We start from the raw sequence: 57671 nt of genomic DNA, 5'->3' as shown, positions 1-57671 counted from the left end.
GGGGATTTTGTGCTGACTCCAAGTGGCAAAGTCGCTGCGGCGAGTGGGCATGAAGCTTGGGTGCAATGGTGCATCAAGGCGGTAAAAACGCCAAGGTACAGACATGTGATCTACTCCCGAAACTATGGTTCGGAGCTGGAGGAGTTAGTTGGTCAGGGGGACAGCCGGGGAGTGATCGAAAGTGAGATAACCCGGATGGTTACAGAGACACTGCTCGCTGATCCACGCACGGATTCGGTAGACCAGTTTACGTTCGATTGGAATCGGGAGCAGTGCATGTTCTCGTGCCGGGTGGCAAGTGTGCAGGAAGAAATGTTTATTTTGGAAAGTGAGGTGATCTGACGGGATGGCTGAGATTCCGCGTTATTTGGAGGACCAGACGGAGGAACAGATTATGCAGCGCATGCTGGATCGTCTGCCCGCGGATCTGGACAAGTCGGAGGGTTCGTTTTTGTGGGATGCGGAGGCCCCGGTAGCTTTTATGCTGTCTGAGGCGGCTTTGTGGGCGCAGGAACTGCTGCGGCGCGGGTTTGCAAGTACGGCGGCGAGCAGAGATCCGAATTTTCGTTCGGAGGAGCTGGATTTGCGGGCGGGGGAGCATGGGCTTACGCGACGGGCTGCGGTGGCGGCACAAGGTACGGTTAGATTCGTGGGTACGCCGGGCAAGGTGATTCCTGCGGGTACAGTTGTGGCTACTTTGGCGGATGAAATCTCCGGTGAAGCTTCGCTCGAGTATGAAACGGTTGGTCGTGTGGAGTTGGGAGAAGATGGTCTGGGTAGTGTTGGCGTGCGAGCGCTCGTTGCCGGAAAAGAAAGCAATGTGCCTGCAGGCACCGTGACCGTGCTGTCTACACCCGTGAGTGGCGTTACCTCTGTAACTAACGTTGAGGTGATCAAAGGTGGTGCGGATATCGAGGCAGATATGGCGCTGCTGGAACGCTTTTATGCCAAAGTCCGCAATCAAGGGACAAGTGGCAACAAATCGCAATATGTGCAATGGGCCAGTGAAGTGCCAGGTGTTGGTGCAACGCGGGTTATTCCGTTATGGCAAGGGCCGGGCACGGTGGGATTGTATTTGCTGGATACGGACAAACGTGCGGGGGGTAGCGATCTGGTGGCAGCTGTGCAGAAATACGTGGACCCAACGCAGGATGGACAGGGGGAAGGCGTTGCACCGGCTGGCCCGGTGGTGTCCGTGATGTCCGCAGAGGAAGTGCCGATGAACATTCAGGTGAAGCTGACGTTGGCAAGCGATGCGACGTTGGCGGATGTAAGGGCGTTGATCGAGAGCGGGGTGACTGCGTATCTGAAGCAGTTGGCTTTTGCCGATCCGCTTGTGCGTTACACCCGTATTGCCGCGATTCTGCTGGACATTCCGCCCATTATCGACTATTCGGAGCTTACCCTGAACGGTGTGAGCGACCAGAATATCGAGATGAAAGTGAGTCAGGTCGCCGTGCTGGGGACGGTGGATGTGCATGAGTAGTCTGGTGGACGTTCTGGGTTCTAAAATTACGAGCCCGAAGGGGAAAGAGTTATTCTCGTATTTGCCGAGTTATTATGAGACTTCCCGCGTGATGCAGGCTGATATGCAGTCCAAAGGAACCGAGATGGATCTGCTGTATCAGGCGTTGGATGAGACATTGGATCAGTTTTTTGTCCGTACGGCAACGTGGGGATTGGACTTCTGGGAGCAGGAGCTTGGCATTGAGACAGATCGTCTCAAACCTGTGGACCAGCGGCGTGCTGTGGTCGAATCGAAGCTGCGTGGTGCCGGGAAATTTTCCGGTCGGCTGGTTGCGAATGTGGCTGAAGCTTATGCTGGAGGCAAGGTGGATGTGACGTTTCAACCTGAAGCGTGGAGTTTTAAGGTGAGTTTTGTGGATAAATTGGGCATCCCGCCTAATATCGACGATCTGAAAAGGGCTATTGATGAACTGAAACCAGCCCACATGGCCGTGGAGTATAAGTATCAATATTTGGTGTGGGACGATTTGGACAAGAAACAGAAAACTTGGGATGAACTGGACGCCGCGTCCTTGACGTGGGATGAATTGGAGGTGTGGGCGTAATGCCAATAGAAACAGATCGTTTGAAATTGCAATTGCCCTTGGGGAACGAGAACGTAAACCGGGAGAGTATTAACGGGATTTTTGAAAAGATTGATGCAGGTGTCGCGACACAAGAGGATTTGGATACGCTACGTGAAGCGGTGAGCCAGATGGATATTCCCGATGCGTCTTTGACGCAGAAGGGGAAGGTGCAGTTGTCGAGTAAGACGGATGGCACGTCTGAGACGGTGGCGGCGACGGAGAAGGCGGTTAGAGATGCTTTGATAGCAGCTAATGCGGCAAACTTGCCGCGTACAGGCGGAGCTATGACTGGGCGATTGATTATGAATCAGTGGGGAACGTTTTCTGCATCTGCAAATGGTTCGGTGTTGTACGGTAGTAACTGTTTTCTTGACGGGAATACATTTAAGTACGAAAACACTCATTCCAACTTGGGCGCTCGTGGTATCTACATGCGCTATTCAGGCGCTGTTGCAACGGAAGTGTACATGTTTGATACAGGCCCGGTCGCAACCACAGCTGGAGCGGCGTTTACCCCAAATCTGGCCCGAATTGTTCACATGGGTGATTTGTTCCAAAAGCACAAGTTTACGGCTGATGATGGTAAAAACCAAGTATTAGCGCCAGGGACTGACCTTAACTCTTTGACAGCAAACGGACAATATAACGGCAATAATCTAGTGAATTCACCTTTACCAGCAAGTGCTGATATATGGTGGTACGTTGAAATTCAGTGCCATACAAACGGTACTGGGTATGTACTCCAAAGGGCGAGTCGGCTCAACGGTGGGGTACAAACTTTATACCAAAGAACCAAAGAGAATAATGTTTGGTCGTCTTGGAGTCCCGACCTTTTTCAATCTATTATTGATGCTAAGAACAGGCATATTATTTCATCTGCCGCACCTTCTGGCGGAAATGACGGGGACATCTGGTATCAATACTCATGATAGAGGGAGGAGAATAACGCATGGCTTTAAGCACGAAGATGGGCGGCATATGGAAAACGCCTAATAGAGTGTCCATCAAGGTTTCAGGGGCTTGGCGGGATGTCCAACAAATTTATGCGAGAGTCGGGGGAGGATGGCGGCCCATTTGGTCCACCGCACCAACAATGCGGAAAGGTTCAGTATGGGGCAGCAATTCATATGTGTCCAAGCAATCGGACCATGTGGAATGTTACGCGTATAACCCAAGCACCGGCGGCGGTGAGGCGGCCGTCGTGACAAGTATACCAGTGGATCTGACCAACGTTACCAACGTAATATTTGATTTTGAGCTGGAAGGTTCATCCCACATCCAATCAGATGGGATTTTCATAGCGTCAACGGATCAAATGGGAGGCGGCGGTACATATAACGCCCGGACGTATCGGGGTTCACTGACGACAAGGACCACAATCAGCTTGAGCGTTTCCAGCCTGTCCGGGTCCTATTATTTGCGGGCGCACGCTTCAAACAACAGCGGCGTATCCACATGGAAACGCGTTCGCCTATACCGGATCTTGCTGGATAGCAAAGAGATTTGGAACGCCAGTGTGGGCGGATCTTACATTTAGTAAGGAGGCATGATCATGTCCGATTACAATTATACACCACAAGGAAGCCGGTAACGTTGTGAGATTGGTACCCGGTGCCCAAGACGGAGAAATAAAGTCAGCTACGAGTCCACATACACCGGTATTAATTGTAGATAATGAAAACGGGGGGCGCCAATTACATCTTTCACATGGCAGGTCTGAACTTACATTTAAAACACGTTAGTCTGGATATCGATTCTTGGTAGATAGAAAAAACTTAATCTCAAATTTCACCAATAAAAAGGAGGTGAATCATGACCACAAACCATTTAACCACAGCTATCGCTACAACACTTACTCAGCAGTTCCCCAACATCCCGATCCACCAGGCAACCGGAAGCACTAGCCCCGACCCAGACACTAAAGGCATCTCCTACCGCCTATTGTCTGCCCAACTCACCCGTGAACGCAGCGATCGCTTCGTGCAGTTCCATGCATTCGAAATCCGCTGGCTTGAAGTAGACAATATCCCGGCGACCCTGCCGGACGAGCTGTTTGAAGCGCTGGAAACCATCGATGTCGAGAGCACACCCTATCGCGCAACGGAACTGCGTTGGGAGACGGAGAACAACACACCAAGAATGCTGGTGTACTACACCATGCGAACCGCCAAAGTTTCCGGGTCTGCCACTACCATGCAACAACTGGAACAGCGACCCACGGTACTTAAAGCCGCTAACGAATAACTAACCAAATGAGGGGATCTACTTGAAAGGAATAGGAGGCGCATTGGCGATGTTTACGAAAAAAGAACCGGACCCTAAAACACCGGAAGTTCAACAGAAAAACAACCAAAAATACAGCAAAGCACAGTTCGCCGAATCCCGGCAATTTAGCCGGATCGAGAAAGACATTTTGGCAGCAGTTCTGCTGGAACAAAAAACGTACACCTTGCAAGAAGCGCAAGAACACATCCTACAATTTATGAATGGGGAGGCACAATAATGGCTGGAGGAACATGGACAACTCAAAACAAGGTACGCCCCGGCGTATATATGAATTTTGCATCAGAGGGCTCGTTACCGGGTACGGTAGGTGAGCGGGGCACGGTAGCATTGGCACTTCCATTGTCATGGGGGCAAGCAGGTACAATCCTGACCGTACAAGCAGGTGAAGATGTACAAGCCAAATTGGGCTATGACTGGACAGCACCACAATTGTTGCTCATCCGTGAGGCATTGAAACGGGCGCAGACTTTGTTTCTTTATCGTTTGAATGCAGGGACAAAAGCCAAGGCAACCTTGGACAAACTGACAGTGACAGCCCAATACGGCGGTGTGCGTGGTAACGATCTGGCAGTTGTAATCTCCTCGAATATCAATGACTCGGACAAATTCGATGTTTCAACTCTGCTTTCAGGTAAAGAAGTGGACAAACAAACTTCGTCGATCATCGAAGCTCTGGAATCCAACGCATACGTTACCTTTACTGGTGAAGGTGCACTCACAGCTACAGCGTCGCTTCCACTAACAGGTGGATTGGATGGTACAGCAACCAACCAAGAGCATGCTGATTTCCTCACCAAGCTAGAGGTACTGGATTTCAACACCGTCGGTCTGATCTCAGACGATGCTACGTTGAAATCTGTATACACCGCCTACATCAAGCGTTTGCGCGATACCGAAGGCAAGAAGGTACAACTGGTGCTGTCGGATTACCCGGCTGCGGATCATGAAGGTGTGATTAGTGTCAAAAACGGTGTTGTGCTCTCAGACGGTACCATTCTTACGCCAAAACAAACCGTAGCATGGACAGCCGGAGCAACATCTGGAGCCAACCTGAATGAATCCCTGACGTTCCGTGCGTATGACGATGCCGTGGATGTGAATGGGCGGTTGACACATAGCGAGACAGAAGCGGCACTGCGTAATGGCGAGTTTGTTTTCACGGCGAGCAGCAACAAGGCCGTGGTGGAGCAGGATTTGAACACGTTCCGTTCCGTAACCCCGGATAAGGCACGCCATTTTGCCAAAAACCGTGTTGTTCGCGTACTCGATGGCATTGCTAACGATATGAAACGGATTTTTGAGTCCTATTATATCGGTAAAGTGAACAACAACGAAGATGGGCGCAGCCTGTTCCGTTCCCAATGTGTCACCTACCTGAAGCAGCTACAGGATATCGGGGCAATTCGAAATTTTGATTCCAAAACTGATATTACAGTTGCTCCAGGCAATGAAACCGACAGTATTCTGATCGAGATTCAGGTCCAACCTGTGGATTCCGTTGAAAAAGTATATATGAAAGTGACGGTGGTTTAAGATGGCATTTTTGAAAGCAAGCGACACGATCTCCGGCCAGGAAGGCCGCGCATACGCAACGATTAACGGACAAACGGAAGAAATGTTCTATGTTAAGACACTTGAAGCAACCGTGGAAAAGCAAAAAGCAGAGGTCAAAACTTTGGGACGACGCGGTGTACAGCACAAAGCAACTGGTTGGTCTGGCTCAGGTTCTATGACGATCTTTTATACCACTTCCCGTTTCCGCGAACTGATGCTCCAGTACATGCAGAATGGTGTGGACACGTACTTCGACATTGAGGTGACCAACGAAGATCCTTCCTCTACGATTGGCAAACAGACCGTGACCCTCAAAGGCGTCAATCTCGACAGTGTAATCATGGCATCTCTGGATACCGAGGCTGAGGCATTGGAGGAAGAAGTGAGCTTTACCTTTGAAGATGTCGATATGCCTGTATCGTTCAATCTGCCGAAGTAATGTAACGTAGAAAGCATAATGATTGAGATTTATAAAGAGTTTAACTTAGCAGCGGGTTTGTAAAAGAAACCTGTTCAACTTGCCTGTGTTACGGGCTATTTGGCGTGTCAAAATTTCTGCTCTTCGCCGCTTTTTGCGGCGGGGAGCCTAACTTTAGAGGAGGAACAATACATGAGTGGATTGAGTATGTTTTTTGCCCAAAATGCAGCAACCGATACAACGGAGGAATTTATCGTATCTTCCCGTTTTAAGGATGAAAAAGGTGAGCCGGTTGCCTGGAAACTGCGCAGCATGACCGAAGACGAGAACCAGGAATGCCGCAAGGCAGCTACTCGCAAAATCAAGGGCAAGAACGGTGTATACACACCCGATATCGATGCGAATGATTATATGGCTCGCCTGATGAGTGCCAGCGTGGTCTATCCCGATCTGAAAAATGCAGAACTTCAGCGCTCGTATGGTGTGATGGGGGCGGAATCGCTTTTGCGGAAAATGCTGTTGCCTGGGGAATTTGCTTCACTCGGTGAACAGGTACAAAAGCTGAACGGCTTCAATCAGGACATGAACGAACTGGTGGATGACGTAAAAAACTAATTAAAGAGGGCGATTCCGAAGCCAATTTGGCTTATTACTCTCTCCATGAATTGAACATCCTCCCGCATGATCTGATGGCCTTCTCCGCACGCGAACGAGCGGCCATATATGCCATGATCTCCATTCGGGTAGAGGAAGAGAAGAAAGAGCGGTCCAAGAGCCGCGCCCGGAAAAAATAAAAGGGAAAGGAGGGAGAAATGAATGTCCGATGCAAGGATCGATGTTATCAATCCTCCATCCATAAATAATCTGATCAACAATTTGAATCTGGTCCAGGTGAGAACAACCGAAATTTTAAATAATTTCAATCAGATTAACCGAATTAATTTGAATCAGTTTAATCAGACGAATATATCTAACCACTTTAATCAAATAAATCAGCAAATGAATGTGACCATTAACTTGATGGAAAAGCTTGAGGATACGGTTGATGATACAAGCGATGCTTTGGGTGATAATCTGAACAAACTCTCCAAGTGGCTGCAAATGTTAAAATCGACTGGGTGTGTCGTGTTAAAAGCGGCTGCTGAAGAAGAAGACTTCAAGTATCGTTATATGGTTGCCGCTGAAGACCCTGTGCTCGGGGAGGGTATCTATAATAAGTTTAGAGATCAAGCCTCCAAGAGCGGCCAAGATTTCAAAGATTCGCTTAAAGCTTCTCTAGGCTTCTTACCGTTGGCACAGAATACAGGGCAGGTAGATCAGTTAAATGAAATGACTCATCGATTGAGTATGTTGTCTCCGGATAACAAGAGTCTGTCAGATGCATCCAAGGCTATTGTTAGTGCCATGAATGGAAAAAATACTGATATGGCTAGTCAATTTAACATCCCAGAAAGTGCATTGACCGGGGCGGGATTGGGTGAATTTATACAGACTAAAGACCTTGACGGTTTTATACAAGGTTTGCAGACGGTTCTTGAAATGCAAGGTTACACACAAGAAGCCTTTAATACGATGCTGGATTCTCCATTGCAAAAATGGACGGCTCTCGTCAATCAGTTCAATGGAATACTGTCTGAAATCGGGACAAGAGCGTTGGAAGTTTTATCTCCAGTGCTTGACCGGTTAAACGAGGCGATAAGCTCAGGACAGTTCAGTGCTTTTATTGAATGGATTGGTGGAGCATTTGCAATTATTGCTCAAGTTGTAGCTTTTATTGTGGAAGGATTCATTAATTTTGCTACAGCTGTACAGGAAAACTGGGCTATCATCGGACCTATATTAACTGCCATTGCTTTAGTGCTACTAGCTAATATCATTATTACGCTCGGAGTTGTAATTGCTCAGGTGTATTCACTGGCAGCGGCATGGTTGGTAGCTAACTGGCCTATCTTGCTTGTAATTGGCGCCATTGCAGGACTCATCTTTATTTTGCAATTATGTGGCGTTACAGCTGGGGATATGGTGGGAGCGATTATAGGTTACTTTTATATGGTTTACGAGCATATGAAATCAATTTTTGCATCCATTCTGAATTATTTCATGTCTTGGGCTGAATTTGTCATTAATGTATTCAGAGATCCAGCCTATGCATTCCAAAAGTTGTTTGTTGACATGGGACTCATTGTACTACAAATTCTGTTCAACATTACAAAGGGAATTGAGGATTTTGCAGGCGGTTTCAAAGATCAAATCAACTGGATGATCGAAGGTATAAACAAATTAATACCCTATCTTAATAAGATTTTCGGTACCAATTGGGGCGGTATTGAAATAGTAACGGACGCTAACATTCATTCGATGAGCGGTAAGATACAGGGTTTGATGAGTGATCTTGAAGCGAGTGTCCCTGAGAGCCAGAAAGATGTTGTTAACTTATGGAGAATGGACGCTTCAGCGGATTATAAAGATGCATACGATGCAGGTTTCGGTAAGGGGCAGGATTTGGTCGATACCACAAAAGGTATATTTTCCAACAGTTCTGTTAAATTACCCGGGAATTTCGGCGGCTCTACTCCCAACACACCTTCCATGCCATCGATGCCAACAGCACCCGCTCCCACGGTCGTTCCCAACAACAATATGAGTAACATCAACAAAATCAACAATATTGGGCAGGTGGACAAAATCGGAGACGTGGATGGCACAGTGGATGTAACCAGTGAAGATTTGAAACTGATGCGTGAGCTTGCTGAGATGCAGGCTATTCAGCGATTTGTCAGTTTGACACCAACCGTTCAGGTCACGACCGGTGATATCAACAGCGGACACGATGTCGACAGCATTATCAGCAAAATCACCGATGGATTGAACAGTCAGATCGTCTCCAGCGCCCAGGGGGTGTACGGTTAAATGGAATATTATATTCAGCTTAGCTTCAACAACCGCTCTGAATACATGTTTTTCCCTGTGACACCGGAAAGTATCGAGTTTTCGGATGCAGGGGATGGCAACACATTTAACGTGAGCGCTTTGGGTGAGATTAACGTGATCAAGTTGCCCAAGCTGCGTGAAGTCAGCTTCAGCGGGATTTTTCCGGCGGACTACAGTCCGTATCATCTGAATTACGATGCAAGCCATCCGGCAGTACAGAAGCAGTTTTACCGTGATCCCTATGAATATGTGAAAAAGATTATCCGCTGGATGCAGACGGGCAGACCCGTCAGGCTGTTCTTTTCCAGTGCCCGATACACGATTAATATGGCTGTTTCCATTGAGAGCTTCGACTGGAAGGAGAAAGCGGGTACGGTGGGCGATATCCAGTATGATATCAAGCTGAAGCAGTTCATTTTTTATGCCGCCAAAAAAGTAGTGCCACTCAAGGACAGTAAGGATACTGCTGCTTCAAAAACAAAAACCAAAGCCTCCCGGCCCAATGAAAAAATCCAGGCCAAGACCGTCACACTTAAAGCTGGAGACTCCTTGTGGTCTGTAGCTAAAGCCAGCCTGGGAGATGGATCTCGCTGGAAAGAGCTGCAAAAGCTAAATGGCATCAAAGATGCACAACTGAAGAAGCTGCCGATTGGACTTGTGATCAAGCTTCCGTGAAAGGAGAGGGAACATGCAGCAGCAGATAAGTTTGGACGATAAGCAGGGAAACATGAAAGAGCGGTTATGGCTCGATGACAAGCAGGGCAACATCTGGGACATTAGCGAGATTGCCGGCGACATTACGTACAAAACCTCCCGTATCGGCAAGCCTTCCTCTCTGGAATTCACGTTGATCAAGGGCAGTCTGTACCAGAATACGAAATTCACATATGAGAATGGATATGTCGTGAAATATACCAGCAACGAGGTAGGCATATTTTACGGATATATCTTTTCGGTGGACAGCGGCAAGGACGAAAGTGTCAAAATCAAAGCCTACGACCAGACCCGCTATCTGACCGCAAATCAGACGTACAAGTTCGTGAACGCGACCGCTACAGATGTAATTAAACGAATTGCTACCGACTTTCGGTTGAAGGTGGGCGAGCTGATTCAACCGACATATGTCATTCCTCGTATGTTGTTTGATAACAAAAAGCTGATCGACATGATTTGTGAGGCGTTGGATCGAACGCTGATCTATGGTGGCAAAAACTACATTTTCTACGATGATTTCGGCAAGCTGGTGCTTCGGGATGTGGAAGAGATGCCTTATGGATTTGTCATAGGGGATAACAGTCTGCTCACGGATTACAGCTATACGCGGTCGATTGACGACCAGACGTATAACAAGATCAAGCTGTATCGGGACAACAAGGATACGGGCAAAAGAGAAACATTTGTGCATCAGGATTCAGGCAGCATCCGTCAATGGGGGCTGCTTTTTTTGTACCAAAAAGCCGATGATGGCCTGAACGAAGGTCAGATTGATGACATGCTGAAAACCCTGATGACCCTCCGTAATCGCGAGACGCAGACGTTGAAAGTGGATGCGCTTGGTGATTTCAAGGTGAGGGCAGGCAGTTTTGTCAACATCCAGATCGATGAACTGAAGATTAATCAATATTTTCTGGTAGACGAATGTACGCATAAGGTACAGGGGGGCGTGCATACGATGTCGCTGGATTTGAAGGTGGTGTAACGATAAATGATGCTGGACGTGATTAAAAAGGCGGCGGTGGCCGCTGTAGATGCCAAGTCTCCCGTTCAGGTAATGTACGGAAGCGTGACAAACACCCAGCCTCTGGAGATCACCGTTGAACAACGGCTGGCATTGGCTGAACCTTTTCTGGTACTGCCGGAATCCGTAGTGAACAAAGCTTGGACCGTGGGTGACCATGTTTTGTTGTTACGTGTTCAAGGCGGAGACAGCTTTGTTGTGCTGGATCGGCTGGTGAATCCATGATTCCACAGGGTGCGCAGATTAGTACAGAAGATCAGGAAGAGGCTGCTGTGCTTCCAAGTTTGACGTATGTGTTTCAAGCTTCAGGACAGCGAATTGGAAGACTGCAACTGGATGGAAAAGATGCGGTAAAACAGGCGGTGTATAAAGCGTTGTCCACACGCCGCTACGAGCATCTAATCTATTCTTCGGATTATGGTATGGAATGGTCCTGGGAAGGAATGGCCGGGAGATCCATGGTTGAATCGGAACTGGAACGCTGGATTCGCGAAGCATTGCTTCCAGATGATCGCATTTCGGATGTAACCGAGTTCGATTTTGTCCACGAGGCTGACGGGGTACGTGTTTCTTTTACCGTGGAAACGGATTTTGGCAGCTTCAGGGAGGAGACGGAGGTGAACATGGATGTATGAAGAGCAGACGTTTGAAGTTATTTTAAACCGAATGCTGGATAGGGTACCAGATGGTGTGGATATACGTGAAGGCAGCATTATCTATGATGCGCTTGCGCCAGCGGCAGTGGAAATGGCTCAGATGTATATCGAGCTGGATGTGAACGCCAATCTGAAGTTTGCAGATACAGCTTCCGGAGAGTATCTGGATCGCGCGGTGGCTTGGTCTGGTATTAGTCGGAAAGCGGCCACGAAGGCACGTTGGGTTGGGAGTTTTCGGGATAACGAAGGTAAGCCTGTTGAGGTTCCTTTGGATAGTCGTTTTTCCACGGGGGATCGGGTGTATGTTGTTGTGGAACGCATCGCGGCAGGGCAATATGTGTTGGAATGTGAGGTCGCGGGAGCGGAAGGAAATGAATATACGGGGGCACTGCTGCCCATCGATTATATTGCGGGCCTTACCACAGCTGAATTGACAAATTTGTTGGTTCCTGGCGAAGACGAGGAAACCGATCAGGCCTTGTACGACCGATATCAGGATAAAGTTTCCCGTCCGGTTACGAGTGCCAACAAATATCAGTATGAACTGTGGGCGCGTGAAAACTCGGGCGTTGGGAAAGCGAAGGCTTTTCCACTATGGGACGGTCCGGGCACGGTAAAAGTGGCACTGCTGAACAACGAAATGCACGCACCCGCTGAGGCGGTGATTGAGGCAGTGCAGAAATATATCGATCCCACGCAGGATGGGATGGGCGAAGGCGCTGCCCCAATTGGTCCCGTGGTCACGGTGGTCGGAGCAGAAGAAGTGTCCATTCATGTCGAGGTGCAGGTCACGCTTGCATCAGGCTCAACGTACGACGGTGTAAAAACGCTGATTGAAGCGGGGGTTACTGCTTATCTGAAAGAATTGGCGTTTGCCGATCCGCTTGTTCGCTGGACGCGTATTGCCAATGTCATTCTGGATATTCCGCCTGTGATTGATTACAGCGATCTGCTGGTGAATGGTGGTATGTCCAACCTGGAGATTGCACCTGGTGCAGTCGCCGTTCTCGGGACGGTGAAGGTGACATGAGCAAAGCAGAGGTATTAATGTCTCTTTTGCCCCCGTTGTATGAAAATGTGGTGGAGATGCAGCTTCTCACGGAAACCGAAGGTGTTGAGCTGGACAACCTTACGGTGGGTTTGGAAAGTGTGCTGGATCAATTCTACCCGGAGTCTGCGACCTGGGCATTGGAACGTTATGAGCGGGATTTGCAGATTCAGACGAATCAAGCCAAGCCGGATGATCAGCGGAGATCCGTAATCATCTCCAAGATGCGCGGCAGCGGCAAAATATCTGGCTCCATGCTCAAAAACGTGGCGCAGGCCTACGAAAGTGGCGGGATTGATGTATCCGTGTCGCCTAAGGAATACTTGATCCGAATTCGTTTCATCGACACATGGGGCTTGCTGCCCAATCTGGATGATCTGAAGGCAGCGATTGAGGATATTAAACCAGCACATATGACCGTGGAGTACCGTCTGCGGTATTTGACGATCTCGGAAGTTGAGAACATGACGCTGGATGAGAGTGAACAGACACGACAGGATAAATTTTTAGGAGGTGGAGCTTAAAATGAATGAACCGAAAACACCGAATCTTGGGTTGAATAAGATTGACCGTACCTCGCCATCGACAACCTATTTTGATCTGAATAAGTATCTGGATCTGAACTGGGAGAAGGTTGATGAAGGTGTGGGGCAAGTCGAAGAAAAGGCTGAGGAAAACGCGGCAAAGGTGAGCAGTATTCAAGAACGGTTGGACACGGAGAAGCGTAGATCCGTTACGTTGGAGTCAGGGTTGCGGATTGTTAATGCTGATTGTGCGTCGGCGTTTAAGTTGGAGGGATTGAAGGGCCGGACACTCGTGAATTTGTTGGGGCGTGCTGGAGGTTGTGAGAGTACTGCTCCATTTAGTTTGATATATGGTTCTGCTTCACCAACCAGTTTTGTAACCTCAACTACAGATCGTACGGAAGGGGGTGCTGGAATTAGAGCAACATGGGATTCGGAAAATACAGGGACCTCAAGGTCTTTTATGATTCCTACTAAATTGGCAGCGGGCAAATACTATATTGGAATTGCAGATTTAAGCACAAGTAACGTCGGTATGGCAGCATTTATTGCTGTTCGTAAAGGAGACGGTAGTTATCATGAAGGAAGCAGAGTTAGTTCTATAGCAAAATCATTAAGTTTTGTTTCTTTTCAAGCCGATGGAACGGAGTTAGCCACCGGTATTTATTGTGTAGTAATGAACCTAAAAGGGAACATTGCTTTCGATTCGATCCGATTATATGAAATTGACTCCGTGCAGTTTAACGATATTACCAGAATGAGCAATGAAATGATTGCTTCTAGTTATCCTTACGTTGATAGCGTTCAACCCGTGCGAAATCCGTATGCGATTCGTTATGGAGAGAATTTGTTGCCTCCGTTTTATGAAGCCGAGATTGCAACTGGCGTAAATTTAACAGCCCCATACTCATTATCCTTTCCGTTAACAGGATCGAGTGTAAACGTTGTAAGATATTGGGTTCCAGTGGTCGAAGGGGAGACTTACACATTGACGCCGGGGTTAGTAAACGGAGATAACTTTCAAGTAATTGGTTTTGCTGATGATAAGAGTAAGATTACCATGAACTCATTGGGCGTAGTCAGGGAGGCGATTACCTTCACTGTTCCAAGCGGATCAGGGACGAAGTATCTCCGACTAACGCTTATATCCGGTAGTTTAACGGGAATTATGGTTGTGGATAACCCGATGCTCGTTGTCGGAACCGAATCCAAACCGTTTGTGCCGCGTGAAGACGCTATGCTCGCATTGCAAACAGATCTATACGCTGATCCAGTAACAGGGGCGAATGCTGACCAACTGTTCGAGAAGGACGGACAATATTTCAAGCTGGCGAAGTGGAAAAGTGTGACACTCGATGGACTTTTATTGTGGCGATTCAGTACGAATTACACAGGATTTAAAAGAGTCGCTATCGATGCGTTTGCACCAGGGCAAACAAGTTTGATGCGATGGGGGAACTACGCGGTTAAATATGACGGTAATTTGCTAATGAATGGTACCTCAAGTACAGCCGCGGACGTTTTTGACGTCTCAACTGACACAGGTTTGTATGTTACGATATCCAACGCTGATAGCGGATGGGGAGACTCATACACACCAACAGCTGACGAGATTAAGGCGTATTTCATGGGATGGATTATGTACCTCTCTGGGACCGGAGGAAGTGGAAAGAACGGTATTACGCCATACAATGGGACAGGAACGAAGTATTGGGCGAGGGTAGCATCTGACGGCAACACTTTAGCAGATGGAACGGCAGTTTTGCCTACAACTCAAGCGCCAAACTACACGTCATACCAACTCGTATACCAGCTTGCTACGCCGAGTGTCGAGCCAATCACGTCAGAAGGACAATTGACGTTAATCGAAGGCAATAATCAGGTGGAAGTGGGAACGGGGATTGTGTTGCGTGAATCGAATAAACCTGGTTATGTTACCAACACTTATTATTTTAATGATACGTATTACGGATCTACTTTAAAATTTAGGGTTGATAAAGTGTTGGGCGTTTACAGAAATAATGTGCGAGATTATAAAGCAATAATTTATTCTGGTAATAACCAGTACGGGAACCAAAAAGCCCGCCTAGACGCTATTAATTACGATCCCTCTGCTGCCTACAGCGTCACATACCTAATGCTGGATTCGTCTCCGGTAGTCGCATTTGTCGGATCAGTACCAGACAATGAAAAGGCGCTACTTACGGATTTGGTACAGGACGTTCAACAAGCGAATGCACGTCTTAGTGTTGTGGAGAACAAAAAGGCTGAGAAGGATGTTCCCGCTCCTGTCTGGATTACGCCAACACTACTAAATTCGTGGGTGCGCCATTCTACAGCTAGACCGACATTAAGGTATTACAAAGATTCGCAAGGTGTTGTTCATTTGGAAGGCGTGATAAGGTCGGGTGTGGTCACATCAGGTACAGCTTTATGTAACCTTCCGGCAGGATATCGTCCGGCGTTAACAGTATCGTGTGTCTCATATTCATCTAACGGTACCACGGTCGCTATCGGGCTTATTGACGTTCTTAATGGCGGGACTATTCAATTAGGAACGACTGGAACCCCTACGTTTTACAACGGACTTATGTTTATTGGACTGTCATTCTTAGCCGAACAATAAAGGAGTGATTATATGAAAGCCGTACCTAAAGTGAATACAGACGGATTCTATATGGAGGACGAGTTGGTGGGCGATGCCTTTAGTGGTGTCGTCCCTTTTTATACAGAGCCTGAACCTAAGGTATTTGACCCTGATCAGATCGAGCAGCTTACAATGCTTGAGGAAGAGATAGAACATGAGATTGCCGGGTATCTGGTCGGCGTGCCGGTTCCTGCTGGGCTGTTTCATCCCCGTTTCAATCTGGCTGATTGGGAAACATACCAGGACGCAGTGCAAGCAGGACCGCAGGGAACTTTTCCTGACCTATGGACTGAGGGGTTGAGTCAGGAAGAGATTGACGAGCTGACCGAGCCACAGCCTGCGGTGACTCCCGAAATGGACAAGATCGGGGAGCAATTGGTTAAAAGCAAACTGGAAGTGTTGGAACTGAAGCAACAATACGAAATTTTGGGTCAGAAGATTGTAATGAGAGAGTTGGAGAACGTAGACCTGAAGGCACAAAATGAAGCTTTGGGCGCGCAGATCGTTGGCATTGAGCTACGTTTGTTGAACATTGAACAACCGAAGGGAGAAGCTACAAATGTTTAAATCTGATTTTGAAAGACTGCAGTATTATTACGAAAAGAAATGGGCAAAGGAACGACATCTTAGGCAATACGTTTCATTTGGAGTCATCACTCCAGATGAGTTCGAACTGATCACATCCCAGAATTACGAGTCTTAATCTGATGGGAGGTGTTTGCTTTGTTCAATGAGGTGGAGTAAATATCATTGATATGTCGAGGCATATCCGGTGGCGCAAAGATGTATACAAAACGTGATTGCGAGTATGAGCTGGGCAATGGAGATGTCTATGTCCTCTGAATTGTCCGCGAAGCGTAGTTGGGTGCTGAAGCTTCAACGCTCTCATGTGGAGTATATCGAATTCGATGATGTGTTTAATCCTGTTGATCAGATCATTATTGATACTGATAAATTTAAATATCGGAAAATGAAGAAATCTGGAGGAGGTGAAACCATGCAACAGGACACCCTATGGAAATGGCTCCTTGCTCTATTAACCAGCTCAGCAACCTACTTTTTCGGAGGCTGGTCCGGCGTACTTGGCGTACTACTCGTATTCGTCATCCTTGATTACCTAACCGGCATCGCGGCGGCAGGAATGACCGGCAAGCTAGAAAGCAATGTCGGCATGTTCGGCATCGCACGAAAGGTATTTATTTTTGCAATGGTATCGGTGGCTCATCTGGTGGACGGTGTTCTGGGAGACGGACATTTGTTCAGGGATGCGGTCGCCTTTTTTTATATCGCAAATGAGTTATTGTCCATTATTGAAAATGGAGGCAAACTGGGAGCACCAATTCCACCTGCGATCCGGCAGGCGATTGAAGTGCTCAAGGGTAAGGGAGGAGACGGGAGGATTACCGACAAGTATACTCCTGATTCCAGAGAATCTTTTGTACAGTCAGATGATAAGGATATCGACAAACAGACCAGAGATGAAACGAAGTAAAGAACATTCATTCATTCAAATGTGCCCTTTATTAAGAGAGGGAGAGAAAATATTTGAATCGATAGTCTGATCCATTGGCTACAAGTACTGAAGGAGACGGAATCGATTCTGAAGAAGCGGTAGCGGTCGCCTTTGTCTCTGAATTTCTAACCTTTAAGAAAATCAATCAAGAAGATTTAGAGACAACAGCGATCGGAAGAACGATCCGTATCTGGAACGGTCACGTACCGACTCGGTATCTTTTCCTTAGTGAGTTAATGGATACCTAGTAGTCTACCAACAGTCGACATAGAATATGAAGCCCTTATATAGCCATATGGGACATACACCATAGCCATCCGAACTTACCTTTTACCAACAATCAGGACACGCACACAAGCAACCCCTGACCCCCAAGCATTAACTATATACAAACGGCAATTTGCCGCATAAAGGGTGTGAGAAACATGCAAACGAGAAGCTCGGGCAACACGCAGGGCATTGACGTCTCCCGGTATCAGGGCACAATCGATTGGGCCAAAGTGAAGGCAAGTGGTATGACGTTTGTGTTCATCAAGGCGACCGAAGGGCAGACGTATACCGATCCAAATTTTCAAAAAAACGTAACCGGCGCACTGGCGGCAGGCATGCTGGTCGGAACGTACCACTTTTTTCGCGCAACGACTACCGATGGTGCCAAGGTAGAAGCGGCACATTATGCCAATACACTGCAAAAAGTAGGAGGCGCCAAGGCGCTGCAATTACCTCCTGTCATGGACTACGAGAACAATCCGGGTAACCTGAGCAAAGCACAGATCAACACGGTAGCTAAGGCTTTTTTAACGGAATTGCAACGTCTCACGGGTGTGAAACCGATCATATACACGGGCAATTCATTTGCCGGCAATTTTGATACAACACTCAGCTCATACGATCTGTGGATCGCACGTTACAGCAACACCCGTGTACCGGATGACCAGCCTGCCTGGAAACGTTGGACGTTCTGGCAGTATACGGACTCGGGCAAGGTGAACGGGATTAGCGGCAATGTGGATATGAACGAGTTCCAAGGATCGGCAGCGGAATTGAAAGCAAGATATGCAACAGCAACACCAAAGCCGCCAGAGCCATCCGAACCAACCAATCCCACCAATCCAACCGAACCACCGAAAGGGGGCGAACCGATGACAGCCGAAGAGAAAGCAGCGTTTGATGCGCTGAAATCCCAAGTGGATAAACTGCAGTCGCGCCAGCAGATGGAAGTTCCAGTCTGGGCAAAAGCTGCCGTAGACGCAGCACTGGCATATGACACCAAAAATCCGTTGTTCACCATCGATGGTGGGGCGAGTTATGATTTTTACCGTTTTATCACGGTCATGTACCGCAGAGGTTTATTCAAAAAATAACCTGACCTAACTTAGAATATAAGTTGTTCATGGTTTTAAAAGAGGGAGCACAACAAGGGACACACGACGCTTTTTGTCGAAAGGTGTTCCTTTTTTGTGTTTTATGTAAGTGATATTAACATATATAATAAAGTTGAAGACTTATGTCCGTAAATCTCTTGTCTAATTGATGAATGTGATGTAAAGTAAGTTACACGAAATCGATTTTCACCACTGTTTATTTACACAATCCTCCTCATCATGACAAGACTTTAACATCAAAAGTTATTGTAATGTCTCCCTGTTGTAAAATCCAACATCTCTAGATCAATTTCACAACGTATTGAAACAATCCAACCTGTCCAACCTGCTTGAGAAACCACTAAATTGTACTGTTTACCAACTTTCTGTTTCAGCTAATGGCCATCATTAGACACTTGCCAATTACACTTTAGCCATGACGTTTAACTCCCAGTCAAATTTTAAGCCAAACTCCACACCAGACAACACCACCGTTCTCTCTAAATCAGCCTTTGTCGCCGCCACCAAGTCAGTACCATTTTACTGTTGCTTATTGACCAAAGTTCAATTGTTACGCAACAAGTTTGTTACAACAACCACAGGCTTTTATAACGTAGCACAACATTCGAAAAATCTAACAAAATGTGCGCGGTTACATCCCGTTTTACATCTTATATACGTCTCAACTTATCTAAACATCCATCACAGGTATCAAAGGCATTTAAAGCCTTTCATATGATACAAAGCACCAAACCGATCGATTGTAATCATTGGAGTTTTTTCACGCCAGTATCACACACATTATGAGACAGGGAAGGGTGTTGTACGTATGCGAATGAGAAAAAAGTGGTTATCCGGGGTCATGGCAATGGCCATGAGCACAGTGTTGATTCTGTCAGGCTGCTCTAGCACCAGTAACGAGGGCACAGGCAATTCCCCCGCTCCGGCGGAGGGTAGCGAGCCTCCGGCAGAAGTGGCAGCACAGGATACGATGATTATGGGACGCGGCGGAGATTCGGTGGCGCTGGACCCGGCAATTGTTACAGACGGGGAGTCGCTGAAGATTGGACATCAGGTATTTGACTCATTGCTGGACTACAAAGAAGGTGGAACCGAGGTTGTTCCTGGACTGGCTGAGAGCTGGGAGATTTCGGCGGATGGACTCAAGTATGACTTCAAGCTGAAGCCCGGCGTGAAATTCCACGATGGTACTGACTTCAACGCAGAGGCTGTGGTGTTCAACTTCAATCGATGGAGTGATCCGGCCAGTGAATATAAATTCGAGGGAGATTCCTTCGACTATTATGACTCCATGTTTGGTCCAGAAGACGGACGTGTGATTAAGGAAGTAAAGGCGATTGACGAGACAACGGTCGAGTTCACCCTGAACCAGCCACAAGCGCCTTTCCTGCAAAACATTGCGATGACGCCATTTGGCATTGCAAGTCCAACCGCGATTCAGGAGAAAAAGGAAAATTTCAAGAGCGAGCCAGTAGGCACAGGCCCATTTGTATTCAAAGAGTGGAAGCGGAACGACTCCATCACCCTGGAGAAAAATCCGAATTATTGGAAAGAGGGACTGCCGAAGCTGAACAAAGTAATCGTGCGTTCCATTCCGGATAACACGGCTCGCTTCAATGCGTTGCAAAACGGCGAGATTGATATTATGGAAGACTTGAACCCGGACGATCTGTCCATCCTTGAGGGGAATAGTGAGCTGCAAAAAATCGAGCGTCCACCATTTAACGTGTCATATATTGGCTTCAACTTTAAGAAAAAACCGTTTGATAACGTGAAAGTAAGACAAGCGCTCAACCACGCGGTGAACAAACAAGGCATTATCGATGCTTTTTTTGCCGGACAAGCGCAGCCAGCGGTAAACCCGATGCCGCCAACGCTTTGGGGGTATAACGACAGTATTGAAGACTATGCTTATGATCTGGAAAAAGCAAAAGCATTACTTGCCGAAGCCGGCTATCCTGATGGATTGCCTGACCCGGTAACATTCTATGCAATGCCGGTATCCAGGCCGTATATGCCTGACGGCAAGAAGGTTGCCGAAGCGATCCAGGCCGATTTTGAGAAAATCGGAGTGACCGTCAACATTGAATCACCAGAGTGGGCAACGTATCTGGATGATGCCAAAGCCGGGGAGAAAGACGACATTTACATGCTCGGCTGGACCGGTGATAACGGTGACCCGGATAACTTCCTGTACACGCTGCTCGATAAGGATGCGATCCCGGGCAACAACCGCAGCTTCTACGTAAACGAAGAATTGCATACGTTGCTGACGAGTGCGCAGAAAGAAACGGATCAGGACAAACGTGCGGAACTGTACAAGCAAGCGCAGGTGATTATTAAGGAAGATGCTCCATGGATTCCACTTGTGCACACCACTCCTATTTTGGCTGGTAAAGCGAACCTGAAAGATTTCGTGCCGTCCCCATTGGGAACGGAATCCTACGCCAATGCCTACTTTGAATAACTTATATACGAGCTGAACTTAGTATTAAATAGGAACCATTAGTTCAAAGCGCTGGCGTACACGCAATGCTTGGCAGAACCCACATCAGGATGTAACGATCTAAAGCATGCATGTCTGCCAGCGCTTTTTATACGTTAAAGGCAGGTGAATGAGGAGTGAACAGTTACATCGTCAAACGTGTACTCGTGTTACTGCCCGTGCTGCTGGGCATGACTCTGATCGTCTTTTCCATTATCCACGCCATTCCAGGTGATCCGGCCGAGACCATACTCGGGCAAAAGGCAACCGAACAATCCAAGCAAGCTCTGCGTGACCAGCTCGGACTGGACAAACCCTGGTTTCAACAATATTTCGCTTATCTGGGTGATCTGTTTAAGGGAGATCTGGGCACATCCATCCGCACTAAGGTTCCCATTGCCCAGGAAATTGTGCCCTATCTGACAGCGACCCTTGAATTAACGATGGCGAGTATGCTGTTTGCGATCATTATTGGCGTGAATGCAGGGATTGTCAGTGCGTGGAAACATAACTCGTGGTTCGATTACTGCTGCATGGTCATTGCATTGGTGGGCGTATCGATGCCGATCTTCTGGCTTGGTCTCATGGAACAGTGGCTGTTTGCGAACAAACTGCACTGGCTGCCATCCATCGGCAGGATGAATGCACGCGATCCCATTGAAGCCATTACGGGCTTGTATGTGCTGGATACGATGATTGCCGGACGCTGGGATCAGCTGTGGACGGTAACGAAACATTTGCTGCTGCCAAGTATCGCTCTCGGCACGATTCCAATGGCCGTTATTGCCCGGATGACGCGTTCCAGCATGCTTGAAGTAATGAGTTCGGATTATATCCGAACCGCGAAGGCGAAGGGACTTGGCCCGTTTTTCGTCATATATGGACATGCATTGAAAAATGCGTTTATTCCCGTGCTCACCGTCATCGGCATACAGACCGGATCTTTGCTGGGTGGAGCCGTACTGACCGAAACGATCTTTGCGTGGCCCGGTGTAGGTCGCTATATATATGAAGCAATTAGTTCGCGGGACTATCCGGTGATCCAGAGTGGCATTCTGATCGTGGCATTTTTCTTCGTAGTGATCAACCTGATTGTGGACTTGCTGTACGCCGTATTCGATCCGCGTATTAGTTATAAATAGGAAATTCATCATTTGGGTTGATGAATGGAACTTAATATAAGATCTTTAAAAAATTACACGACACGAAGAGTGCAGAACCAATCTGTAGAAGCGAAGTGTTCGCATTTATCACCGGATTTTCACCTTTAAAAGGTGGATCAATAAAATCTGGGGATAACAGCGATCGGAAGATGGTGCTGCAATCGTAGTGCTTGGGTGTAATAGAACTCGTTGATCTTGTATTTCATTCATATCCAAGAAGGGAGACGCCGCATGGCCAAATTATCGACCAATACCGGAGCATCCGTTGACGCCGCGTCGGCACCTGCCTCGGGTCCATGGCGGGAAGCCTGGAGAACGTTTCGGAGAAATCGGCTTGCGCTAGCAGGCTTGATTATTATCGTTTTTTTCATCCTGTTGGCCTTTGCTGCCCCGTACATTGCCCCGTATGATTACAAAGAGCAGGTACTCACAGATCGTTTGCAAGCCCCTTCGGCAGAGCATTGGTTCGGTACCGATGATCTGGGGCGTGACGTATTTTCCAGAGTGCTGCATGGAGCGCGCATTTCATTGTGGGTTGGTTTCTTTTCTGTTATTGGCTCTATTATTGCGGGCGCATTGCTCGGTCTGATTGCTGGATATTATGGAAAATGGGCTGATATGCTCATCTCGCGTTTGTTCGATATCTTGCTCGCTTTCCCAGCTATCCTATTGGCAATCGCCATTGTGGCGATTCTCGGCCCGTCTTTGCAAAATGCACTGCTCGCGATAGCAATCGTGAACATCCCGACCTACGGACGACTGGTGCGTTCAAGGGTACTTAGCTTGAGACAGGAGGAATTCATTACGTCAGCGCGTACGCTGGGGGCTGGCAATATGCGAATTTTGTTCCGGCACATCTTGCCCAATAGTCTCACCCCGCTCATCGTACAAGGTACCCTGGGGATTGGAACAGCGATTATTGAAGCAGCTGCGCTTGGGTTCCTCGGCATGGGGGCGCAACCCCCAGACCCGGAATGGGGCAAAATGCTGTCGGATTCCCGCCAGTTTCTACAAAAAGCACCGTGGACGCTTATTTTCCCCGGACTTTCTATCATGTTCACCGTGCTCGGTTTCAACTTGCTCGGGGACGGCCTGCGCGACACCCTTGATCCAAAGATGGCCAAAAAATAGAGGTTTGCAACTCCAACCGTAACTGTAACCATAACCGTAACTGTAACTGTAACTGTAACTGTAACTGTAACTGTAACCCTTTCTCTGTAACTCTAACTTTTACGGTAACGCCGCTTAACGCCAACGCCTAACCGTAAGTGTAACTTGTAGCTGTAACGCTAACTTCTGCCCCAATCTAACGAACCTAGCAAGCCTTATTCTGCAATTTACTGCCCATTTGCCAATCTAACGAATTTCACACACGCTATGTTGCGAAAAACCTGAGGAAAGTCTCGAAAGGCCGAATTAAGGTGAGAAATAGCATCTCTACGATTCGTTAGATAATGAAATCATTCTAAAGGGACCAATTAACGTCAAGGTTCGATAGCGTGTAAATTTCTACTGTTTCTACCCGCCCAAGACAGTCAACCAGCGCACTAGTTGCGACACAGCAAGGTGGATGACCCTTCGAAATACATTAGATGGGAATGATGTGATAATAGCTACTATTCCTACATTACAATCTGTCTCCAAGCCGGTTCGAACTTTGGTTCGAGGCGGCTTTTGTGTTGCATGATGTATTGAGATAAAATGGTTAGAGATGTGCAGAACATGAAGTGTTATTCGATGATTTTGTTAAAATAACCGCCATCGTATTGACACCCAATTTTCCCATATGTTATATAAAAGGAAAGGGTTTAGCACTCCAATAATCAGAGTGCTAACAAATGATATTTTTACTACACGACTACATATGGAATGATTGTGTTTTTGAATATGGTTTTAATTAACCTTGAATAGGACATGAGAGTGGAATGAGCCAGAAAAAGCCTAGTACGCAAAAGAATGATCAATAGATTTTCAATTGATTAAAATCTCAATGTTTAAAATCAGTTGGTGAATGGTGCGGCAATAGTGAAGGGGACGAAATCGATTCTGTAGAAGCGAAGCGTTCGCCTAAAAGCTTTCTGAAGGAAAGCTGCTACGGAAGCATACGCTATCCCCTAATTTCTCCCTTGTTAAAAGGAGATCAAGGAAATTAGGGGATAACAGCGATCGAAAGAACGACTCGTAACCGGAACAGCTAGACCGCACAAAATCATGCGCTTATTTTAAATGAGGAATAGAGTAATCAAAAAAATCTAGGTATCAAAGCGATTGAAGGCTTTTCTAGTAACGTAACATTCTGCATGTGAGGATTCAAAGGTTTACTTTCTATATTTAACCCAATCATTCTATCCCCAATTTGAAAGGAGACACCCATTCATGGCTAAAAAAGAATTTCAGGCTGAATCTAAACGCTTGCTGGATATGATGATCAACTCCATTTACACCCAAAGAGAAATCTTTTTGAGAGAACTGATCTCCAACTCCAGTGACGCCATTGACAAAATATATTACAAAGCACTCACTGACGACACACTCGTCTTTAACAAAGAGGACTACTACATCAAGCTCACCATCGACAAAGAGAACCGTACGCTCACACTGACCGATACAGGAATCGGGATGACCCAGGAAGAGCTGGAGAACAATCTGGGGGTTATCGCGAAGAGTGGCTCATTGGCGTTCAAGAAAGAGAATGAAGCCAAAGACGGACACAACATCATCGGACAATTCGGGGTTGGTTTCTACTCCGCATTTATGGTGGCGGACAAGTTGACGGTAACGAGTAAAACGCTGGGCAGCGATGAAGCTTGGAAATGGGAATCCGAAGGCGCGGACGGGTACACGATCTCTCCAGCCGAGAAAGATTCTGTGGGTACGGAGATCGTCCTGACGATCAAACAAAATACGGAAGAAGATTCGTATGACGAATTTTTGGAAGAGTACCGCCTGAGATCCATCATCAAGAAATACTCCGACTTCATTCGCTACCCGATCAAGATGGATGTGACTGGTCAGCGTCCAAAAGAGGGTACAGAGAACGAATTCGAAGAGTACAAAGAAGAGCAAACTGTGAACAGCATGGTGCCGATCTGGCGTAAAAATAAAAGCGAACTGACCGAAGAAGACTACAACAACTTCTATATGGAAAAACGCTACGGTTTTGACAAACCGCTCAAACATCTGCACATCAGCGCGGATGGCGCAGTGGTATACAATGCGATCCTGTTTATCCCGGAGAACACACCATTTGATTATTATACAAAAGAGTATGAAAAAGGGCTTGAACTGTACTCTAACGGTGTATTGATCATGGACAAATGCGGTGATTTGCTGCCAGATTACTTCGGATTTGTAAAAGGTATGGTCGATTCCGAAGATCTGTCCCTGAACATCTCCCGTGAAATGCTGCAACACGACCGTCAGCTCAGTCTGATTGCGAAGAACATCAAGAACAAGATCAAGAGCCAACTGCAAAGCCTGCTCAAGGACGAGCGTGAGAATTACGAGAAGTTCTATCAAGCGTTTGGCCGTCAGCTGAAATATGGCGTTTACAGCGACTATGGCGTGAACAAGGATACCCTGCAGGATCTGCTCTTGTTCTCTTCTTCCAAAGAGAAGAAGCTGGTTAGCCTGGACGAGTACGTTTCCAGAATGCCGGAAGATCAGAAGTACATCTACTACGCATCCGGTGAATCTATTGAACGGATCGAGAAGCTGCCACAGATCGAGGGTGTACTCGACAAAGGTTATGAAGTATTGTACTTCACCGACGACATTGATGAGTTTGCAATCAAGATGATCACGAATTATAAAGAGAAAGAGTTCAAATCCATCTCCAGCGGTGACCTGGGCATCGAGGACAGTGCAGATAAAGAAGAGACGGACGCACAAGACAACGACAACAAAGAGTTGTTCGAAGCGATGCAAGCGCAGCTTGGCGGCAAAGTAAAAGCTGTTAAAGCTTCCAAACGCCTGAGAAGCCATCCGGTATGTTTGTCCACCGAAGGTGAGCTGACGATTGAGATGGAGAAAATCCTGAAAGCCATGCCGAACAGCGAAAATGTACAGGCGGATAAAGTGCTGGAAATCAACGTAAATCACGATGTCTTCAAATCCCTGAAAGACGCATTCGCACAGGATAAAGAAAAACTAAGCCTTTACACAAGCTTGCTGTATCATCAAGCATTGCTGATCGAAGGACTGCCAATTCAAGACCCGGTAGAGTTCACCAACGATATCTGCAAAGTTATGGTCTAAACTACCTTCTTCACCCGACAGGGCATTTGCCCTGTCGGTTTTTTTATTTTTATCTCCTCACCCATACAGCGGAGGGGACGGGAAGACAGACTATCATTGAAGTAATGAATGAACAATTTAATGGTATTCTTTAGCCTCTCAAAGTCTTGTTTGAAGTCCCCCTTTATAGGGGATGTAATGTCATTTTAGATTGGGTGTGAATCAAACAGCGAAAGTAGTGAAGGGGACGGAATCGATTCTGAAGAAGCGAAGCGTTCGCCTTTATTCCCGAATTTCTCCCTTTTTAAAGGGAATCAAGGAAATTTGGGAATAACAGCGATCAAAAGAACGATCCGTAACCGGAACGGCCACGCAAACTGTATAAGGCACTTTTTTCGTCATAAGTTACTTTCAATATTAATCATTATCATTTAGGTGCACGGATGATAGTCTGGCAGGGTATAATAAGAGAAGACGACTGTGCATCACAAGTTGATGTGAGAAGAGATGACAATCGCAGACAGGTTTTGCTTTTCGAAACTGCAGAATATGTGTATAATCACTCAAAATAGAGACAGTCGGCTAGGAGTGATCAACATGCAATGGAACGATCTGAGAGAACATAGACAATATCCTGAACTAACGAAACTGGATGGGGCTCGTGCAGCCTATGAGCGCGACTATTCCAGACTGATACATTCACCGACCTTTCGTCGGCTGCAAGGCAAATCGCAGGTGTTTGGTGCAGGAACGGGCGATTATTATCGCACACGATTGACCCACTCCCTGGAGGTGGCGCAGATTGCACGAGAAGCGGCAAGAAGCTTGCTGCGTCGCTACCCGGAGGTGGAGTTGAACCAGGCGGACAGCCCCGGACTGATTATTGATTCTGAAGTGGTGGAGTGTGCCGCGATTGCGCATGATTTCGGTCACCCGCCTTTTGGACATAAAGGGGAAGAAGTGCTGGATGGCATCCTCGATGATCTCATCAACACAGAGGTCAAGAAAATCATGAAGAAAAATCGCGGGGCCAAATCGCCTCAACCGGAATCGGAGATTCGTGCAGAGCTCAAGCGGAAGTATGAGCACTTTGAAGGCAACGCGCATAACTTCCGTCTCATTATGTATTTAGAAAAACGGGAAGATATCGATGGGCTGAACCTGTCGGATGCAGTGCTGCTGGGCATTAACAAGTACCCGTATCCTGGCACGGAGAGCAAGAAAGGCATGTATTATCATGAATGGCAGTATATCCGCGAGATTCGCGATCGATGGAACATTCCTGCTGGCAAAAAAACGCTTGAAGCGCAGCTGATGGACCTCTGCGACGATATTGCGTATTCCGCACATGATCTGGAAGATGGCATCAAAGCAGGTAAAATCGAAGTACACGAGCATTTCCTGCAAGATCCGCATATCAATCGACTGATTGTGGATAAGATTACGACACTGGAGGATCTGTTCTGGAACGGATGGACAAGGGAAGCGATTGGCAAAAAAGTTGAAGAAGTCCTCGCTTCGTTCCTGCGCATCTGGAATGAAAAGATGCCGTTCTGCGAGCATGATTACTCACGTACCCGCCGTGAGGTCAAGGCTTACTGGGTCAGCCTTTTTGTCGCTAGCCTGGGGGTTATTGATAACGGAGACTGGAAAAAGGTGACGTTTGTCCGTGAAGGTGCCGAGGACCTCGACATGCTGCGTACGGTGAGTGTGCTTAAGAGCTTTGCCTGGGTGACCATGATTCGTGACCTGCGTGTGCAAAGGTTGCAAAAGCGCAGTGAATGGATGATTAAGCGTCTGTGGGATGCTTTCCTTGACCCGGAAACGTCCAAATCCATTATTCCGTCCGATTGGCTGCAGCGCTATGAGAAGGATCAGGCGAAGGCGAATCCGATCTGGACCTGGGAGCACATGGTGATCGATTATATAGCCGGGATGACGGATGCTTTTGCCGAGAAAATATACAATGAACTATACGGTCTCAAGGTCGGTTCCATCTACGATCTGGATTAGAGATAAGCATGACGAAGGGAGATGAGACGCTTGGGTGCGAACATCAGTGGAAAATACAATCTGGGCGTACTTGACCTTGTTCCAAGGTTGAACGGCGCCACAGCAGAACAGGCGCTACAACAATCCGTTACACTTGCGCAGCATGCTGAAGCCTGGGGCTATTCAAGGTACTGGACGTCGGAGCACCATGACATGGACGAACTTGCATCAGCATCACCGGAAGTGTTGCTTGCCCATATTGGCGCGCGAACGAACACGATCCAGCTTGGCTCCGGTGCCGTACTGTTACCACATTATAGCCCGCTTAAGGTAGCGGAGTCGTTCCGACTGTTGGCGGCGCTCTACCCGGGGCGCATTGAGTTAGGCTGGGGACGTGCTCCTGGGGGCGGTCCCCATGCAACGATGGCCTTGAGTGGCAATTACTTGCAGCATGTGTCCAAGTTGCCTGAATCGCTCGCGGCACTAACCGAACTACTGGAAGATCGATACACTTATGAGGAACATCCGGTGACGGCCCGCCCGATTCCGGAGCTTCCATTATCCTTATGGATGTTGGGTACCAACGTGAAGAGTGCTGAATTTGCCGCTCGCTTCGGTATGGGGTATGTATTCGGACAATTCATGAGTGATGCGGATGGTACGGAAGCTGTGCGGCGTTATCGGGAGGGCTTTATCCCCAGCGCCAATAGGAAAGAGCCGGAGGTTATGGTTGCTGTAAGTGTGCTGTGTGCGGAGACGCAGAAAGAGGCATTGTCCTGGAGTAGCGAAATGGCGGAGAGACGCAGAGCTGTTGGAAAAGAAATTTCAACGCAGTCTGACCATGTCAGCACAAGTACCGGCACCAATGACATGACCGATGCCAATGAGGTGCAACGGCATTATGCCGGTACACCTGAACAAGTCTCGAAACAGTTGCAGCAGGTGTGCCAAAGGCTGAATACGGATCGGTTGCTTGTAGTGACAACTGGACCGGATTACGAGAGAAGGTTGGCCTCCTACAAGTTGCTGGTGAACGCATAGGGGGGCGGCTGCTAGCCGTTATGATACAAAGAATGGCGGGTTCCATTCCGGTCATCTGTATGGATTCAAATCGTAAGAGCTGCAGATCGGATATTTGCCGTATGCTGCAGCTCTTTTTTGCTTCATTTAAGTCTGAATTTTACATCATTCGATTCCGTTCAACAGATGATGTGAAATAATCACAAGATTTTACAAAATAAAGCATGACTAAAATAAAAGAATGTTATAATACTTTACGTCTCTTTTACTATAGATATAATATAGAAAAGAGTAATTTGCAAGATGCCAAAAGAAGGGTAAAACAACGACAAAAGAACCTAAAATACGGAAGTGGCCGAAGATGGGCACAAGGGGGAAATCATATGTTCAGCAGATTCAAGATCAAGAGTATCGGTCTGCGTATCAGCATCGCGTTCTATCTATTAATCCTCTGTTTAATTCTTCTTAGTGTCACGATTGTTACACAAATGAACTCGATGGAAAAAAACACGAATATGATCACCAATAACTGGATGCCCTCCATCCAGCAGATTAACCGATTGAATTATACAACAGAACATATTTTGTCATTAAGCTATCGTCACTTTGATGCACAGGCAGGGGCCAAAGCGGACCTTGCTGAAGAGCGCACCAAATACATTCGCGAAACGGCCCAGGCTATTAAAATATATGATCAGCAGGAGAAGACAGCTGAAGAAAAAGAGCAATGGGAAGCATTAAAGAGCAAGTGGGAAGCTTACCTCAAGATTAACACGCAATCCATCAAGCTGAGTGATGAAGGTCAGGAACAACTGGCTAAGGAAGTATCCGAAAAAGGGGCCGCCTCCTTCGATGCCATGCAAGTCCATCTGGACTATCTGGTGGATTACAATCAGCAGCAGTCCGATCTCTCTGCGGCTCAGACGATCAGATCCGTCCAAGATGGCCGAATCATTATCGTCATTGGTGTTCTTGTGATGATTATCATTACAGCAATTGCGATCCCGATTATCCGTTCACAAGTCGTTAAACCACTGCTTCGGGTGATTAGTGCCGTGAAACTGATTGCGGAAGGTCAATTGAATGTCCAGGACATACATACCAAACATGAAGACGAAGTTGGTGTTCTTGCCAAAGCCGTGAATGACATGAAAGGTAATCTGACGTCCATGGTATTGAATGTTAGACGAATTGCTGAAGCCGTCAACCGCCAAAGTAGTGAATTGGCTATTTCCTCTGAAGAGGTTAAGATCGGCAGTCGCCAAATTGCCATAACGATGGAAGAGTCCGCAAAAGCGGCAGAGAGTCAGGCAGAAACGGCTGTTGAATCCGCCCGTACCGTCGAGGGGCTGAACGCAAATATTCAGCAACATTCGGAACAGGGGAATCAGCTTCGTCTGATGTCAGACCTGATTTTGAAACAAGGACAGACCGGCCGCGAGTCCATGGAGCAATCCGTGAACCAAATGCTACAGATTGCTGGCGCAGTTTCCTCTTCCATGAACAAGATGGAACAGCTAGACCGTAAAAACGAAGATATATCGCAGTTGGTTCAAGTCATTCATGACATTGCGCGCCAGACCAACCTGCTCGCATTGAATGCTTCCATTGAAGCTGCCCGGGCAGGAGAGAGTGGACGCGGATTTGCAGTTGTTGCAGCAGAAGTGCGGAAGTTGTCCGAAGCCGTTCGAACTTCTGTGGAAGAGATTACCGTCATCACGGAGGACATCCAGAAAGATTCTCAGGGCGTTGTTGAGGAATTACGAACAGGTGTACTGGAAACAGAACGTGGGCAGCAGCAAGTACGTAATTCCGGCAATCTGTTCCGTACCATTAGTGAGTCGGTAGAGGGTATGGTTCAAGTCATTGGTACAATGACGGATGGTCTGGAAGGTATGCAGGAAGCGAGCGGACGGATGAATGATTTCAGTCAACAAATTTCGGCAGTATCCGAGGAATCCGCGGCAAGTGTAGAGGAAGTGTCAGCTTCAGCCGAAGAACAGGTGAGTTCAATGGAAACGATTAGCGGCAATATTCAAACCCTGAAAGATCTGTCCGAAGATCTGCTTTCTTCCATTGAAAAATTAAAAATATAAAACCTCTTCTTATAATAGAAGAAACATGAAGGACGGCTACCATATTGAGCTCTACAAACAGCAAAGATTCAGTTGTCGGAAGTTACGTATATACCTTCGCTTGCCATGAGAATGAACGTGCCCTATGTGAATTGGAATTGGAAACGATGCTCGTTCCTGGGACAGATATTGGTTCAGGAGATCACGCCTATGTACGCTCCAATATTTGCATTCCACCAGGTAGAAGTCCATTTGTCCGGGGCAGACTGGATGTGATGGCCGAAGCGGATACAGTAGCAGGTCTGAAACCTGCTGCTTCACAAGTCGCCTTGTCATCTCGTGAAACGTTCAAGGTTGTCTGCTTGAAAGAGGGCGATGACATGCCGGATTATGCGCATTCTCGTTTGCTGGAAAAAGAGCTGGGCATGTGCATTAAAGGCAAAGCTATGATGAAACAGCCTGACGTGACTTTTGGACTAATGCATGTGAATGGAAAATGGCTCTTCGGTCAATGGACAGAAGCCGATCGCTCGTGGCAAACCCATCATCAGAAGCCGCAAAATTACTCCACAGGCCTTGGTGTTACGTTAGCCAGAGCGTTAGTCAATATTGCTATTCCGCAAGTGGAGGGGCATCAGTTGCTCGATCCATGCTGCGGAATGGGAACCGTTGTAATTGAGGCATTGTCGATGGGAATTGAGGTCAAAGGAAATGATTTGAACCCTTTGGCGGTACAGGGTGCACGCATTAATCTTCCTCATTATGGGTATGATCCAACCAGAATTACCCTCGGGGATATGAATGATCTGGAAGGTTTCTACGATGCAGCCATTCTGGACATGCCATATAATCTCTGTTCTGTTCTTCCGGATGAGGAACAACTTGCCATGTTGACGAGTTTGAAGAGACTTGCAGGACGGGCAGTGATCGTTTCCACCGAATGGGTGGAGGGGCACATTCTGGATGCCGGATGGAACATTGATCAGTATCGAACGGTGAGCAAAGGCACGTTTATACGTCACATTTGGCTATGCACTTAGAACGGCTGCGCTGAAAATAACAGAAAAAACCTCCATACCGGAAAAAATCCATTTTCCGGTATGGAGGTTTTTGATTTTCGTAGGGAAACTACCTTACATGAATTTGTACAATTTCACCTAGGATCATCTAGAATTTTTAGTATTTATGACTATAATTCACCAGATTGAGCGGAAGGGTTTTTCCGGCGATATATGCTTCCAAATTTTGAACAAAAATATCAAGTGCCCGCTCGGTGTATTGCTCTGTACTGCCTGCAATATGCGGAGTAATCAAGACGTTATCCTTACCCCATAGTGGATGATCTGCGGGGAGCGGTTCCTCCTCGAATACATCAAGTGCAGCAAAGGCAACCTGTCCACTGTCCAGTGCACCCAGCAGAGCCTCCGTATTTACGCTTGGGCCACGTCCCACGTTGACGAAACAGGAACCTGATTTGAAGTGCTCAAATGCAGACTGATTATAGATATGATGCGTTTCATCTGTGAGTGGCAAAATATTGATGACGTAATCGCCTTGCCCCAGTGCTTCGTGTAAGCCGGACATATTGTACATTTGGTCTACATTTGGAACGTCTTTTCCGGAGCGACGAACCCCAATGACGTTCATGCCTAGTGCTTTGAGAATACGTGCGGTTTCTGTTCCAATCTCTCCAACGCCGACGATAACCGCTGTTTTGCCATGCAATTCCGGAAGTGGTTTGCCTGGGGATTTCCATTCTGCCTGCTGCTGGTGCAGCATCGCTTGTCTGAGCCAGCGGCTGTGGGACAACATCATGCCAAGAATAATTTCGGTTATGGGAATGGCGTGTACGCCATTAGCACTGGTTACCAATATGCTTTTTTGTTCCAAATCTGAGAAAGGAAGGTTGTCCACACCTGCGGACCAGACTTGAACCCATTTTAAAGGGCTGTTTTCTTTCAGTGCATGTTCGGTTACCAGAGGAGACCAGCCTAAGACAATTTCGGCTTCTTTTAACTCCGATGTGTCAATCTCTTTGGCTTTGCCAACCGTAAGTGTATAACCTGGTGCTGCATCCAGAATACGTTGTTGCTGCTTTGTCGACAAGGATGGAAAACATACAATTTTACCCATAGTTAGTGGCCTCCTGAATTGAAATAAGTTGTGGTATTAGTTTAGCAGAAAAGAAGGCGATGTGCGTAAAAGGCAGGAATACAGCCTCATGTGCAAATCCCAAAAATTGTGTCACTCTATACTTAACCAGCTTGAAACTATAGAGACGACTGTGAAATAATAAAACGAACTCTAGAAGAGGTGTATACCATGAATAACTATTCACATTCACATACGGATCTTCCATCCCGACGAGAACGATTGTTTATTGCACTCCGGGTGCCGGCACATATTCAGAATTCACTTCGTATATCTGCGGAACAGGTGCAAGGAAAGCTTGATTTTCGCAAATGGACGGACTACCGGGATTATCATATTACATTGCAATTTCTGGGGGATACCCTTGTTAGTGACATTGGACATCTGCGGAAAGCGCTGCGTTTGGCAACGGTCGGGTTCCGGCCGTTTGAACTGCAATTATCCGGATGGGGAACGTTCGGTTTGGAAGAGGCACCAAAGGTATTGTGGAAAGGTGTTGAAGGAGAAGTGGACCAACTTCATCTTCTGCAAAAACAGATCGTGGGCGCAACTGCTTCCCTTGGATTTGAGGCCGAATTAAGACCTTATTCTCCTCATATTACGATTGCGCGTAAATTTCTGGGCCAGAACCCAGGAAATGAAGATAAAGGAATATTTGGAGTGCTTCCAGGGCAATTTTTAGGTGTTAATTCTTGGATGGTCCAAGATTTTGTGCTTTATGTGACACAGCCAGGTCAGGCGCCGATGTATGAGGTTGTGGATACGTTTTCTTTTTCCTGAAACTCATTGATATGACATAAAATCACATTGACATAACGTTATTCCCTATGTAATATTAGCCATCGTTATTCAAATTCTTTTTTTGTGGTTACTTAGTTTAGGGAATTGTTTCGACAGGAGGAATCTTCGAATGGATATTATAAGCAAGAATCGTTGGGTGGCACCGATGTTATCTGTGCTGCTTGTATGTATAGTGGGGGCTAACGTCGTTCAGGCGACTGGAAAATGGAATGAGGCAAGTGATAGCAAACAGATGACCGAACTTGCGGCATCTGCAGAAAATAGCGAAAATTCTTTTAGCGGAGACAGGCGTATGATGCAAGACGGGACAAGTCTATCTTCTGATGCGTCTACACAGACTGATAACTGGACCAATTCGCTCCCGGCCAAGAACTGGCTGACGGCTGCCCAGGAAGAGCAGGAACAGAAAGAAGCCAAGGCTAAACATGCGGCCAGAGCTGCAGCAGCGGCCAAAGCGAAGAAAGAGGCTGCTCTGAAATTGGCCAAGATAGAGCATGCCAAAGCGGTAGCTGCAATTACGACTCCCCCCCAAAAACTTTACTTTACACGGACCAAACTCCTGAACCAGGAAGACTCGAAACTTGCGACCTGGTCATACAGTGTGTCCGATAAAGAGCTGCTTCTGCTGCAAAAAATTGTCATGGCAGAGGCGGAAGGTGAACCGTACGAAGGCAAAGTGGCAGTTGCCAATGTTGTCTTAAACCGGCTGCGGTCAGCCAATTTTCCCGATACCATTTACAAAGTAATCTACCAGAAATCTCAATTCAGTCCTGTAGCGAACGGGCGCTTGAAACGTGTTACTCCTAATGAGGACAGTATCAAGGCAGTTAATGCAGCGTTGAATGGGAAAAAGGAAGTCGCCGATGATACGTATTATTTCTTGTCATTGACGCTTGCGGACGATCTGACAGTGGCTCGCTCCCAGAAAAAAGTAAAAACGATCGGGCATCATACTTTTTACAAGTAATTGACCTGTAAATTCTGCAAACAGGCAGGGTAGTTAACTATGTATTCGCTACATAGACCTTGAAAAGCCCTGTAATGCAGTTTTATTTCGTCGTTTTTAACTTTATTGGCGATGAGAGTTTGTTATTTAAATTACCCTTTTTTGTAGCAAATCATACGGAGATAAGAATGAAATAAAAGAAGGTTCCTTTCCGGATTAATGGAGGGGAACCTTCTTTGTGCATGTCTTTAAGAGATGAAATACCTTCGTAGAACGACTAGAAGGGGTCATAGAGCTGCTAGAATGGAATTCTGGTACCTGACAGCGAAGTTGCCCCGATTCCGGCTGTGAAGCGCTCCTTGGGCGCCGATGTGACTTCCGCTGTAGCCGGGAACAATAAATCATGGACAGCCTGGGCACAACACGTTGGATCGTAGGTGTTTTTGTTCCCTGGTTTGTGGACTGCTTTCAGCTGGCTTTCAGCTTCACGTGGTGCATAGATCTGCTCACACAAATGCTTGAAGCGATTGGTAATAACGTCAGAAGAGTGAATGATCTGACCATATCCGGCTTGTACAAAATATTCACAGTTCTCTTCTTCCTGTCCCGGCAATGGAGGTACGAATAACATCGGCAAGCCTTTAGCCAATGCTTCTGTACAAGTCATGCCACCTGGTTTCGTAATGAGCACATCGGATACGTCCATCAGTTTGCTGACCTCACGAGTATACCCAAGAATGCGTATATTCGGATGTTGGAAGCAGGACATTTCCTTCAGCTTGGCAATCATTTTCTCATTGCTTCCCAGACAGAAAAGCAGCTGTACCCGATCCGCCCATGACGTGAGGGTCTTCATATGCTCTTCATCAAAGGAAAGTCCCCATCCGCCACCCATTAGCAGAGCAGTGGGCATGTTCTGAAGCCCCATTTCCTGTCGGAGGCTTACCTTGTCTCCTGCTTCCCAGAAGTCAGGATGAACAGGAATACCGGTGATTTGGATGCGAGAGGGTTCAACACCCCTGATCTCAAGCAGAGCCTTAACTTGTGGCGTGGATACCAAATATTTGTTGACCTCGGGATTAATCCACGTTGCATGTACGTCGTAGTCTGTGACCAGTGTATATAGTGGAATATTAAGTCCCTGACGTTTCAGTCGTGAGATGACCGCATTCGGAAATGGATGAGTACAGATCACGGCATCGGGTTTCAATTGGGATACGACCTGAGCCGTCTGTGTATAGAAAATCCGATGCAAGGCCAGTTTGGTAAATCCGTTTAGTGATTTGTTATATTGTGTCCGATACAGCAGACTGACCAGCTTGGGCTGAACGGTTAGTGTCTTGCGGTATGCAGACAGAATAAGCGGAGCCATGGTTGGATTTAAAAATTTGCCGAGCTCAATAACCCGACTATGCACATGTGGACTGACTTTCTTAATGCCGCTTGCGAGCGCATGGGCGGCCTGGGTGTGACCGGTGCCGAAACCTTCGGATAACAAGAGCACTCTTGGTTTTCGCATGAGTTCACCTTTATTCATCAATTTAAATTTAACATTCACAGTCATACCGCACGTTGCATTACTACATGAATATACAGCGAAGCGGAAAATCATGTTCATTCGTTACATATTTACACTATAGTTAATGTTCTGATACATCAAAACTTCGTCTTTATCCGAGTTGTTGGAGTCATCATACACTATAGACGACGATAGAAGCAGTTTCCACTGCATTTCGGTTAAAAAAAATTAACACAATTTTTTAATGTTAGGGTTGCAATCTGATGAGGAGAGTGGTAATCTTGGTTTTGACCGAATGACCGAATTGTATTTATGGTCATTTAAAGAGGACGATCAACGAAAACTAGGAGGGATATGATGGCTCCGATTGACAGGAGACAGCAGGTCATTCATGCAGCCGCGCAGTCTTTTGCCATGTTTGGATACAAGGCAACCACGATGGATCAGGTAGCGAAGATTGCGAATGTTGGCAAGGGAACGATCTACACGTTCTTTACGAATAAGGAACAATTGTTTGATCAGATTTTGGTTGAAGTAATCCAGGAAATGAAAAACATTGCTCATCGTGAAGTTCATCAGGAAAGTGCTTTTTTTGATAATCTGTTTCGTGTGCTTGATTCATTGCTAGAGTTTCGTCGTGATCACGATTTGCTGGTTAAATTGTCCCAGGAGCTTAAGGATTTTGGAACTCTTCAGGCCAAGGAAGGTTTGGAGAAAGTGGAGAAAGTTATCTCCGATTTTCTGGCACGGGAGCTTGAGAAGGCAAGAGACAACGGAGAGATTCGTGATTGTGATCCACAGGTAGTTTCCTTTATGATGATTCGTTTGTACATTGCCCTCACCTCAGACTGGAGCAAGCAACACGAGCCGCTGAGCAAAGAGGAAATCAAGAATTACTTTCGCCTTTTCTTAATGGAAGGAATTGCTGCAGCAACGTAACCCGAATTTATTATTACTATAATATGGGTTAGTCATACGATTGAAGGCAGTGAGGCTTGTCGAGAGACAGGTTTGTTTTTTTGCTCTAAAGTGACCGTTTGAGGAAAGTAGTCACTTCGTGTTTCGGTAAATTTCCGAAACGCATCAAATTAATTTCATTATGGTTATTCTGCTTAGGAAGCAGAGAGAACAAGGGGAGAAAATGACATGAAATCTTTATCCGTGTTTTTCAAGGATGTGGGATCGGCCGTGAGAAACCCGAAGGTGTTGATCCCCGTTATTGCAATTTTGTTTATACCGATTCTATATAGTGGTATCTATTTGGCTGCCTACTGGGACCCATATGGTCATGTCGATGAAATGCCGGTTGCGGTTGTTAACCTTGATAAAGGTGCAGAACTGGAAGGTAAATCATTGCATGTCGGTAGTGACCTCGTGGATGAACTGAAGAAAAATGCAGATTTTAAATGGGATTTTGTCAGTCCCATCCAAGCCAAAGAAGGCATGGAAAACGACAAGTATTATATGCAAATTACGATCCCGGAAAACTTTTCATCCCAGGCAACCACGTTGCTTGATGATAAGCCAGAACCGGCTGATCTGATCTACGAACCAAATGGAAATTACAGCTTTGTGGGTGCGCAGATTGGCAAAACGGCCATCAAAGATCTGAAAGCTAAAGTTTCGGCCAAAGTAACGGAATCCTATGCGGAGACCCTGCTCGACAAATTTTCCGAAGTATCGGACGGATTGGCTGAAGCTGGCGATGGCGCAGGAGACTTGAATACGGGCGCAGGCAAGCTGGATGATGGAGCTGTGAAGCTCAAGGATAATCTGGCGAAACTGGCATCCGGTACATTGGAACTTCAGGATGGCTTGTCTCCATTAAGTGATGGTGTCAATGCACTACACACGGGGGCAACCAAACTTGAAAGTGGTACATCGAATCTGGTATCCGGTTTGCAGCAGCTTCAAGCTGCGGCGACAAGCCAGCTTCAGAGCGGTGCAGACCAGTTGAAGGACGGCAGTGCCAAGCTGGAAACTGGACTTAAATCTTCCGTGGACGGAGCAGGCAAGCTGCAAGCGGGTCTGCAATCGTCAGAGCAAGGCAGTGCGAAGCTGTCTGAGGGTCTGCAAAGTGCATTCCAAGGCAGTGGCACCTTGGCCACTGGCCTTCAATCGGCAGTAGATGGCAGCAGTAAGGTTGCTGACGGTGCTCAGGGCGTTGCTGATGGGTTGAAGCAGTTAGCTGCATCCAACCCTGAACTGGCAGCCAGTGAAGACGTACAGAAGCTGCTGGCAGCTAGTGCAGCAGTCGCTGAAGGCAGTAAGCAACTGCATGAGAGCGAACAGAAGCTTGCGCAAGGTGCAGATCAATTACACCAGGGCAATCAGCAACTGGCAGCAGGTGCGTCCGAGCTGCATGGAGGCCAAGAGCAGCTTCTGACAGGTGCGAACCAGTTGGTGGATGGTCAGCAGCAATTGCTGGCGGGCGCTGGACAGCTTAGCCAAGGCGGAGCGAAACTCTCTGATGGTCTGAAGCAATTTAGCGGCAAGCTGGGCGAGGCTGCAAGTGGCGGCACATTGCTGGCAGATGGAGCCAAGCAACTGGGGTCCGGAACTACAGCCCTGCAAACGGGTGTGGGTAAACTGAGCGGTGGTGTGAGTTCGCTAACGGACGGCTCCAAACAACTCGGTGACGGAGCAGGCAAGCTGGCAGACGGTTTAACTGAGCTGAAAGACGGCTCAAGCGAACTGGCTACCAAGCTGAACGATGCGGCTCAGAAAACATCAGAAGTCAAGAAAACGGACGATGTGGTGAATATGTTCGCTGAACCTGTGAATACGTCCGAGAACACAACAGAGAACGTGAGCAATTATGGTACAGGGTTGACGCCGTTCTTCCTGTCCATCGGTTTGTTTGTTGGATCGCTGATTTCAACGATTGTTTTGAAAATGCGGGAAACTTCCGTACCGGGTGCAACAGGTTGGAACCGTTTTGTCAGCCGTACACTCGTATTCGGTTTTGTGAGCATTATCCAATCCGTGATCGTGGCAAGCTTCATGCTGTACGGTCTTGGACTGGAAACACACAGCGTACCGCTGTTCTATCTATTCACGATCTTTACGGGACTGACCTTTATGTTTATTGTTCAAGCCCTCGTAACTTGGCTTGACTTGCCAGGGCGTTATGTAGTTATCCTGTTATTGGTCTTCCAGCTTGCAGCAAGTGCGGGAACCTTCCCGGTAGAGCTGATTCCGTCATGGCTCCAGTCATTTAGCCCTTGGCTGCCAATGACGCACAGCATTATGGGCTTCAAAGCAGTTGTATCCAGTGGCAATTTCGATGTGATGTGGCATCAGGTCGGCATTTTGGCAATCTATGCAGGTATATCTGTGCTGCTGACCTTGGCTTTCTTCCTTTGGAGCGGGAGACGTCGCAAAAAAGAAGCCGAAGTGGCTGAATCCGGTCAAGTGGTGACGGCATAAGCCGAATTGAACCGGAATAGGACAGAATAGTGAAAATAAACTTTGGACTCAAGTATCAAAATTATGCAATATAGTAGTCAAATAGTGCAAAGAGTCTGCGACCCGAAAATGGGCTGCAGACTCTTTTTGTATACAAATGCATAAGGATGAAGATATTCGCTGGATCATGGCATGAGAAATTGGGCCAACTATGGTTAAACGCAGGCCACATATGGAATGATTTTCTTTTGTCAGCAATTAAAATTAGTTGTACTCTGACATAAAATGTGTATAATTATTCGAAAAAGAGATGAATTTTAGCATCAGTACACTAAAGCTGTACTGCAAAACATTTCTTATCAGAGGTATTAAAAAGTTTAAATTGCGCTGATGTTAGGTCGGTGTTAAAATAATAGAACTATATCAAAAAACGTCGCTCCATATCAGCGGCCGTGCCAGCGGTTGCGTGTTGTTATACCAAGCTGTTTACCGGGTGATCCGGACCAGCTCATCTCATGGATGGCCTCTGCCGCAATAGCAGCATTTATAAGATTGACAGCCCTTATTGCTGTCGCCCTCGTTCATCCAGCAGGCAATTTTTCAGGTTGAAAATGCCCGCCCCTCCCGTTTTATTGTTGCTTGTTGCCTATGTTCTTGATCTTTCCGAAATACTTCACTATAGAAAGGTTGCGTTCCATGAGACACATCGGATTACCTCCTAAACAGGGTCTGTACGACCCACAGTTCGAAAAAGACGCATGCGGAATGGGTTTTGTTGCCAACATCAAAGGAGTACCTTCACACGACATCGTTAGTCAGGCACTGACCATGCTCAGTAACATGGAACACCGCGGAGGACAGGGCAGTGAGCCTAATTCCGGTGACGGAGCTGGTATCTTGATCCAGATTCCACATCGCTATTTTGCACAGGAAGCGGACCGTCTTGGTTTTGCATTACCTGAACAGGGCTTTTACGGCGTAGGGATGCTGTTCCTTTCACAGGACCCTGTCATTCGGAGAGCGCATGAAGAGAGCCTTAAGAAGATCATCGAAGAAGAAGGCCAGACGTTCCTGGGTTTCCGGGATGTGCCTACGTTTGATGAGATGCTGGGACGTTCTGCGCTTGCAGCGAAGCCTTATGTGCGTCAGGTGTTCATTGGAAGATCGGCAGATGTTAAGGATGAATTGGGATTTGAACGGAAATTGTACGTCATTCGTAGACGTGCGGAGCTGGCTATTCGTTATTCGGCGGATGAAGCAGAAGGTGGTTCATTCTACCTGCCAAGCTTGTCCTGTCGCAAAATCGTCTACAAAGGCATGCTGACAACGGAACAGGTGGGACAGTTCTATCTGGATCTTCAGGAAGATCTCGTGGAATCAGCGATTGCGCTTGTTCACTCCCGTTTCAGTACGAATACATTCCCAAGCTGGGAACGTGCCCACCCGTATCGCTTCATGATCCACAACGGTGAGATCAATACGATGCGTGGTAACGTGAATTGGATGCATGCCCGGCAGTCGCTGTTTGAGAGCGAATTGTTCGGTAACGACATCTCGAAAGTAAAACCGGTTATCAATCCGGATGGTTCGGATACGGCCATGTTTGATAACACACTGGAGTTCCTGTATTTGAGCGGCCGTTCATTGCCACACGTGGCCATGATGATGGTTCCTGAGCCGTGGAGTACAGATGAGGGAATGGATCCTGCCAAGAAGGCATTCTATGAATATCACAGCACGATGATGGAGCCGTGGGATGGACCGGCAGCAATGGCCTTTACCGACGGTTTACAGATTGGTGCAACTCTTGACCGTAATGGTCTGCGTCCTGCACGTTACTATGTAACGAAAGACGACCGCATTATTTTGTCCTCTGAGGTTGGGGTACTTGATATCGCTCCTGAAGAAATTCTTTACAAAGATCGTCTGCGTCCTGGACGTATGCTGCTTGTCGATACACAACAAGGACGTATAATTGCGGATGAGGAAGTGAAAGCTCTCATTGCGGCCGAGAATCCGTATCAGGATTGGCTCGATGAGCATCTGATGGATCTGAATGAGCTGCCGGATGCACCGGAACTGCCTGATCCAAAACATGATAACGTGACGCAGCTTCAGCTGGCGTATGGATATACATTTGAAGAGTTGCGCAAAGTGTTGGAGCCAATGGCTTCAACAGGTATGGAAGCTACAGGCTCCATGGGTTATGATGCACCACTGGCGGTTCTATCGGATCGTCCGCAGCGTCTGTATAACTATTTTAAACAAATGTTTGCACAAGTTACCAATCCACCGATCGACGCAATTCGTGAAGAGATTGTAACGTCTACAGCAACAACGATCGGACCTGAGCGTAACCTGCTGAATCCTGAACCGGAGAGCTGTCGTCAGATTCGTTTGGATACACCGGTACTTTCTAATGAAGATTTTGCGAAGATTCGCCATGTTCGTCGTCCGGGCTTCCGTTCCATGACGATTCCGATCTTCTTTACAGCAAAAGAGGGCGCAGAAGGACTTCGCAAAGCGATGGAACTGCTCTTCGAAGCTTCAGACCGTGTCATTGACAAAGGTCACAACATTTTGATCCTGTCTGACCGTGGTGTGGACGCCGAGAATGCGGCTATTCCAGCATTGCTGGCTGTAGCAGGTTTGCATCATCATCTGATTCGTAAAGGAACCAGAACCAAAGTCAGCATTTTGCTGGAATCGGCAGAGCCGCGTGATATTCATCACTATGCCTTGTTGCTTGGTTACGGCGTAAGTGCGGTGAACCCATATCTGGCGTTTGAAACGCTGGATGACATGATTCAGCAAGGGCTGCTGCGTGGCATCTCACATGAGAAAGCCGTGAAGAACTACATTAAAGCCGCTACCAAAGGCGTTATTAAAATATTGTCCAAAATGGGAATTTCGACGATTCAATCCTATCGTGGGGCCCAAATTTTCGAAGCGGTGGGTCTGAAATCGGACTTCGTTGATCGTTACTTTACGTGGACGCCTTCCCGAATTGGCGGGATTGGCCTGGAAGAAGTGGCTGCCGAAGCATTGACTCATCACAACCGTGCCTTTACGGACAAAGATGGCAATGACAAAGTGCTTGATTCCGGCGGGGAATACCAATGGCGTAACGACGGAGAAGAGCATCTTTTCAATCCGCAAACGATCCATACGCTGCAGCATGCAGTACGTACGGGCGATTACAAACTGTATAAAAAGTATTCCAAACTCGTGCAAGGCGAAAATGATCAGTTGCTGACCATTCGCTCCATGCTGAGACTGAAACCAGTCGGTCCTGCGATTCCTTTGGAAGAAGTAGAGTCCGTCGAAGACATTATGCGTCGTTTCAAAACCGGGGCAATGTCCTTCGGTTCGATCAGTAAAGAGGCACACGAAGATCTTGCTATTGCGATGAACCGTGTTGGTGGTAAATCCAATACAGGTGAAGGTGGCGAAGATCCTGCTCGCTTCATTAAAGATAGTAACGGTGATTCTCGCCGCAGTGCGATCAAACAGGTGGCATCCGGACGTTTTGGTGTAACATCCAACTATCTGGTTAATGCCGACGAGATTCAGATCAAGATGGCACAGGGAGCAAAACCGGGTGAAGGTGGACAGTTGCCTGGACGCAAGGTGTACCCTTGGGTTGCTGAAGTTCGTGGATCAACACCGGGTGTAGGTCTGATCTCTCCGCCACCGCATCATGATATCTACTCGATTGAGGATCTGGCCGAGTTGATCTATGACTTAAAAAATGCCAATCCACGTGCAGAGATCAACGTTAAATTGGTATCCGAAGTCGGCGTTGGAACGATTGCTGCTGGTGTTGCTAAAGGTCGTGCCGATATTATCCTCGTCAGCGGTTATGACGGTGGTACAGGTGCATCCCCGCAAGGCTCAATTCGCCACGCGGGAATGCCTTGGGAGCTGGGTCTTGCAGAGACACATCAAACGTTAATGCTGAATAATCTTCGTGACCGTGTCGTACTGGAAACAGACGGAAAAATGCTGAATGGTCGTGACTTGGCTATCGCAGCTTTGCTCGGAGCTGAGGAGTATGGATTCTCTACAGCACCACTCGTTGCACTCGGTTGTATCATGATGCGTGTCTGCCAGATGGATACATGTCCGGTAGGTGTAGCAACACAAAACCCTGAATTGCGTAAAAATTACACGGGAGATCCTGCTCATGTCGTTAACTTCATGCGTTTTGTTGCTGAAGATGTTCGCGAAATCATGGCTGATCTTGGATTCCGTACGATTCAGGAAATGGTAGGTCGTACCGATTGCCTCGAAACGGTAGAGGCTGTAGACCACTGGAAGAAAAAAGGTGTAGATCTGTCGGTATTGTTGCATGTGCCTGAAATGCCAGAAGGCTCTGCACGTTACCGTACACAGCATCAAAACCACCAATTGGAAGAGACGCTGGATATGCAGCAGTTGCTGCCATTGGCGCAACCAGCGCTTGAATCCGGTCAACCGGTTGAAGCGGTGCTCCCAATTACCAATGTAAACCGTGCAGTAGGTACCATTTTGGGTAGTGAAATTACGCGCAAATATGGAATAGCAGGATTGCCCGAAGATACGGTTCAATTCAAATTTGTCGGGTCCGCTGGACAAAGCTTTGGGGCCTTTGTACCTAGAGGTATGACATTGACCGTTGAAGGGGATTCCAATGACTATGTAGGTAAAGGGTTGTCCGGAGGTAAACTGATCGTCATGCCTTCACCGAAAGCCACATTTGATGCCGAAGATAACATCATCATTGGTAACACGGCTCTATACGGTGCAACCAGTGGTGAAGCGTATATTCGTGGTATTGCGGGAGAGCGGTTCGCTGTGCGGAACTCGGGTGCCAAAGTGGTTGTTGAAGGTGTAGGCGACCATGGTTGTGAGTACATGACGGGGGGACGTGTCGTCGTTCTGGGTGATACAGGTCGTAACTTTGCAGCCGGGATGTCCGGAGGTATCGCTTATGTGTATGATCCGAAAGGCACATTCCTGAAACGTTGTAATCTGGAAATGGTACTTTTGGAGCGTATCGAAGATGTCTCTGAGAGTGCAGATCTGCGAGGCATGATTCAACGTCATGTTGCGAACACAGGCAGTGAGGCGGGGCAGCGCATTCTGGATAACTGGCAGCAATCTTTAGATCAATTTGTTCGGGTTATTCCAAAGGACTTCAAACGAATGACCGAGCAAATCGAACGGATTCAGGCAACGGGCCTGACCGGAGAGGCTGCTTTGCTGGCTGCTTTTGAAGCTAACATGCGTGAACTTGCACGTACAGGAGGTTAATATATTCCTGTCCGATTTCATGAACGGGTTGTATTAAGAATAATAGGAGCTTTATGGCGTCCAACGCGGCGCTGTAGAGCTCCTATTTGGTTTTCGACAAAATTAGAACCCGTACAAAAAACGCTATCGCCATGAGACGACAACATTGAAGAACTTTCTCAAGTATAATAAGGCTAGTTTTGGAGTGCAGGGAAAGTATAAAGATAAGAGAGGTTAGCGGAATGAATATGAAGCAACCAAACAGGGGCGATCGTAAGTCGAAAGGTAAACCAGTCGAAGCAACCCAGATGGACATCATGAAAGTTTTACTGCAATGCGGAATCGACCCGGAGCGTTGGAACCATTTCGTATCCTCCGACAACAACAAGCGCGCTTGACAACACATCGACAAGCCTAGAATAGATGGAGGGAAATCAAGACATAAAAAAGCCCAGCAACCGGAGAATGGTATTTCTCGGTACTGGGTCTTCTTTGCGGTTTAATCCATACTGCGCTCCATGCGGACAAAAGCAATAAAACGACGTGCCTCTTCTTCTGTTAAGGGTTTGCCATCAATCATCAGGCCGAAGCGTTCCAGCACTTCCTTATCCGATAATTCAAGGGCGTCCACGAATTCTCTTACGTCCTCATCCATTACGACATCACTTTGTTTCGTCCGTCCAATGAGATAATCAATGGATACACCAAAGATGTCAGCAAGTCTCGTTAACACTTCGAAATCCGGTTTGCGTCGGTTTTTCTCGTAGTGGGAGAGAGCAGCTCTCGTAATATGAATGGAGCTCGCAAGTTCTTCTTGAGTAAGTCCCCGCTGTTCCCTTAATTCAGCAATGCGATTTCCGTAGCTCATATGCTATTTCCCCCTGAACGCCATCAAATATATATTAGAACAATCCTGAGCCAAGTGTTTGATCAGGGCAGCTTTCCTGCATCATCGTAATGCCTTAGTAGTCCTAGTTGTATATAGGTCTGTCTAAGGACATCTCATATTGTCGTAAATCAAAAGAACCATGTCCAAATACTGCTTGACATGATACAAATTGTATCGTAAATTGGACGTATGGAGTTACAAAATGTATCATTTGGGATATTTTAAGTATGACCACGTTGCCTAGCCAATATACCTGTGAGAAGGAGTATAGGCAACTCTTGTAAGCTAATCCATTCTAAAGGAATGAAGCCATGAATTCAATGATTCAGGAATGGGCGGATCTCAAGTTAAATGTCCATATGTACATTCAGGAGTTTCATGGCAAATTGGTAGACCGCAAAAGACGCCCCGTTCTGTTGCTTGGTATGGACACACGAGCGATCACCTTCCTGAGCGACCTGGACTTGCCAATATCATCAGAGATGTTAATTGGTTTGGATGTAGAAGATAGCCATGTATGTGTACGACTTCACGCAAGGTTGCAATGGAAACAGCCCTTCGGAGAGCTCACATTGTATCATTCAAGTTTGCATATTCGGCAAGAGCAGACACTATATATAACGGGACAGTTAAATACAATGATTCGAGAAGTTCAGTTTCCCACGGTTTCCCGCTTTCAATATGAGAAAGCGAGCGAACAACATGCCTTAAAGGAACCCTATCATTACATTGATTTTACCATATGAGTTGAACACATTCTAAACATATTCTGAACAAGCATGTACTTAACGCCATTTTACTATATTTCATAGCGTTATGCATTAGTTCTTTAACACCAAAAGCATTTGCGCAATGAATAAAGGGGCGAGGGGGATCATACTATTTCAGGAAGTTTGGATATGGTTGAAATGCACTGCCACATTTTGTCCGGTCTGGATGATGGTCCTGTTCATATGGAACAGTCCATTGCGATGGCTGAGAAAGCGGCAGCCTCAGGAATTACCTCGATCATTGCTACTCCGCATCACCTGAACGGGCAGTACAACAATCAACCCAACGTGGTCAATCAGGCAGTGGACCTGCTACATGCAGAACTTCGCAAACGCAACATTCGCTTGGAGATCCGTTCCGGACAGGAGATCAGGGTGCATGACCACCTGATTGCAGACTTATACGCAGGAAAGTGCTGCACACTCGCCGGGAGCCGATACATGTTGCTGGAATTGCCCTTTGGTCATATCCCCTCGCAGTTCCCCGGGATACTCCAAGAACTTAAGTTGGCGGGTATCATTCCAATTATTGCTCATCCCGAACGAAATCGTCCAATCCAGAACAATCCCGATTTATTGGTTGAATATGTTGGGCAAGGTGCTCTATGTCAAATCACGGCTCAATCGGTCATAGGACTTTTCGGACGAAAAGTTCAGAGATGGTGTTTTCATTTTTGCAAAGAAAACGGATTTCATTTCATTTCATCAGATGCCCATAATATGGAAGGAAGGGCGTTCTCGATGAAAGCCGCTTATCATTTGCTTCAACGCCGATTTGGAAGTCACTTGGTTCAAAATTTGCAAAATAATGCTTGGTCGGTATGGAACAATCAAATCATAGAGCCGGAAGAACCTGTGATCATGAAGCGTAGATTGTTGTTCTGGTAACCGGCTGAAAATATATAAGACACCGTTCTTCATCATAATTGCTGATTTAAATGGGAGGAATACGAGATGGAGTTAAAAGAGTATATGCAAATTTTACGAAAACGAATTTGGATTATTGTTGCCTTTGTTGCGGTTGCTAGCATAGGGGCAGGTGTTAAAAGCTATTTTCTAACGGTACCTCTATATGAGGCGAACGCTAAATTAATCGTGAACCAGGCATATAATGCTCAAGGTGTACCAAGTCTTGATTATGGTTCAATTCAAACCAACATCAAGGTGATAAACTCCTATATGGAAATTATCAAATCTTCGGCAATCCTCGATAAAGTTGCTGCTACATACCCCGATCTTGGCATGAATGGTAATCAACTGGCACAAAGCATAAGGGTATCTACCGCGAATGAATCCCAAGTTATGAGTTTGACCGCCATCGGTTTATCTTCTGAAAAAGCCGCCAAAACGGTAAATGCCATCGCCAAAGTGTTTGAATCCCAAATCCCCGTAATTATGAAAGTGGATAATGTGACTATTCTGAGTGAAGCTAAACCCACGGATTCCTCTGGACCTATTAATTTCAATCCCGTTATAAACATCTTAATTAGTTTCCTGGTTGGGCTACTCCTATCTATAGGATTTGTGTTTTTGTTGGAATACCTGGACGATACGTTGAAAACGGAGGTTGAATTGGAAAAAGAGCTGGGGATACCTGCACTTGCTGTTATTTCCAGAATCAGAAAAGAAGAAGCGCGCTTTTCTAAACAGTCAACAACATCTCAAAAACAGGTAGGTGATGGCCAGTATGCCACGGTTAACCAATGATAAAGGGAGCCTCGTTACTATGGCTAATCCCAAGTCTACATCATCTGAAGCATATCGGAAGTTAAGAACCAATATCCAATTCTCATCGATTGATAGTCAGATTCAAACGATCATGATTGCCTCGGCCTTATCTGGTGAAGGCAAGACCACTACAATCGGCAATCTGGCAGTTACCTATGCCCAAGAAGGGAAAAAGGTACTCCTTATGGATACGGACCTGCGAAAACCTGCGTTGCATCGTATGTTTAATGTTCCTAACCATGTGGGTCTGACTAGTGTATTGTCCAGCCAATATAAAGTTAAGGAAGTAATTCGGGAAACCGGGGTGGAAGGGCTGCATGTTCTGTCTTCCGGCCCTATACCTCCTAACCCTTCAGAGATGATTGGATCTCGTAAAATGACGGCTTTGCTCCAGGATTTGAAGGAAGAATACGATGTGATTTTATTTGATACCCCTCCTGTTCTGGCAGTTACGGATGCTTTAATTATTAGTTCATTGTGTGATGGCGTCATTCTTGTTGTGAGTGCGGGCAAGGTGAAGAAGGATCTGGTTAAAAAGGCAAAAGCCCATCTTGAACATGTGAACGCACGTATCCTCGGAGCTGTCTTGAACAATGTACAGGTGCCAAAGAGTCGAAATACCTACTATGGGGAAAATGCGTAACGAATGCGCTAATTGATCCACAAATAATATCGCCAAGGTGATGTCTACTATACCTTTATCAAGGTAGGCACTCGGTCACACTGTGGGTAGTGTACCTTAGACGTATATCGTCAAGGGTGTGATGTGAGGCTGGGTTTGATGCCCTTTTATGAAATTAAAAGTAAGAATTGCATCAATTTATTTCATGATTTCATGGATTTTAATAAGTGGTCCAACTCATGCTTTTAAACATAAAAAATATTAATGGATAGGGTGGTATTTATGACTAGAGTGAGGAAAGCAATCATTCCCGCAGCCGGATTGGGAACCCGATTTTTACCCGCTACAAAGGCAATGCCTAAAGAAATGCTCCCTATTGTGGATAAACCAACCATTCAATACATCGTTGAAGAAGCTGTAGCTTCCGGGATTGAGGACATTATTATTGTAACGGGCAAGGGAAAACGTGCGATTGAAGATCATTTTGACAGCGCGTTTGAACTGGAGCAAAATCTGCTCGGAAAAGGAAAGCTCAGCTTACTGGAAGAAGTCCGAAAGTCCTCCAACGTTGATATTCATTACATAAGGCAGAAGGAAGCATTGGGACTTGGGCATGCAGTATGGTGTGCTCGAAACTTTATTGGCAATGAACCGTTTGCTGTATTGCTTGGCGATGATATTGTTGTTTCGGATGTACCGTGCACGAAGCAACTCATTCAGCAATATGAGAAGGTCAACCAGTCTGTACTCGGAGTGAAAACAGTAAGTCCAAGTGAAACCTACCGCTACGGAATTATTGATCCCTTGCATACAGAGGGGCGTTTATCTTCTGTAAACAGCATGGTTGAGAAGCCACCATTGGGTACAGCACCTTCCAACTTGGCTATTATGGGACGTTACATTTTGACACCTAAAGTATTTGAGTATCTGGAAGAACAAAATGTGGGTGCAGGTGGTGAGATCCAACTCACGGATGCGCTGCAAATGTTGAACCGGGATGAAGGAATTAGTGCTTATGATTTTGAAGGGTCCCGGTTTGACGTCGGTGAGAAACTGGGCTATATCCTGACCACACTTGATTTTGCTCTCAAAAATAAAGAATTGCGTGCGCCGGTACTCATGGCGATCGAAGAGATTTTAATGAAGGAACAATTGAACCAAATGCTTGTAGCAGGAGGGGATAGTCTGTGAAACTTTCAAGACCGGAATACTTTGGGAGTGGAGAAGCCCTGGCCAAGGATGGCACTTCGGCAGTATTGGAACAGCCTTACTCCCAGCGTGTTGGCGGATATGCTGACATAATAAAACCGTTTATCGATTTTATTATTGCGGCTATGCTATTGCTGATTACATCACCGGTCATGCTTGTTGCAGCAATTATGATTAAGCTTGATTCCAAAGGGCCTGTAATATTCAAACAAGAACGTTACGGGAAAAACGGAGTTAAATTTAGTATTTATAAATTCAGAACGATGCGTACGGATGCGCCGAAATATGGCGTATCTCCAACGACAAGCAATGATCCGAGAATTACACGACTGGGTAGATTACTGCGTAAAACTAGTCTGGATGAGCTGCCGCAATTGCTTAATATTATCAAGGGTGACATGAGCTTCATAGGCCCAAGACCTGAAATGAAGCGAATCGTAGAAGAAAGCTATACGGATCTGGAGCGCAGACGTTTTCTGGTGAAACCAGGGATTACTGGATTATGGCAAGTAAGTGATGTTCGCAAGGAACCGATTCACCATAATCTGCAATATGATTTTCACTATATCTCCAACGTCTCTATGAAGATGGATATCATTATCATTTTTAAAACCGTTGGCGTTATGATCAAAAGTAATACATTTTAGCCTACTCATTAGATAATATGGAGTGTGATCACATTGAAACATGTTGTAGTGACGGGAGCGGCCGGTTTCCTAGGCTCACATCTAGTCAAATCATTAATTGATCAAGGACATCAGGTTACCGGAATAGATAACCTTTCAACAGGCGTTTCTAAAAATCTGCAAGAGGTGGCTAACAGCCCCCTCTTTTTTTCCGTGAAGCTGATGTTACGTTGCCCGACTCACTGGATTTTCTGATGGATCAGGCTGTAGATGAAGTCTATCATCTTGCCTCACCCGCTTCACCAAAATTCTATCAGGCTGATTCGATCGGAACGATCTGGGTGAACACTCGAGGAACCTATCATTTGCTGGAGCTCGCTCGTACCAAAGGAGCAAAGTTCCTATATTCGAGTACGAGTGAAGCTTATGGAGATCCGGAAGTTCATCCGCAACCTGAGAGTTATCGAGGTAACGTGAACACCTGGGGCCCTAGAGCCTGTTATGATGAGGCCAAGCGTTTGGGTGAAGTGTTTTGTTATGAATACTACACGAAACACAGTGTTCCCGTGAAGGTAGCGCGTATTTTTAATACGTATTCCTCAGGACTACGAAACGATGACGGTCGTGTCATTTCCAACTTTGTAACACAGGCACTGACAGGGCAGGATATTACGGTGTACGGCGACGGATCACAAACACGCTCGTTCTGTTATGTGGATGATAACATTCGAGGACTACAAAAACTGATGGCTGTAGATAGAGCAAATGGGGAAATTATCAACATTGGTAATCCCACGGAATATAGCGTACTTGAAGTTGCTTGTCTGGTTAAAGAGCTTACGCAATCAGACAGCAATCTCGTTTTTTTACCTTTGCCAGAAGATGACCCTAAAGTAAGACGTCCAGTAATTGACAAGGCTCGAGAAATTTTAAATTGGGAACCTGAGATTGGCTTAGAAGAAGGTTTAAAACTTACGATCGGCCATTACCGGGCGATGTTGCAGGAAACTCCATGAAGCTGATTAAAGTGAGTTGAGAAGAATGGAAAAAGTATTAATTGCTCACAGTTTGTATCCACCCCATATCATTGGGGGCGCAGAAATATCAACGCAAATTCTGGCGCAGACGATGAATCGTCATTATGATGTCAAAGTCATTACTGTAGGTGGACACGAAAAAAGGGAAGTACGTACAGAGATAATTAACGGGATTGAAATCTCGCGGCTGCCCTATAACAATCGGTACTGGATTGGGAACTCCGTACAAGAAACATCCGCTGCCAATAAGATGATGTGGAGAGTCCAGGATATCTTTAATATTAAGCAATATCGATACATCAAGGCGTATTTAGCCAGAGTACAACCTGCTATTATTCATACCCAGAATATCCCTGGTTTGAGCCTGGCGATCTGGAAAGCTGCACATGAATTGAATATTCCAGTCGTGCATACGCTACGTGACTTTTCATTAATTGACCCTATTAAAATATCCGCATACTCCAGGTTATATAGACAAATATCAAGAAGATACAGCCGAATGATATCTTCAGTAATTGGTATATCCAACCATATACTTGGGAGTCATACAACGCTTGGATTCTTCGAAAGATCCTCCAAACATGTCATTCATAACATTGTAGAGGAAAATAACAATGTCCAGGAGTTGTATGCAGAGAAGGAGATACACCATCATCAGCCATTGAATATTGGTTACTTTGGGCAATTAACGGAAGTAAAGGGTGTTCATTATCTAATTGATGCGGTAAAAAGTCTTGGACAGGATATTGTGGGTACCTTGCATATTTTTGGGGATGGTCCACTGCTACAGCATTTGAAACAGTTAGTAGGGTCAGAATCACGCATTATTTTTAGAGGGAAACTGGATAAATCTCAGATTTCCCCACAGATGAAAGAGATGGATCTTACCGTTGTTCCCTCTACGTGGGCTGAACCTTTTGGAAGAGTAGTGATCGAATCTTATCAGGTTGGTACGCCTGTGTATGCTTCTCGTGTTGGAGGGATGGCGGAAATTCTGCTGGATACAGATGAATTTGCCTTTACTTCTCACAGCTCTGAGTCTATTACACAGTCTATTCTTCAGTATTATCACATGAGTGAGCAAAAGAAAATTAATTTAAAGAAGCGATGTTATCAACATAGCCAACTTTTTAATGAGAACTATCTTCTTCAGAAGCATATGGATATATACGAAAAGCTGATCAGGCATGGAGGTTAACATGCAGATTATTTCCATGAATGCAGGGACACCAGTATACTTAAAAGCCAACGTCAAACCTAAGCATGCATTATTTAAGGTCATGATCCATGTATTATTGGTCTATCTGTCATGCTACGGCCTAATTTCCATTTATGTGGATAATATAATCATTCGGTCTCTAAAAGATGCGGGAATGTTATTTCTAGCTGTATTTGCTTTAAGCAAAGTATATCGGAGTCAGCATGAATTCATCATTCCTTTTATTTTCTTGCTTGGTTCAGTTACTGCAATAGGTTCCATGAACCTGTTGCTAGGCGGGAGTATAGTCTCGCTAATCTACGGACTCAAGATTACTTTTCTGCCAATAATGATGATGTTCACGGGAATGTTAATTTCCAGAATTAAGGGTATATATTTATTTGCCAGAATCAATCTAATCATCTTGTTACTGCTTATAACTGGGTGGTTAATTCAGTATTCACTCGGAATACAGCAGTTGATTTCTCTTGGTTTTGTCTATGGGGTTAACATCAAGAACTACCTAGAAGGCGTTCCGCGCCTGTCTTCCATAACCTATTCGCCTGACGGATACGCATATGCTCTGTTGATTACAGGCCTTATCGCGGAAAAAACCCGACTGGCAGAGAGATATCGTCTATTCCGCCTTTTTATTCAAATATTGACGATCAGCTTCTTGCTCTTTTCTACGATCCGTTCGGCCCTAGTTCTCTGGCTCGTTTATCAGATTGTGATGTTTTTCCTCCATGTCCGCAAGTACAATAAAAAAAATATGCTTCTTCTGGCAGGTGTCTTTCTGTTGCTTCCAGCGGTCGCCGTGTTTGTTACCCGGATGCTGGACAGCTACAATCTGCTCTCCGTCAGCTCGTTGTTAGATCGGTTTCAGAGTTGGGGGGTCAATCTGACGTCACCATTTACGATGGCTGGAGTAATTGGGAGTGGCTTAGGTTCTGTAGGAGCAGCCAGTCGGAGAACTCATATTATAGGATTGCAGTCGAACAATTTTGCCGTAGATAACCAATACTTTTCATTTTATGAGCAGACGGGATGGCTGGGTCTTTTGTATTGGTTTGCTCTGTTCATGTGGATCATGATATGCCTTGTAAAACAAATGAATAGGCTACCTGCTACAAAAGTTATGGGATTGCCACAAATGGCGATTGCGCTTGGAATCGGAGTGGCGGCGGCAAGTCTTACAACGAACGTGCTCGAGATGTTTCCTGGTAATATATCGATATGGATAGTTATTGGTATGGCTCTTTATCAGCATCCCGAAACAGAAGTTATACCTTATGAAGCAGGTGAGCTTAAATGAAGGTTCTGCATATAGGAGAATACGTTGTTGGTGGTGTGGCGACATATTTAAACGAGCTTGTTGCATACCAACGTCATATTTTTGATGTTTATTTGTTGATGAGCGACTATAATTCGGCTTCTGATTTCGATTTGGAGCCAGATCGCATTTTTCGTTACAAGTATAAGCGCCATCCCAAACACTTTTTCTCGGCCATGAGACAGATTCACCAAGCCATACGACGTATTCAACCGGATATTATTCATGTTCACAGCTCATTTGCGGGTATGCTCGCAAGGGGCTTGTTTTTTATTTCTCCCCGTAAAGCCAGCGTATTTTATTGCTCACATGGATGGTCCTTTCTAATGGATACTAAGCCTTTACATAAAAAGGCTTATTTCATAATCGAGAAAGTGCTGGAGTTCAAAACAGATTTTATCATCAATATTTCGAAGTATGAGTTGGAACAGTCCGTTCAATTAGGGATGTCTCCTGCCAAATCAAGGTTTGTGTACAGTGGATTGCGGGATCGTAAAAATATCCAGCGACCAGATCAATCTTCATCAGTGGTTCGAGATGATTTGGATAAGACGAGTGTCATTCAGCTCTTATTCGTTGGCAGATATGATCGACAGAAGGGACTAGATATCCTTCTGGATGTCATGGGTAAATATCCTGAACTTCAACAATTGATTCGGCTATATGTTATTGGAGATAGCGTGTTGGAAAAGAATGAGTGGATTTTTCCTGAAAATGTTGTTCGGTTGGGTTGGGTGGACAATGCGGAAATTGACCACTACTACGAGCAATGCGATGCAATTATCATGCCATCCAGGTGGGAGGGATTACCCTTGGTAGCTCTGGAAGCTATGAAGAACCACAAGCCAGTGATCGCAAGCAATCGGGCCTCTTTGCCGGAGTTAGTCTCACATGGCATGAACGGATACATCTTTGATTTGGAACGACCCGAAGAGCTGAGAGAGATTCTTATGAGTTTGGATAAAATGACGCTGGCCGCCATGGGCGAAGTAGGTCATGGCATTTACAAGGAGAAGTTCAGCTCTGATCGAATGAATGAAGAGTTCGTTAGTCTCTATTATGAAGCGAGGAATATCGGGGTTGCCTTCCAGGGGGTTCATCCTGCTTCACGTTTGGAAATTTCAAAGAGAAATGGAGAATAACATGATCAGAATATATATTAATGCCCGCTTCCTAACTCAGACCGTTACCGGAGTACAGCGGTATGCTATTGAGCTTATAAAGGAAATAGACAAACTCATTGAGGCGGGAGAGGTGGATGGAACAAGATATGAGTTTTGTCTGCTTTCCCCCGCAAATGTTATCACTAAACTTGAATTAAAGCATATCCGTCACCAGGTGGTCGGCAGATTCAAGGGACATGTGTGGGAGCAGCTTGAGCTCCCGCTCTATGCGAGGAAAGGATTACTGATCAACCTTTGTAACACAGGCCCGGCGTTCAAACGAAATCAGGTCGTTACAATCCACGATGCATCCGTATTCAGTTATCCGAAGGCATTTTCTTTTGCTTTTCGTTCATGGTATCAGTTTTTGACCGTTAGGTTGGGGAAGATTTCCAAAAAGGTGATCACGGTATCCAATTTCTCCAAAGGAGAACTGATCCAACACTGCAAAATTGCCGCACAGAAAGTAACCGTCACTCATTTGGGCATTGATCATATTCATCATAGGCAAGCTGCTCAAGGAACGCTGGAGAAATACGGGATTAAATCACCGTACGTCCTGGCTGTCAGCACCATGAATCCATATAAGAACTTCAAGCTGATTTTAGAAATTTTGCCTGAGGTGAAGGCGCAAAATTTGAGTGTGGTCATTGTTGGTTCGAAAAACAGCAAGGTATTCAGCAATCACGCATTGAGCGAATCGGATGGCATAAATTGGGTGGGTTATGTGACGGACGAAGAGTTAAAAGCGTTGTACGAACATGCTGCTGGCTTCATTTTCCCGTCGTTGTATGAAGGATTTGGCTTGCCGCCGCTTGAGGCGATGGCGCTCGGGTGTCCGGTGATTGTATCTTCTCGAGGGTCCATTCCGGAAGTATGTGGGGAAGCTGGGCTTTACTTTGATCCTCATCATCCGCAGGAAGCCGCTTCACGCCTAGTCGAGATTATGTCTGACCCGGAGCTTGGCCAGAGATTGTCCATTCAGGGCAGAGAGCATTCGGCTTTTTTTTCCTGGAACAAATGTGCCAAGGATACAGTCAACGTAATCATGAGTACGGTGTAAGAAGGCTTTATGCGGTCTTTCAAGGGAGATAAAACCTATGAATAAGGTATTTGTTGCTATTGATTTCCCGCCCGAAAAAGGAGGGATTCATGATTACGCTTATGGACTTATATCACAGATTCCGGCAGAAGAGACTACGGTTCTAACGAATAAAATAAAGGATGTTGCAG

Annotated in this window: 54 protein-coding genes (2 of these 54 running past the window's edge); 51 read left to right on the top strand and 3 right to left on the bottom strand. The window is 46.3% G+C overall.

Annotation, left to right across the window (positions count from 1 at the left end):
* The 32 genes from ACR1R9_RS21140 to ACR1R9_RS20985 all read left to right on the top strand — a co-directional run.
* Positions 1 to 342 carry the 3' portion of a DUF2634 domain-containing protein gene (locus tag ACR1R9_RS21140; protein WP_433922796.1) on the top strand. The gene continues 114 nt to the left of window position 1, outside the view, so only the last 342 of its 456 coding nucleotides appear in the window; its start codon lies beyond the left edge, outside the window; the stop codon is at positions 340 to 342.
* A gap of 4 nt (positions 343 to 346) precedes the next feature.
* Positions 347 to 1486, top strand: coding sequence for a baseplate J/gp47 family protein (locus ACR1R9_RS21135; RefSeq protein ID WP_433922797.1), 1140 nt, complete (start codon positions 347 to 349; stop codon positions 1484 to 1486).
* Positions 1473 to 2072 (top strand): YmfQ family protein, encoded by a 600-nt coding sequence (locus tag ACR1R9_RS21130; protein ID WP_433922798.1) that lies wholly within the window; start codon positions 1473 to 1475, stop codon positions 2070 to 2072. The genes ACR1R9_RS21135 and ACR1R9_RS21130 overlap by 14 nt, the downstream gene beginning before the upstream one ends.
* Positions 2072 to 3022: a tail fiber protein gene (locus tag ACR1R9_RS21125; protein WP_433922799.1), complete on the top strand. Its 951-nt coding sequence runs from the start codon at positions 2072 to 2074 to the stop codon at positions 3020 to 3022. Before ACR1R9_RS21130 ends, ACR1R9_RS21125 begins: the two co-directional genes overlap by 1 nt.
* A 20-nt stretch (positions 3023 to 3042) precedes the next feature.
* Complete coding sequence (locus ACR1R9_RS21120; RefSeq protein WP_433922800.1) at positions 3043 to 3630, top strand: hypothetical protein; 588 nt, start codon at positions 3043 to 3045, stop codon at positions 3628 to 3630.
* Positions 3631 to 3905: 275 nt separating this feature from the next.
* A complete protein-coding gene (locus ACR1R9_RS21115) occupies positions 3906 to 4337 on the top strand; it encodes a phage tail terminator family protein (RefSeq protein ID WP_433922801.1) in 432 nt (143 codons plus the stop codon).
* A 49-nt stretch (positions 4338 to 4386) separates the two neighbouring features.
* Complete coding sequence (locus ACR1R9_RS21110; RefSeq protein ID WP_433922802.1) at positions 4387 to 4596, top strand: hypothetical protein; 210 nt, start codon at positions 4387 to 4389, stop codon at positions 4594 to 4596.
* Entirely contained in the window at positions 4596 to 5912 is a 1317-nt protein-coding gene (locus tag ACR1R9_RS21105) for a phage tail sheath family protein (RefSeq protein ID WP_433922803.1), read from the top strand. Before ACR1R9_RS21110 ends, ACR1R9_RS21105 begins: the two co-directional genes overlap by 1 nt.
* 1 nt (position 5913) lies before the next feature.
* The gene (locus tag ACR1R9_RS21100) at positions 5914 to 6372 is read left to right on the top strand and encodes a phage tail tube protein (protein ID WP_017690162.1); all 459 of its coding nucleotides are present in this window, start codon (positions 5914 to 5916) and stop codon (positions 6370 to 6372) included.
* A 171-nt stretch (positions 6373 to 6543) separates the two neighbouring features.
* The gene (locus ACR1R9_RS21095) at positions 6544 to 6966 is read left to right on the top strand and encodes a phage tail assembly chaperone (RefSeq protein ID WP_433922804.1); all 423 of its coding nucleotides are present in this window, start codon (positions 6544 to 6546) and stop codon (positions 6964 to 6966) included.
* 26 nt (positions 6967 to 6992) lie between these two features.
* Entirely contained in the window at positions 6993 to 7145 is a 153-nt protein-coding gene (locus ACR1R9_RS21090; RefSeq protein WP_433948897.1) for a hypothetical protein, read from the top strand.
* Positions 7146 to 7167: 22 nt separating this feature from the next.
* Complete coding sequence (locus tag ACR1R9_RS21085) at positions 7168 to 9261, top strand: hypothetical protein (protein WP_433922806.1); 2094 nt, start codon at positions 7168 to 7170, stop codon at positions 9259 to 9261.
* Entirely contained in the window at positions 9262 to 9957 is a 696-nt protein-coding gene (locus ACR1R9_RS21080) for a LysM peptidoglycan-binding domain-containing protein (RefSeq protein WP_433922807.1), read from the top strand.
* A 13-nt stretch (positions 9958 to 9970) separates the two neighbouring features.
* Positions 9971 to 10981, top strand: a complete 1011-nt coding sequence (locus tag ACR1R9_RS21075; protein WP_433922808.1) for an XkdQ/YqbQ family protein — start codon at positions 9971 to 9973, stop codon at positions 10979 to 10981.
* 6 nt (positions 10982 to 10987) lie between these two features.
* On the top strand, positions 10988 to 11245 hold the full coding sequence (locus tag ACR1R9_RS21070) for a DUF2577 family protein (RefSeq protein ID WP_175383663.1): 258 nt from the start codon (positions 10988 to 10990) through the stop codon (positions 11243 to 11245).
* The gene (locus ACR1R9_RS21065; protein ID WP_433922809.1) at positions 11242 to 11655 is read left to right on the top strand and encodes a DUF2634 domain-containing protein; all 414 of its coding nucleotides are present in this window, start codon (positions 11242 to 11244) and stop codon (positions 11653 to 11655) included. Before ACR1R9_RS21070 ends, ACR1R9_RS21065 begins: the two co-directional genes overlap by 4 nt.
* Positions 11648 to 12706, top strand: a complete 1059-nt coding sequence (locus ACR1R9_RS21060; protein WP_433922810.1) for a baseplate J/gp47 family protein — start codon at positions 11648 to 11650, stop codon at positions 12704 to 12706. Before ACR1R9_RS21065 ends, ACR1R9_RS21060 begins: the two co-directional genes overlap by 8 nt.
* Positions 12703 to 13248 (top strand): putative phage tail protein, encoded by a 546-nt coding sequence (locus tag ACR1R9_RS21055; RefSeq protein ID WP_433922811.1) that lies wholly within the window; start codon positions 12703 to 12705, stop codon positions 13246 to 13248. Before ACR1R9_RS21060 ends, ACR1R9_RS21055 begins: the two co-directional genes overlap by 4 nt.
* Position 13249: 1 nt before the next feature.
* Positions 13250 to 15874, top strand: a complete 2625-nt coding sequence (locus tag ACR1R9_RS21050) for a hypothetical protein (protein ID WP_433922812.1) — start codon at positions 13250 to 13252, stop codon at positions 15872 to 15874.
* Positions 15875 to 15886: 12 nt separating this feature from the next.
* Positions 15887 to 16462, top strand: a complete 576-nt coding sequence (locus ACR1R9_RS21045; RefSeq protein ID WP_433922813.1) for a hypothetical protein — start codon at positions 15887 to 15889, stop codon at positions 16460 to 16462.
* Entirely contained in the window at positions 16455 to 16598 is a 144-nt protein-coding gene (locus ACR1R9_RS21040; protein ID WP_433922814.1) for an XkdX family protein, read from the top strand. Before ACR1R9_RS21045 ends, ACR1R9_RS21040 begins: the two co-directional genes overlap by 8 nt.
* Positions 16599 to 16892: 294 nt before the next feature.
* On the top strand, positions 16893 to 17387 hold the full coding sequence (locus tag ACR1R9_RS21035; protein ID WP_433923672.1) for a phage holin family protein: 495 nt from the start codon (positions 16893 to 16895) through the stop codon (positions 17385 to 17387).
* A 74-nt stretch (positions 17388 to 17461) separates the two neighbouring features.
* Positions 17462 to 17656, top strand: a complete 195-nt coding sequence (locus ACR1R9_RS21030) for a hypothetical protein (protein ID WP_433922815.1) — start codon at positions 17462 to 17464, stop codon at positions 17654 to 17656.
* A 177-nt stretch (positions 17657 to 17833) separates the two neighbouring features.
* A complete protein-coding gene (locus ACR1R9_RS21025; RefSeq protein ID WP_433922816.1) occupies positions 17834 to 18772 on the top strand; it encodes a glycoside hydrolase family 25 protein in 939 nt (312 codons plus the stop codon).
* Positions 18773 to 19607: 835 nt separating this feature from the next.
* Entirely contained in the window at positions 19608 to 21260 is a 1653-nt protein-coding gene (locus ACR1R9_RS21020; protein WP_433922817.1) for an ABC transporter substrate-binding protein, read from the top strand.
* 155 nt (positions 21261 to 21415) lie between these two features.
* Positions 21416 to 22420, top strand: coding sequence for an ABC transporter permease (locus tag ACR1R9_RS21015; protein WP_079695210.1), 1005 nt, complete (start codon positions 21416 to 21418; stop codon positions 22418 to 22420).
* Positions 22421 to 22672: 252 nt separating this feature from the next.
* On the top strand, positions 22673 to 23572 hold the full coding sequence (gene nikC / locus ACR1R9_RS21010; protein ID WP_099855797.1) for a nickel transporter permease: 900 nt from the start codon (positions 22673 to 22675) through the stop codon (positions 23570 to 23572).
* A 1245-nt stretch (positions 23573 to 24817) separates the two neighbouring features.
* On the top strand, positions 24818 to 26698 hold the full coding sequence (htpG, locus tag ACR1R9_RS21005; protein ID WP_072734365.1) for a molecular chaperone HtpG: 1881 nt from the start codon (positions 24818 to 24820) through the stop codon (positions 26696 to 26698).
* Between the two features lie 576 nt (positions 26699 to 27274).
* Positions 27275 to 28690 (top strand): deoxyguanosinetriphosphate triphosphohydrolase family protein, encoded by a 1416-nt coding sequence (locus ACR1R9_RS21000; protein ID WP_433922818.1) that lies wholly within the window; start codon positions 27275 to 27277, stop codon positions 28688 to 28690.
* A gap of 21 nt (positions 28691 to 28711) precedes the next feature.
* Positions 28712 to 29710, top strand: coding sequence for an MsnO8 family LLM class oxidoreductase (locus ACR1R9_RS20995; RefSeq protein WP_433956390.1), 999 nt, complete (start codon positions 28712 to 28714; stop codon positions 29708 to 29710).
* Positions 29711 to 30072: 362 nt separating this feature from the next.
* Entirely contained in the window at positions 30073 to 31785 is a 1713-nt protein-coding gene (locus ACR1R9_RS20990; RefSeq protein ID WP_076291480.1) for a methyl-accepting chemotaxis protein, read from the top strand.
* Positions 31786 to 31829: 44 nt separating this feature from the next.
* A complete protein-coding gene (locus ACR1R9_RS20985) occupies positions 31830 to 32804 on the top strand; it encodes a TRM11 family SAM-dependent methyltransferase (RefSeq protein WP_246318268.1) in 975 nt (324 codons plus the stop codon).
* 136 nt (positions 32805 to 32940) lie between these two features.
* Here the strand turns inward: ACR1R9_RS20985 and ACR1R9_RS20980 are convergent, their stop codons facing one another.
* Positions 32941 to 33897 (bottom strand): D-2-hydroxyacid dehydrogenase, encoded by a 957-nt coding sequence (locus ACR1R9_RS20980; RefSeq protein ID WP_076291482.1) that lies wholly within the window; start codon positions 33895 to 33897, stop codon positions 32941 to 32943.
* Positions 33898 to 34086: 189 nt separating this feature from the next.
* On the opposite strand from ACR1R9_RS20980, the gene thpR reads away from it, so the two are divergent.
* Complete coding sequence (gene thpR, locus ACR1R9_RS20975; RefSeq protein ID WP_326064997.1) at positions 34087 to 34695, top strand: RNA 2',3'-cyclic phosphodiesterase; 609 nt, start codon at positions 34087 to 34089, stop codon at positions 34693 to 34695.
* A gap of 130 nt (positions 34696 to 34825) precedes the next feature.
* A complete protein-coding gene (locus ACR1R9_RS20970) occupies positions 34826 to 35683 on the top strand; it encodes a cell wall hydrolase (protein WP_099855806.1) in 858 nt (285 codons plus the stop codon).
* Positions 35684 to 35960: 277 nt separating this feature from the next.
* Here ACR1R9_RS20970 and ACR1R9_RS20965 read toward each other — a convergent pair whose 3' ends face one another.
* The gene (locus ACR1R9_RS20965; protein ID WP_433922820.1) at positions 35961 to 37181 is read right to left on the bottom strand and encodes an MGDG synthase family glycosyltransferase; all 1221 of its coding nucleotides are present in this window, start codon (positions 37179 to 37181) and stop codon (positions 35961 to 35963) included.
* Between the two features lie 357 nt (positions 37182 to 37538).
* On the opposite strand from ACR1R9_RS20965, the gene ACR1R9_RS20960 reads away from it, so the two are divergent.
* The 4 genes from ACR1R9_RS20960 (at position 37539) to ACR1R9_RS20945 (ending at position 46261) form a co-directional block, all read left to right on the top strand.
* A complete protein-coding gene (locus tag ACR1R9_RS20960; protein WP_076291486.1) occupies positions 37539 to 38120 on the top strand; it encodes a TetR/AcrR family transcriptional regulator in 582 nt (193 codons plus the stop codon).
* Positions 38121 to 38327: 207 nt separating this feature from the next.
* Complete coding sequence (locus ACR1R9_RS20955) at positions 38328 to 40610, top strand: YhgE/Pip family protein (RefSeq protein ID WP_433922821.1); 2283 nt, start codon at positions 38328 to 38330, stop codon at positions 40608 to 40610.
* Positions 40611 to 41285: 675 nt separating this feature from the next.
* Complete coding sequence (gene gltB, locus ACR1R9_RS20950; protein WP_433922822.1) at positions 41286 to 45884, top strand: glutamate synthase large subunit; 4599 nt, start codon at positions 41286 to 41288, stop codon at positions 45882 to 45884.
* A gap of 221 nt (positions 45885 to 46105) precedes the next feature.
* On the top strand, positions 46106 to 46261 hold the full coding sequence (locus tag ACR1R9_RS20945; RefSeq protein WP_180287105.1) for a hypothetical protein: 156 nt from the start codon (positions 46106 to 46108) through the stop codon (positions 46259 to 46261).
* Between the two features lie 101 nt (positions 46262 to 46362).
* On the opposite strand, the gene ACR1R9_RS20940 is transcribed toward ACR1R9_RS20945, so the two are convergent.
* Positions 46363 to 46731 (bottom strand): helix-turn-helix domain-containing protein, encoded by a 369-nt coding sequence (locus tag ACR1R9_RS20940; protein ID WP_024632898.1) that lies wholly within the window; start codon positions 46729 to 46731, stop codon positions 46363 to 46365.
* 332 nt (positions 46732 to 47063) lie between these two features.
* On the opposite strand from ACR1R9_RS20940, the gene ACR1R9_RS20935 reads away from it, so the two are divergent.
* The 13 genes from ACR1R9_RS20935 to ACR1R9_RS20875 form a co-directional block, all read left to right on the top strand.
* Positions 47064 to 47498, top strand: coding sequence for a hypothetical protein (locus ACR1R9_RS20935; RefSeq protein ID WP_433948898.1), 435 nt, complete (start codon positions 47064 to 47066; stop codon positions 47496 to 47498).
* 153 nt (positions 47499 to 47651) lie between these two features.
* The gene (locus ACR1R9_RS20930) at positions 47652 to 48410 is read left to right on the top strand and encodes a tyrosine-protein phosphatase (RefSeq protein ID WP_433922824.1); all 759 of its coding nucleotides are present in this window, start codon (positions 47652 to 47654) and stop codon (positions 48408 to 48410) included.
* 66 nt (positions 48411 to 48476) lie between these two features.
* The gene (locus tag ACR1R9_RS20925) at positions 48477 to 49229 is read left to right on the top strand and encodes a YveK family protein (protein WP_433922825.1); all 753 of its coding nucleotides are present in this window, start codon (positions 48477 to 48479) and stop codon (positions 49227 to 49229) included.
* A complete protein-coding gene (locus ACR1R9_RS20920) occupies positions 49210 to 49893 on the top strand; it encodes a CpsD/CapB family tyrosine-protein kinase (protein WP_433922826.1) in 684 nt (227 codons plus the stop codon). The genes ACR1R9_RS20925 and ACR1R9_RS20920 overlap by 20 nt, the downstream gene beginning before the upstream one ends.
* 261 nt (positions 49894 to 50154) lie before the next feature.
* Positions 50155 to 51063, top strand: a complete 909-nt coding sequence (gene galU, locus ACR1R9_RS20915; RefSeq protein ID WP_076291493.1) for a UTP--glucose-1-phosphate uridylyltransferase GalU — start codon at positions 50155 to 50157, stop codon at positions 51061 to 51063.
* Positions 51060 to 51728 (top strand): sugar transferase, encoded by a 669-nt coding sequence (locus ACR1R9_RS20910; protein WP_433922827.1) that lies wholly within the window; start codon positions 51060 to 51062, stop codon positions 51726 to 51728. Before galU ends, ACR1R9_RS20910 begins: the two co-directional genes overlap by 4 nt.
* 24 nt (positions 51729 to 51752) lie before the next feature.
* Entirely contained in the window at positions 51753 to 51962 is a 210-nt protein-coding gene (locus ACR1R9_RS20905; protein WP_433956389.1) for an NAD-dependent epimerase/dehydratase family protein, read from the top strand.
* Positions 51938 to 52723 (top strand): NAD-dependent epimerase/dehydratase family protein, encoded by a 786-nt coding sequence (locus tag ACR1R9_RS20900; RefSeq protein WP_433956388.1) that lies wholly within the window; start codon positions 51938 to 51940, stop codon positions 52721 to 52723. Before ACR1R9_RS20905 ends, ACR1R9_RS20900 begins: the two co-directional genes overlap by 25 nt.
* A gap of 25 nt (positions 52724 to 52748) precedes the next feature.
* Positions 52749 to 53942, top strand: coding sequence for a glycosyltransferase (locus ACR1R9_RS20895; RefSeq protein WP_433922829.1), 1194 nt, complete (start codon positions 52749 to 52751; stop codon positions 53940 to 53942).
* Position 53943: 1 nt separating this feature from the next.
* The gene (locus ACR1R9_RS20890; protein ID WP_433922830.1) at positions 53944 to 55257 is read left to right on the top strand and encodes a hypothetical protein; all 1314 of its coding nucleotides are present in this window, start codon (positions 53944 to 53946) and stop codon (positions 55255 to 55257) included.
* On the top strand, positions 55254 to 56417 hold the full coding sequence (locus ACR1R9_RS20885) for a glycosyltransferase (RefSeq protein WP_433922831.1): 1164 nt from the start codon (positions 55254 to 55256) through the stop codon (positions 56415 to 56417). Before ACR1R9_RS20890 ends, ACR1R9_RS20885 begins: the two co-directional genes overlap by 4 nt.
* 1 nt (position 56418) lies before the next feature.
* Positions 56419 to 57501: a glycosyltransferase family 4 protein gene (locus tag ACR1R9_RS20880; protein WP_175383687.1), complete on the top strand. Its 1083-nt coding sequence runs from the start codon at positions 56419 to 56421 to the stop codon at positions 57499 to 57501.
* Positions 57502 to 57538: 37 nt separating this feature from the next.
* Positions 57539 to 57671, top strand: partial view of a glycosyltransferase family 4 protein gene (locus tag ACR1R9_RS20875; protein WP_433922832.1) — the beginning only. Its footprint extends 1013 nt past the window's final position; 133 of the gene's 1146 nt are visible here — the first part of the coding sequence; its start codon is at positions 57539 to 57541; its stop codon lies beyond the right edge, outside the window.

Origin of the sequence: Paenibacillus taichungensis (assembly GCF_050994985.1) — a bacterium.
GTDB classification, from domain to species: Bacteria; Bacillota; Bacilli; order Paenibacillales; family Paenibacillaceae; genus Paenibacillus; species Paenibacillus taichungensis.
The sequence above is the reverse complement of the archived record's forward strand: the minus strand, read 5'-3'. Positions and strand labels throughout refer to the sequence as shown.

Excerpts from the sequence above, each read along its gene's own strand:
- ACR1R9_RS20980 (WP_076291482.1), bottom strand. The coding sequence starts at position 33,897 with ATGGGTAAAATTGTATGTTTTCCATCCTTGTCGACAAAGCAGCAACAA.
- htpG (WP_072734365.1), top strand. The coding sequence starts at position 24,818 with ATGGCTAAAAAAGAATTTCAGGCTGAATCTAAACGCTTGCTGGATATG.
- ACR1R9_RS20925 (WP_433922825.1), top strand. The coding sequence starts at position 48,477 with ATGGAGTTAAAAGAGTATATGCAAATTTTACGAAAACGAATTTGGATT.
- ACR1R9_RS20930 (WP_433922824.1), top strand. The coding sequence starts at position 47,652 with ATGGTTGAAATGCACTGCCACATTTTGTCCGGTCTGGATGATGGTCCT.
- ACR1R9_RS21100 (WP_017690162.1), top strand. The coding sequence starts at position 5,914 with ATGGCATTTTTGAAAGCAAGCGACACGATCTCCGGCCAGGAAGGCCGC.
- ACR1R9_RS21115 (WP_433922801.1), top strand. The coding sequence starts at position 3,906 with ATGACCACAAACCATTTAACCACAGCTATCGCTACAACACTTACTCAG.
- ACR1R9_RS20945 (WP_180287105.1), top strand. The coding sequence starts at position 46,106 with ATGAATATGAAGCAACCAAACAGGGGCGATCGTAAGTCGAAAGGTAAA.
- thpR (WP_326064997.1), top strand. The coding sequence starts at position 34,087 with ATGAATAACTATTCACATTCACATACGGATCTTCCATCCCGACGAGAA.
- ACR1R9_RS21045 (WP_433922813.1), top strand. The coding sequence starts at position 15,887 with ATGAAAGCCGTACCTAAAGTGAATACAGACGGATTCTATATGGAGGAC.
- ACR1R9_RS20890 (WP_433922830.1), top strand. The coding sequence starts at position 53,944 with ATGCAGATTATTTCCATGAATGCAGGGACACCAGTATACTTAAAAGCC.
- ACR1R9_RS21125 (WP_433922799.1), top strand. The coding sequence starts at position 2,072 with ATGCCAATAGAAACAGATCGTTTGAAATTGCAATTGCCCTTGGGGAAC.
- ACR1R9_RS21105 (WP_433922803.1), top strand. The coding sequence starts at position 4,596 with ATGGCTGGAGGAACATGGACAACTCAAAACAAGGTACGCCCCGGCGTA.
- ACR1R9_RS21040 (WP_433922814.1), top strand. The coding sequence starts at position 16,455 with ATGTTTAAATCTGATTTTGAAAGACTGCAGTATTATTACGAAAAGAAA.
- ACR1R9_RS21070 (WP_175383663.1), top strand. The coding sequence starts at position 10,988 with ATGATGCTGGACGTGATTAAAAAGGCGGCGGTGGCCGCTGTAGATGCC.
- ACR1R9_RS21075 (WP_433922808.1), top strand. The coding sequence starts at position 9,971 with ATGCAGCAGCAGATAAGTTTGGACGATAAGCAGGGAAACATGAAAGAG.
- ACR1R9_RS21060 (WP_433922810.1), top strand. The coding sequence starts at position 11,648 with ATGTATGAAGAGCAGACGTTTGAAGTTATTTTAAACCGAATGCTGGAT.
- ACR1R9_RS21120 (WP_433922800.1), top strand. The coding sequence starts at position 3,043 with ATGGCTTTAAGCACGAAGATGGGCGGCATATGGAAAACGCCTAATAGA.
- ACR1R9_RS21085 (WP_433922806.1), top strand. The coding sequence starts at position 7,168 with ATGTCCGATGCAAGGATCGATGTTATCAATCCTCCATCCATAAATAAT.
- ACR1R9_RS21110 (WP_433922802.1), top strand. The coding sequence starts at position 4,387 with ATGTTTACGAAAAAAGAACCGGACCCTAAAACACCGGAAGTTCAACAG.
- ACR1R9_RS20960 (WP_076291486.1), top strand. The coding sequence starts at position 37,539 with ATGGCTCCGATTGACAGGAGACAGCAGGTCATTCATGCAGCCGCGCAG.
- gltB (WP_433922822.1), top strand. The coding sequence starts at position 41,286 with ATGAGACACATCGGATTACCTCCTAAACAGGGTCTGTACGACCCACAG.
- ACR1R9_RS21025 (WP_433922816.1), top strand. The coding sequence starts at position 17,834 with ATGCAAACGAGAAGCTCGGGCAACACGCAGGGCATTGACGTCTCCCGG.
- ACR1R9_RS21020 (WP_433922817.1), top strand. The coding sequence starts at position 19,608 with ATGAGAAAAAAGTGGTTATCCGGGGTCATGGCAATGGCCATGAGCACA.
- ACR1R9_RS20990 (WP_076291480.1), top strand. The coding sequence starts at position 30,073 with ATGTTCAGCAGATTCAAGATCAAGAGTATCGGTCTGCGTATCAGCATC.
- ACR1R9_RS20935 (WP_433948898.1), top strand. The coding sequence starts at position 47,064 with ATGAATTCAATGATTCAGGAATGGGCGGATCTCAAGTTAAATGTCCAT.
- ACR1R9_RS21000 (WP_433922818.1), top strand. The coding sequence starts at position 27,275 with ATGCAATGGAACGATCTGAGAGAACATAGACAATATCCTGAACTAACG.
- galU (WP_076291493.1), top strand. The coding sequence starts at position 50,155 with ATGACTAGAGTGAGGAAAGCAATCATTCCCGCAGCCGGATTGGGAACC.
- ACR1R9_RS20880 (WP_175383687.1), top strand. The coding sequence starts at position 56,419 with ATGATCAGAATATATATTAATGCCCGCTTCCTAACTCAGACCGTTACC.
- ACR1R9_RS20920 (WP_433922826.1), top strand. The coding sequence starts at position 49,210 with ATGCCACGGTTAACCAATGATAAAGGGAGCCTCGTTACTATGGCTAAT.
- ACR1R9_RS21050 (WP_433922812.1), top strand. The coding sequence starts at position 13,250 with ATGAATGAACCGAAAACACCGAATCTTGGGTTGAATAAGATTGACCGT.
- ACR1R9_RS21130 (WP_433922798.1), top strand. The coding sequence starts at position 1,473 with ATGTGCATGAGTAGTCTGGTGGACGTTCTGGGTTCTAAAATTACGAGC.
- ACR1R9_RS20965 (WP_433922820.1), bottom strand. The coding sequence starts at position 37,181 with ATGCGAAAACCAAGAGTGCTCTTGTTATCCGAAGGTTTCGGCACCGGT.
- ACR1R9_RS21065 (WP_433922809.1), top strand. The coding sequence starts at position 11,242 with ATGATTCCACAGGGTGCGCAGATTAGTACAGAAGATCAGGAAGAGGCT.
- ACR1R9_RS20970 (WP_099855806.1), top strand. The coding sequence starts at position 34,826 with ATGGATATTATAAGCAAGAATCGTTGGGTGGCACCGATGTTATCTGTG.
- nikC (WP_099855797.1), top strand. The coding sequence starts at position 22,673 with ATGGCCAAATTATCGACCAATACCGGAGCATCCGTTGACGCCGCGTCG.
- ACR1R9_RS21035 (WP_433923672.1), top strand. The coding sequence starts at position 16,893 with ATGCAACAGGACACCCTATGGAAATGGCTCCTTGCTCTATTAACCAGC.
- ACR1R9_RS21135 (WP_433922797.1), top strand. The coding sequence starts at position 347 with ATGGCTGAGATTCCGCGTTATTTGGAGGACCAGACGGAGGAACAGATT.
- ACR1R9_RS20895 (WP_433922829.1), top strand. The coding sequence starts at position 52,749 with ATGGAAAAAGTATTAATTGCTCACAGTTTGTATCCACCCCATATCATT.
- ACR1R9_RS21080 (WP_433922807.1), top strand. The coding sequence starts at position 9,262 with ATGGAATATTATATTCAGCTTAGCTTCAACAACCGCTCTGAATACATG.
- ACR1R9_RS20940 (WP_024632898.1), bottom strand. The coding sequence starts at position 46,731 with ATGAGCTACGGAAATCGCATTGCTGAATTAAGGGAACAGCGGGGACTT.
- ACR1R9_RS21095 (WP_433922804.1), top strand. The coding sequence starts at position 6,544 with ATGAGTGGATTGAGTATGTTTTTTGCCCAAAATGCAGCAACCGATACA.
- ACR1R9_RS21055 (WP_433922811.1), top strand. The coding sequence starts at position 12,703 with ATGAGCAAAGCAGAGGTATTAATGTCTCTTTTGCCCCCGTTGTATGAA.
- ACR1R9_RS20955 (WP_433922821.1), top strand. The coding sequence starts at position 38,328 with ATGAAATCTTTATCCGTGTTTTTCAAGGATGTGGGATCGGCCGTGAGA.
- ACR1R9_RS20995 (WP_433956390.1), top strand. The coding sequence starts at position 28,712 with ATGAGACGCTTGGGTGCGAACATCAGTGGAAAATACAATCTGGGCGTA.
- ACR1R9_RS20885 (WP_433922831.1), top strand. The coding sequence starts at position 55,254 with ATGAAGGTTCTGCATATAGGAGAATACGTTGTTGGTGGTGTGGCGACA.